At 72.7% G+C, this 56,170-nt stretch carries 52 protein-coding genes (1 of these 52 cut by a window edge); 32 read left to right on the top strand and 20 right to left on the bottom strand.

The features are described from left to right. Window positions 1-148 precede the first annotated feature (148 nt). Window positions 149-1,615 carry an alpha/beta hydrolase family protein gene (locus D1350_RS15580; protein WP_125776964.1) on the bottom strand — a complete coding sequence of 489 codons (1,467 nt, stop codon included), beginning with the start codon at window positions 1,613-1,615 and terminating at the stop codon, window positions 149-151. 220 nt (window positions 1,616-1,835) lie between these two features. On the opposite strand from D1350_RS15580, the gene D1350_RS15585 reads away from it, so the two are divergent. Further along, window positions 1,836-2,312, top strand: a complete 477-nt coding sequence (locus tag D1350_RS15585; protein ID WP_125776965.1) for an NYN domain-containing protein — start codon at window positions 1,836-1,838, stop codon at window positions 2,310-2,312. 224 nt (window positions 2,313-2,536) lie between these two features. Then, entirely contained in the window at window positions 2,537-3,262 is a 726-nt protein-coding gene (locus D1350_RS15590; protein WP_125776966.1) for a phosphatase PAP2 family protein, read from the top strand. On the opposite strand, the gene D1350_RS15595 is transcribed toward D1350_RS15590, so the two are convergent. Genes D1350_RS15595 through D1350_RS15605 form a run of 3 tightly spaced genes read right to left on the bottom strand, consistent with a single transcriptional unit; the run spans window position 3,221 to window position 6,026 of the window. Beyond that, on the bottom strand, window positions 3,221-3,856 hold the full coding sequence (locus D1350_RS15595; RefSeq protein WP_125776967.1) for a LysE family translocator: 636 nt from the start codon (window positions 3,854-3,856) through the stop codon (window positions 3,221-3,223). The genes D1350_RS15590 and D1350_RS15595 overlap by 42 nt on opposite strands. 41 nt (window positions 3,857-3,897) lie before the next feature. After that, window positions 3,898-5,445, bottom strand: coding sequence for a glycerol-3-phosphate dehydrogenase/oxidase (locus D1350_RS15600; protein WP_125776968.1), 1,548 nt, complete (start codon window positions 5,443-5,445; stop codon window positions 3,898-3,900). Beyond that, on the bottom strand, window positions 5,442-6,026 hold the full coding sequence (locus tag D1350_RS15605) for a TetR/AcrR family transcriptional regulator (protein WP_125776969.1): 585 nt from the start codon (window positions 6,024-6,026) through the stop codon (window positions 5,442-5,444). The genes D1350_RS15600 and D1350_RS15605 overlap by 4 nt, the downstream gene beginning before the upstream one ends. A gap of 48 nt (window positions 6,027-6,074) precedes the next feature. Between D1350_RS15605 and D1350_RS15610 the strand changes: the two genes are divergently transcribed. The 6 genes from D1350_RS15610 to D1350_RS15635 all read left to right on the top strand — a co-directional run bounded on the left by D1350_RS15610 (window position 6,075) and on the right by D1350_RS15635 (window position 14,175). Beyond that, entirely contained in the window at window positions 6,075-7,694 is a 1,620-nt protein-coding gene (locus tag D1350_RS15610) for an FAD-binding oxidoreductase (protein WP_240644141.1), read from the top strand. Window positions 7,695-7,795: 101 nt separating this feature from the next. Beyond that, window positions 7,796-9,103, top strand: coding sequence for a cytochrome P450 (locus D1350_RS15615; RefSeq protein WP_125776970.1), 1,308 nt, complete (start codon window positions 7,796-7,798; stop codon window positions 9,101-9,103). A gap of 66 nt (window positions 9,104-9,169) precedes the next feature. Further along, window positions 9,170-10,084 (top strand): RNA polymerase sigma factor SigJ, encoded by a 915-nt coding sequence (sigJ, locus tag D1350_RS15620; protein WP_164545185.1) that lies wholly within the window; start codon window positions 9,170-9,172, stop codon window positions 10,082-10,084. A 187-nt stretch (window positions 10,085-10,271) separates the two neighbouring features. Then, a complete protein-coding gene (locus D1350_RS15625; protein WP_125776971.1) occupies window positions 10,272-11,786 on the top strand; it encodes a Re/Si-specific NAD(P)(+) transhydrogenase subunit alpha in 1,515 nt (504 codons plus the stop codon). Then, entirely contained in the window at window positions 11,783-13,195 is a 1,413-nt protein-coding gene (pntB, locus tag D1350_RS15630) for a Re/Si-specific NAD(P)(+) transhydrogenase subunit beta (RefSeq protein ID WP_125776972.1), read from the top strand. The genes D1350_RS15625 and pntB overlap by 4 nt, the downstream gene beginning before the upstream one ends. Before the next feature lie 65 nt (window positions 13,196-13,260). Further along, window positions 13,261-14,175, top strand: coding sequence for a ketopantoate reductase family protein (locus D1350_RS15635; RefSeq protein ID WP_240644142.1), 915 nt, complete (start codon window positions 13,261-13,263; stop codon window positions 14,173-14,175). A 7-nt stretch (window positions 14,176-14,182) separates the two neighbouring features. Here the strand turns inward: D1350_RS15635 and D1350_RS23790 are convergent, their stop codons facing one another. The 3 genes from D1350_RS23790 to D1350_RS15645 form a co-directional block, all read right to left on the bottom strand. Beyond that, entirely contained in the window at window positions 14,183-14,344 is a 162-nt protein-coding gene (locus D1350_RS23790; RefSeq protein ID WP_164545186.1) for a hypothetical protein, read from the bottom strand. Between the two features lie 75 nt (window positions 14,345-14,419). Further along, entirely contained in the window at window positions 14,420-15,502 is a 1,083-nt protein-coding gene (locus D1350_RS15640) for a LacI family DNA-binding transcriptional regulator (RefSeq protein WP_125776973.1), read from the bottom strand. Window positions 15,503-15,569: 67 nt separating this feature from the next. Next, window positions 15,570-16,601, bottom strand: a complete 1,032-nt coding sequence (locus tag D1350_RS15645) for an LLM class flavin-dependent oxidoreductase (protein ID WP_125776974.1) — start codon at window positions 16,599-16,601, stop codon at window positions 15,570-15,572. A gap of 152 nt (window positions 16,602-16,753) precedes the next feature. Here D1350_RS15645 and D1350_RS15650 point away from each other — a divergent pair, with 152 nt between their 5' ends. Then, window positions 16,754-17,401, top strand: coding sequence for a DUF6891 domain-containing protein (locus D1350_RS15650; RefSeq protein WP_125776975.1), 648 nt, complete (start codon window positions 16,754-16,756; stop codon window positions 17,399-17,401). A gap of 15 nt (window positions 17,402-17,416) precedes the next feature. Here D1350_RS15650 and D1350_RS15655 read toward each other — a convergent pair whose 3' ends face one another. Next, the gene (locus D1350_RS15655) at window positions 17,417-17,752 is read right to left on the bottom strand and encodes a hypothetical protein (RefSeq protein ID WP_125776976.1); all 336 of its coding nucleotides are present in this window, start codon (window positions 17,750-17,752) and stop codon (window positions 17,417-17,419) included. Next, window positions 17,745-18,125 (bottom strand): hypothetical protein, encoded by a 381-nt coding sequence (locus tag D1350_RS15660; RefSeq protein WP_206074564.1) that lies wholly within the window; start codon window positions 18,123-18,125, stop codon window positions 17,745-17,747. Before D1350_RS15660 ends, D1350_RS15655 begins: the two co-directional genes overlap by 8 nt. A gap of 82 nt (window positions 18,126-18,207) precedes the next feature. On the opposite strand from D1350_RS15660, the gene D1350_RS15665 reads away from it, so the two are divergent. Further along, window positions 18,208-18,924, top strand: coding sequence for a cupin domain-containing protein (locus tag D1350_RS15665; protein ID WP_125776977.1), 717 nt, complete (start codon window positions 18,208-18,210; stop codon window positions 18,922-18,924). A 123-nt stretch (window positions 18,925-19,047) separates the two neighbouring features. Here D1350_RS15665 and mqo read toward each other — a convergent pair whose 3' ends face one another. From mqo to D1350_RS15685, 4 genes are all read right to left on the bottom strand, one after another. Beyond that, a complete protein-coding gene (gene mqo / locus D1350_RS15670; protein WP_276313760.1) occupies window positions 19,048-20,523 on the bottom strand; it encodes a malate dehydrogenase (quinone) in 1,476 nt (491 codons plus the stop codon). Between the two features lie 108 nt (window positions 20,524-20,631). After that, window positions 20,632-21,372, bottom strand: a complete 741-nt coding sequence (locus D1350_RS15675; protein ID WP_125776978.1) for a maleylpyruvate isomerase family mycothiol-dependent enzyme — start codon at window positions 21,370-21,372, stop codon at window positions 20,632-20,634. Further along, complete coding sequence (locus D1350_RS15680) at window positions 21,369-22,049, bottom strand: pyridoxine/pyridoxamine 5'-phosphate oxidase (protein WP_125776979.1); 681 nt, start codon at window positions 22,047-22,049, stop codon at window positions 21,369-21,371. Before D1350_RS15680 ends, D1350_RS15675 begins: the two co-directional genes overlap by 4 nt. Window positions 22,050-22,074: 25 nt before the next feature. Further along, a complete protein-coding gene (locus D1350_RS15685) occupies window positions 22,075-22,641 on the bottom strand; it encodes a TetR/AcrR family transcriptional regulator (RefSeq protein ID WP_125776980.1) in 567 nt (188 codons plus the stop codon). 88 nt (window positions 22,642-22,729) lie between these two features. On the opposite strand from D1350_RS15685, the gene D1350_RS15690 reads away from it, so the two are divergent. Further along, on the top strand, window positions 22,730-23,965 hold the full coding sequence (locus D1350_RS15690; protein WP_164545187.1) for a GNAT family N-acetyltransferase: 1,236 nt from the start codon (window positions 22,730-22,732) through the stop codon (window positions 23,963-23,965). Between the two features lie 14 nt (window positions 23,966-23,979). Here D1350_RS15690 and D1350_RS15695 read toward each other — a convergent pair whose 3' ends face one another. Then, a complete protein-coding gene (locus D1350_RS15695) occupies window positions 23,980-24,600 on the bottom strand; it encodes an arsinothricin resistance N-acetyltransferase ArsN1 family B (protein WP_125776982.1) in 621 nt (206 codons plus the stop codon). A 93-nt stretch (window positions 24,601-24,693) separates the two neighbouring features. Between D1350_RS15695 and D1350_RS15700 the strand changes: the two genes are divergently transcribed. Then, window positions 24,694-26,031: an MFS transporter gene (locus D1350_RS15700; protein WP_125776983.1), complete on the top strand. Its 1,338-nt coding sequence runs from the start codon at window positions 24,694-24,696 to the stop codon at window positions 26,029-26,031. Here the strand turns inward: D1350_RS15700 and D1350_RS15705 are convergent. Then, window positions 25,994-28,654, bottom strand: a complete 2,661-nt coding sequence (locus D1350_RS15705) for a tetratricopeptide repeat protein (protein ID WP_125776984.1) — start codon at window positions 28,652-28,654, stop codon at window positions 25,994-25,996. The two genes, D1350_RS15700 and D1350_RS15705, sit on opposite strands and share 38 nt — an antisense overlap. Window positions 28,655-28,725: 71 nt before the next feature. Here D1350_RS15705 and D1350_RS15710 point away from each other — a divergent pair, with 71 nt between their 5' ends. From D1350_RS15710 to D1350_RS15755, 10 genes are all read left to right on the top strand, one after another. After that, complete coding sequence (locus D1350_RS15710; RefSeq protein ID WP_338068180.1) at window positions 28,726-29,241, top strand: VOC family protein; 516 nt, start codon at window positions 28,726-28,728, stop codon at window positions 29,239-29,241. After that, window positions 29,238-29,762, top strand: coding sequence for a GNAT family N-acetyltransferase (locus D1350_RS15715; protein ID WP_125776985.1), 525 nt, complete (start codon window positions 29,238-29,240; stop codon window positions 29,760-29,762). Before D1350_RS15710 ends, D1350_RS15715 begins: the two co-directional genes overlap by 4 nt. 72 nt (window positions 29,763-29,834) lie before the next feature. Beyond that, window positions 29,835-30,173, top strand: coding sequence for a nucleoside triphosphate pyrophosphohydrolase family protein (locus tag D1350_RS15720; RefSeq protein WP_125776986.1), 339 nt, complete (start codon window positions 29,835-29,837; stop codon window positions 30,171-30,173). A gap of 61 nt (window positions 30,174-30,234) precedes the next feature. Continuing rightward, a complete protein-coding gene (locus tag D1350_RS15725; RefSeq protein ID WP_125776987.1) occupies window positions 30,235-30,597 on the top strand; it encodes a cupin domain-containing protein in 363 nt (120 codons plus the stop codon). Window positions 30,598-30,922: 325 nt separating this feature from the next. Beyond that, window positions 30,923-32,596 (top strand): extracellular solute-binding protein, encoded by a 1,674-nt coding sequence (locus D1350_RS15730; protein ID WP_240644144.1) that lies wholly within the window; start codon window positions 30,923-30,925, stop codon window positions 32,594-32,596. A 98-nt stretch (window positions 32,597-32,694) separates the two neighbouring features. After that, the gene (locus D1350_RS15735) at window positions 32,695-33,747 is read left to right on the top strand and encodes an ABC transporter permease (protein ID WP_125776989.1); all 1,053 of its coding nucleotides are present in this window, start codon (window positions 32,695-32,697) and stop codon (window positions 33,745-33,747) included. 9 nt (window positions 33,748-33,756) lie between these two features. Beyond that, a complete protein-coding gene (locus tag D1350_RS15740; protein WP_125776990.1) occupies window positions 33,757-34,719 on the top strand; it encodes a carbohydrate ABC transporter permease in 963 nt (320 codons plus the stop codon). Window positions 34,720-34,871: 152 nt separating this feature from the next. After that, window positions 34,872-35,417, top strand: coding sequence for a DUF624 domain-containing protein (locus D1350_RS15745; protein ID WP_276313764.1), 546 nt, complete (start codon window positions 34,872-34,874; stop codon window positions 35,415-35,417). Beyond that, window positions 35,417-36,421: a LacI family DNA-binding transcriptional regulator gene (locus tag D1350_RS15750; RefSeq protein WP_125776992.1), complete on the top strand. Its 1,005-nt coding sequence runs from the start codon at window positions 35,417-35,419 to the stop codon at window positions 36,419-36,421. The genes D1350_RS15745 and D1350_RS15750 overlap by 1 nt, the downstream gene beginning before the upstream one ends. Before the next feature lie 55 nt (window positions 36,422-36,476). Beyond that, window positions 36,477-37,394, top strand: a complete 918-nt coding sequence (locus D1350_RS15755) for a siderophore-interacting protein (RefSeq protein ID WP_125776993.1) — start codon at window positions 36,477-36,479, stop codon at window positions 37,392-37,394. Between the two features lie 25 nt (window positions 37,395-37,419). On the opposite strand, the gene D1350_RS15760 is transcribed toward D1350_RS15755, so the two are convergent. The 3 genes from D1350_RS15760 to D1350_RS15770 form a co-directional block, all read right to left on the bottom strand. Beyond that, window positions 37,420-38,571, bottom strand: coding sequence for an aminopeptidase P family protein (locus tag D1350_RS15760; RefSeq protein ID WP_125776994.1), 1,152 nt, complete (start codon window positions 38,569-38,571; stop codon window positions 37,420-37,422). Window positions 38,572-38,638: 67 nt separating this feature from the next. Next, window positions 38,639-39,064, bottom strand: coding sequence for a VOC family protein (locus D1350_RS15765; RefSeq protein WP_240644146.1), 426 nt, complete (start codon window positions 39,062-39,064; stop codon window positions 38,639-38,641). Between the two features lie 60 nt (window positions 39,065-39,124). Then, on the bottom strand, window positions 39,125-41,683 hold the full coding sequence (locus D1350_RS15770) for an ATP-dependent DNA ligase (protein WP_125776996.1): 2,559 nt from the start codon (window positions 41,681-41,683) through the stop codon (window positions 39,125-39,127). A 150-nt stretch (window positions 41,684-41,833) separates the two neighbouring features. Between D1350_RS15770 and D1350_RS15775 the strand changes: the two genes are divergently transcribed. Further along, window positions 41,834-42,130 carry a glutaredoxin family protein gene (locus D1350_RS15775; protein ID WP_125777222.1) on the top strand — a complete coding sequence of 99 codons (297 nt, stop codon included), beginning with the start codon at window positions 41,834-41,836 and terminating at the stop codon, window positions 42,128-42,130. Between the two features lie 22 nt (window positions 42,131-42,152). Here the strand turns inward: D1350_RS15775 and D1350_RS15780 are convergent, their stop codons facing one another. Continuing rightward, window positions 42,153-42,377 (bottom strand): SCO4848 family membrane protein, encoded by a 225-nt coding sequence (locus D1350_RS15780; protein ID WP_125776997.1) that lies wholly within the window; start codon window positions 42,375-42,377, stop codon window positions 42,153-42,155. A gap of 92 nt (window positions 42,378-42,469) precedes the next feature. Between D1350_RS15780 and ku the strand changes: the two genes are divergently transcribed. The 7 genes from ku (at window position 42,470) to D1350_RS15815 (ending at window position 52,669) form a co-directional block, all read left to right on the top strand. Continuing rightward, window positions 42,470-43,285, top strand: coding sequence for a non-homologous end joining protein Ku (ku, locus tag D1350_RS15785; RefSeq protein WP_125776998.1), 816 nt, complete (start codon window positions 42,470-42,472; stop codon window positions 43,283-43,285). A 63-nt stretch (window positions 43,286-43,348) separates the two neighbouring features. Then, window positions 43,349-45,091 carry a metallophosphoesterase family protein gene (locus tag D1350_RS15790; protein WP_125776999.1) on the top strand — a complete coding sequence of 581 codons (1,743 nt, stop codon included), beginning with the start codon at window positions 43,349-43,351 and terminating at the stop codon, window positions 45,089-45,091. 19 nt (window positions 45,092-45,110) lie between these two features. Further along, the gene (locus D1350_RS15795; RefSeq protein ID WP_125777000.1) at window positions 45,111-45,830 is read left to right on the top strand and encodes a metal-dependent transcriptional regulator; all 720 of its coding nucleotides are present in this window, start codon (window positions 45,111-45,113) and stop codon (window positions 45,828-45,830) included. 79 nt (window positions 45,831-45,909) lie between these two features. Beyond that, entirely contained in the window at window positions 45,910-47,133 is a 1,224-nt protein-coding gene (locus D1350_RS15800) for an MFS transporter (RefSeq protein ID WP_125777001.1), read from the top strand. Between the two features lie 118 nt (window positions 47,134-47,251). Beyond that, complete coding sequence (locus tag D1350_RS15805; RefSeq protein ID WP_240644147.1) at window positions 47,252-47,914, top strand: vitamin K epoxide reductase family protein; 663 nt, start codon at window positions 47,252-47,254, stop codon at window positions 47,912-47,914. Between the two features lie 88 nt (window positions 47,915-48,002). Continuing rightward, a complete protein-coding gene (gene leuS, locus D1350_RS15810) occupies window positions 48,003-50,960 on the top strand; it encodes a leucine--tRNA ligase (RefSeq protein WP_125777002.1) in 2,958 nt (985 codons plus the stop codon). 77 nt (window positions 50,961-51,037) lie between these two features. After that, window positions 51,038-52,669, top strand: a complete 1,632-nt coding sequence (locus D1350_RS15815) for a PP2C family protein-serine/threonine phosphatase (RefSeq protein WP_125777003.1) — start codon at window positions 51,038-51,040, stop codon at window positions 52,667-52,669. A gap of 9 nt (window positions 52,670-52,678) precedes the next feature. On the opposite strand, the gene D1350_RS15820 is transcribed toward D1350_RS15815, so the two are convergent. Next, the gene (locus D1350_RS15820) at window positions 52,679-53,749 is read right to left on the bottom strand and encodes a LacI family DNA-binding transcriptional regulator (RefSeq protein WP_206074565.1); all 1,071 of its coding nucleotides are present in this window, start codon (window positions 53,747-53,749) and stop codon (window positions 52,679-52,681) included. Window positions 53,750-54,051: 302 nt separating this feature from the next. Between D1350_RS15820 and D1350_RS15825 the strand changes: the two genes are divergently transcribed. Next, window positions 54,052-55,371 carry an ABC transporter substrate-binding protein gene (locus D1350_RS15825; protein WP_125777005.1) on the top strand — a complete coding sequence of 440 codons (1,320 nt, stop codon included), beginning with the start codon at window positions 54,052-54,054 and terminating at the stop codon, window positions 55,369-55,371. Between the two features lie 84 nt (window positions 55,372-55,455). Beyond that, window positions 55,456-56,170, top strand: the 5' portion of a protein-coding gene (locus D1350_RS15830; protein ID WP_125777006.1) for a carbohydrate ABC transporter permease. 224 nt of this gene lie beyond the right edge of the window; 715 of the gene's 939 nt are visible here — the first part of the coding sequence; its start codon is at window positions 55,456-55,458; its stop codon lies beyond the right edge, outside the window.

Here is a 56,170-nt window from a genome sequence, read left to right on the forward strand (position 1 = left end):
AGTTGACCATGAGCAACCGTGCACGATGTCCCGAGACAGACCGTGCACGATGTCCTGAGACACAACCGCGCACGATGTCCTGAGACTTCACAACTACCGATCACGCACCGAACTACCGATCACGTGGACGTGTCCACCGCGGCGCCCGTCACCAGGACGGCCGGGCGTGGCGCGGCGGCACGAGGTGGACGAAGGCCGGGTCGTGCTCCGACACCCCGGTCACCGGGTCGAACACCCAGAAGTAACCCGGTCCGTGCGCCCAGGCCCGCGCGTTCAGGTGCTGCGGGCTGAGCGACGGCCACCGGCCGGTCTCGACCCGCGTCTCCAGCGCCTCCAGGGCGACCAGCTCCTCGGCGACGTTCACCGTCAGGTGGGCGCCCCGCCCGACGTACAGGCTGCGGTACCGCGAGGGGTCGCCCACCTGTGCCACCCGGTCGCGGAACGACCGCTCGGACGACGGCGGAGCCCCGCCGTCACCGGTCGTGTGGATCGTGAGGACGGGTGACGGGGTGGTGCCCTCCGGCCGGTGCTGCGCGAGCGCGGCACGGGCGGCCGGGTCGGCGGGGATCACCGGCGCCGCGTCGAGCGCGGCGAGGTCCGCGTCCAGGTCGAGGCCCGCCGCGGCATAGGCGGCGCGCACCTCCGGCGCGGTACCGGACTGCGCCAGCCGCTCGGACCAGTCGCCGTCGAACGTGCTCGACGGGTTGCCGCCCAGCATCGCCTCCCAGCCCCGGCGGGCCGACGGTCCCAGCCCGGCCGTGTACGCCCACATCAGCCACTGCGCCTGGCCCCGGGCCCGCGTCTCGGCGTCGGCCGGCTCCGGGCTCAGCACGTCGTACCAGCCGGTGACGTCGTGGAGCGACGCGATGAGCTCGATCCGCGCCCGTCCCTCCTCGGTCTCGGCCGCGGCCGCGAGCGCGGCCATGAGGGCGTCGCGGCTCGCCGCGGGGTCGGTGGCGTGCACCAGCTCGACCGGGTTCCCGTTCGCGTCGGTCCCGTCGGTGAGCAGCACCTTGGTCGCGAGGTTGAGGTCGAGGATCGCGTCGAACGAGCCGACGACGTCGATCACCCCGCCGACCGCCAGGACGCCGTCGACCCGCTCGGGCTCCCGCTCGGCGAGCTCGAGGGCGGTGACCACGCCCATCGACGACCCGTAGGTGAAGGTGCGCTCCGGCTCGCCCACGTTCTGCTCGAACCAGGCGAGCACGTTCAGCTGGTCCTGCACGGCCGTCGGCACCGTGAGGTCGAGGCCGCCGTTCTGGAAGAGCGACGCCGCGAGCGCGTAGCCGCGGTCGACGAGGGCGTCGGCCGTCGCCTCCTGGTTCGCCAGCAGGAACGGCACGAACTCGGGCGGGATGAACTCGCCCGGGTAGTGCCCGTGGCTGTACAGCAGCAGGGTGCCGTTCCAGTCGTCGGGGACCTGGACGCGGTAGCGCGCACCGTCGATGGTGCCGGTGTGCTCGGTGACGGCGGTCTCGGCCGCCGCCGGCACAGCGGCCTGCACAGCCACCGGCACAGCCACCGGCCCGGGCGCGGCCGCCACCGGGGCAGCCGTCGCTCCCGCCAGAGCCAGTGCCAGGACGGCCAGCGGCGCCGCGGTTCTCAGGTGTCGCATCGCGCTCTCCTCGGGTCGTGCGGCACGCATCGGCGCGCACCTCGTACCCAGGTCGACGACGCCCCCGGCGCGAAGTCATCGCATTCCAGGTAAAAACGTCGTGGCGTGCAGGTTTCTTCGCGCGTGGCGGAACTTTCCGACGGCGTCCCGCGTCTACGTTGTACCTCCATCGCGAAGGCGCGAGAGACGGGAGCGAGCCGTGAGAGAACGTCGTCGCAGCATGCCACGCGAGTTCCGCGACCGTGCCCTGCACCTGGTGGACATCGAGAACCTCACGGGGACCGGCCTCCCCGACTCCGTCGCTGTGCAGGTCGCGCGCCGGAACCTGCAGAGGGCCGTGCCGGTGGCCGACGGCGACCTGGTCGTCGTCGGCTCCAGCCACGCGGCGGCGCTCGCGATCGCCGACGGCTGGGGCGCCGCCCGGTACGTCTGGCGCAGCGGCCGCGACGGCGCGGACCTGGCCCTGCTGGGTGTGCTCGAGGAGGACGTCGCCGAACGGTTCGACCACGTGGTGATCGCGTCCGGCGACGGGATCTTCGCGGACGCCGCGGCAGGCCTGGGACGCCGGGGCTGCGACGTGACGGTCGTGGCACGCGAGGGCGGCATCTCCTGGCGGCTCTGGACGGCGGTGCACGACGTCCGGCTGCTGCGTCCCCACGACGCCGTCACCGCCAGCGAGCTCGGCACGGCCGCCTGACCCGTCCCGGCCGGGCCCGCACCGGCTCGCCCGGGCCCGCACCGTCCCGCCCGGGGCCCGCACAGGGCCCGCAGCACGCAAGCACCAGGCCCGCGCGAGGCCCCGCGTGACAACCGGGCTCCCCAAGACCGTTACGCTCCCGTCGTCGTCCCTTCAGACACCTGTCCGGAGACGTCCATGTCCGCGCCGTAGCATCGGGCCGATCTCTCGGAAGGCAAGCACGTATGGCAGGCGATGTGATCGCCACGTCGCACAGCGCGACGCGGCCGTGGCGGGTGAGCGCCGTCCGCGACCCCGCGACGCTGACGGGCGCCGTCTCCGCACTGCTCCTCGGGATCGCGACCTGGCAGGTGCTGGCCGGCGGCCCGTTCGTGGCCTGGGACTGGCGGTCCCACCTGTGGGCCGACGCCCACCTGCCCGGCGGCTGGGTCAAGCAGGTCCTCGACGGCGTCGCGAGCGTGGGGGGCGAGCGGCTCTTCACGCTCCCCGTCGTGATCCCGCTCGCGGCCTGGCTCTCGTACCGCTCGCGCAGCCGCGGCCCGCTCGTGGCGGTGCTCGTCGGTGTCGCCACCATCGCCGTGGTGGGCTACTCCCTCAAGTTCGGGCTGGGCCGGACCATGCCGTGGACCGGTGAGGACGAGCTGTACGGCGGTGGACGCGCCTTCCCGTCGGGCCACGCCGCGAACGCCGCCTACACCTGGGCGATGGTGTCGTACCTGGTCTTCGGCCGGGGCGGCCTGCGTCCGTCCCGGGCCGGGCTCCGGCTCGCGCTGGCAGCCTCGGCGGTGGTCGCCCTGGCCGTCGGCGCGGTCATGGTGGTCCTCGACTACCACTGGCTGAGCGACGTGCCCGGGGGCTGGCTCGTGGGCCTGCTCGCGCTCGCGGTGTCGCTCGTCCTCCTGGACCGCTCAGGCCGTCCGGTGCCCGGTGAAGGCCGCCCAGCCCGCTAGCCCGAAGTAGGTGAGGGCAGGAGCCCGCCGCAGGACCGGGTGGGAGACCCGTCCCGCCAGCGCACGCCGCACGCTCCCCGCCGTCAGGCAGAAGACGGCGTCGACCGCGAGCCCCACCACCGTGAAGAACAGCCCGAAGACCAGCAGCTGAAGCCACTCCGGCCCGGCACCCGGCCGCACGAACTGGGGCAGCAGGGCGACGAAGAACAGGATCACCTTCGGGTTCGAGATCCCCACGAGGAAGCCGCGCCGGCCGTCGCTGCCCGGCGGCACCGCGGTGGCGACCTGCCCGGACGACGTGGGACGGGCTGCCTCGCGCCAGGCCTGGATCCCCAGCCAGACGAGGTAGGCCACGCCCGCCCACTTCACCGTCTGGAAGACGACGGTGCTCGCCGCCACGAGGGCGCCCAGGCCGGACGCGGTGAGGAGGGCGAACAGGAGGGTGGCCGTCTCCACGCCGAGCGCGGACCGCCAGGCCGGGCGGGGACCCCGGGAGGCCGCGGTCGCCGTCAGGAACAGCATGTTGGGTCCGGGCAGCAGCGCGAACGCGAGGGAGACCCCCGCGAACGACAGCATGGTCGAGGTGTCGGGCACCTGACGATTATGCGCGCGCCCGGGCCTTCCCCGTCAGCCGCTCAGCTACCCAGCCGGGCGAGCGTCCCGCCCACGAGCTCCTCCACGACGTTGCGCACCCGCTCGCGGTCCGCGGGCACCAGCCCGATCCGCGTGCGGCGGTCCAGCACGTCGTCCGCGTCGAGCGCGCCCTCGTGCGTCACGGCCCACTCGATCTCGGCCCGGGTCAGGTCCAGCCCGTGCCCGACGGCGTCCCGTGCGCCCGGCTGCACCGCGTCGGCCAGGACCCGGGTCGCCTCCGTGCCGTGGCGGGCGACGAGCCACGTGCCGAGCGCGCCGGGGGCGAGCGCGGCGCCGTCGGGCACAGAGCCCGCGCCGACCAGGGGGAGCGACGCCGTGCGGCACGGGCCGGCCGCCAGGCCGGAGTGCGCGACGGCGGCGTCCACGGCGCCCTGGGCCATCGCCCGGTACGTGGTGAGCTTGCCGCCCAGGACGTTCACCACGCCCGAGGCCGAGACGCCGACGTGGTGCTTGCGGGAGAGGTCGGCGGTGGCGCCGTCGCCTGTGTCGACCAGGGGGCGGAGGCCGGCGAAGGCGCCCAGGACGTCGTCGGGCGCGAGGTCGCGCTCCAGGACCCGGGAGATCGTGGTGAGCAGGAACGCGACCTCGCCCGGCGTCGGCTCGGGCACGTCGGGGACCGGGCCGGGCGCCTCCTCGTCCGTGAGCCCCACCACCACGCGCCCCAGCTGCTGCGGGAGGGCGAAGACGAACCGGCTCGTCGAGCCGGGCAGCGCGGCCATCAGCGCCGCCGACGGGTCACCGAGCAGGCCGGCGGGCAGCACGAGGTGCGTGCCACGGCTCGGCCGGAGCCGGACCGACGGGTCCACGGTGCCCGCCCAGACGCCCGAGGCGTTGACGACCGCCCGCGCCCGGACGGCGAGCCGGGCGCCGGTGACACCGTCGACCAGGTCGGCGCCGTCACCGGTCACACGCTCGGCACGCACCCGGGTGAGGACGGACGCGCCGAGCCCGGCCGCGGTGCGGGCGAGGGCCACGACCAGCCGCGCGTCGTCCACGAGCTGCCCGTCATAGCCGAGCATCCCGCCCGCGAGACCAGTCCGCGCCGTCGCTGGAGCCAGCCGCAGCACGGCCTCCGAGGTGACGCGCCGAGGCCGGGGGAGCACCGAGGCGGGCGTGCCGGCCGTCCACCGCAGGTGGTCGCCCAGCGCGAACCCGACCCGGGTGGAGACCCGCTGCGCGCCGGACAGGGACGGCACGAACGGCGCGACCTGCGGGAGGGCGCGGACCAGGTGCGGCGCCGTGCGGGTCATCAGGAGGTGGCGCTCGCGGGCGCTCTCCCGGGCCACCGTGAGGTCGCCCGTAGCGAGGTAGCGCAGGCCGCCGTGCACCAGCTTGGAGCTCCACCTCGACGTGCCGAACGCCAGGTCGCGCGCCTCGACCAGGGCCACGTCGAGGCCGCGGGCAGCCGCGTCGAGCGCGACGCCCGCCCCGGTCACCCCGCCGCCGACGACGAGGAGGTCGAGCGTGCGGCCGGCGAGGCCGTCGAGCTCCCGGGCGCGGCGGGCGGCGTGGAGAGCCGTGCCGGTCATGGCCGGAGGTACCCGTCGAGGGCGTGGCGCAGCTCGGCCTGCCGGGTCGCGTCGTCAAGGACCTCCGCCACCGCGGCGTGCGAGAGCACCGTCGACTGGGAGAGCAGGAGCACCATCGCCGCGAGGTCTGACGGCCGGCCCTGCCGCACGGAACCGTGCGCCTGGGCGCGGGTCACGGCCGTGGTGAGCAGGTCGAGAAGGACGCGCTGGGCACGGCCGAGGCGCTGGAACGTCCAGCGCGTGAACGTCTCGGGCTCACGCTCGAGGAGGCGGGAGAACAGGGGGTCGCTCTCGAGGTGCGCGGTGAACGTGACGGTGGTGTCCACGATCTCGTCGCGCGTCGACGGCTCGGAGCCCACCTCGGCGATGAGCGCCGAGGCGCGGTGGGCGAGCACGTCCCGGACCACGTCCTGGGCGTCCGTCCAGCGGCGGTAGACCGTGGGGCGGCTCACGCCGGCCTCACGCGCGAGCTCCGCCACGGACAGCCCGCGCGGGCCGCGGGCCACCAGGATCTCGGTCGCCACCGCGAGGAGGTGCGTCTCCGTGGCTGCTGCCGCGCTGTGAACGTTACGCTTTGCCATAATGTGTAAGACTGTAACTCACATCACAGGCGACGGCGAGGGCGGACAGTGACCTACGGGGACGCGGCGGGTACCGGCGAGCGCGCCGACATGCGGTGGGACGGCTGGGGCGACCCTGCCCGCGCGAAGACCCTGCCCGCGTCGCTGCGGCTGCTCCTGACCAGCGTCGTGGGCCGCGTGCCCCGCCGGGTCGTCGCGCCCACCTGGGACGAGGTCGAGGTGATCACCCCGCCGCTCGACGCCGAGGACGTCGCGGCGCTCGCCGCGGTGGTCGGTGCCGGCAACGTCCGGACCGACCGCGACGCACGCCTCCTGCGGGCGGGCGGCAAGTCGACGCCCGACCTGCTCCGCCGCCGGGCGAAGCGGCAGGAGGCACCGGGCGCCGTCGTGCTGCCCGGGAGCGAGGACGAGGTCGCGGAGGTGCTCCGGACGGCCACGGAGCGCGGCCTCGCGGTGGTGCCGTTCGGCGGTGGCACGGCGGTCACGGGCGGGCTCGCGCCGCACGCCGGGGCGCACCGCGGAGTGCTGAGCCTCGACCTGCGCCGGCTGACCGGGCTCGTGTCGCTCGACGAGGTGTCGGGCGAGGCGACTCTCCGGGCGGGTACCACCGGCCCCGAGGCGGAGGCTGCTCTGGGCGCTCGCGGCTTCGAGCTGGGGCACTTCCCGCAGAGCTTCCGGTTCGCCACGGTCGGCGGCTTCGCCGCGATGCGCTCGTCGGGGCAGAACTCGGCCGGTCACGGCCGGTTCGAGACGATGGTGACGGGCCTGCGCGTGGTGACTCCGACGGGGACCCTGCACCTCGGGCGCGCGCCAGGCTCGTCGGCGGGGCCGGACCTGGTGCGGCTGTTCCTCGGCTCGGAGGGCACGTTCGGCGTGATCACGGAGGTGCGGGTCCGGGTGCACCGGCTGCCCGAGGAGACCTTCGCCGACGCGTGGACCTTCCCGGACTTCGCGGCGGGGGCCGACGCGCTGCGCCAGGTGGCGCAGGCGGGGACGGGGCCCACGGTGATCCGGCTGTCGGACGAGGCGGAGACTTCCGTGAGCCTCGCTCAGGTGGGGGCGATCGGCAAGGCGCTGACCAAGGGCTGCTCGGTCGTGGTGCTTCACGAGGGTCCGGCGGGGCTCGCCGCCGCACGGCGCGAGGCCACCAGCCGGGTGCTGGCCGGGGCCGGCGGGACGCCCGCGGCGCCGAGGCTCGCCGCCTCGTGGGAGCACGGCCGGTTCGACGCCCCCTACCTGCGGGACGCGCTGCTGGAGCACGGCATCTTCGTGGAGACGCTCGAGACGGCCACGACGTGGTCGGGGCTGCACGGCCTGCGCACGGCGGTGACCGAGGCGCTGCGGACGGGCCTTGGCCGGTCCGGGCACAAGATCTTGTGCCACGTCTCGCACGTGTACCCCACGGGGGCGGCGCTCTACTTCACGGTGGTGGGCGACCTCGGGACCGACCCGGCACGCGCGGCGGAGACGTGGGCCAGGACCAAGGCCGCGGTCAACGACGCGATCACCGCCGCTGGTGGCACCATCTCGCACCACCACGGCGTGGGCACGGACCACGCCGGCTGGATGGAGCACGAGGTGGGCGCGGTGGGTCTGCGCGTGCTGCGCGCCGTCAAGGCCGAGCTGGACCCCGCCAGGATCATGAATCCCGGCACCCTCGTGCCCTGAAGCGGCGCCTACGTACAAGAGCCACGCGAAACGCGCAATTCGGGGCGAAGATTTTCCGATAGCATCCCGCCGTCGAACATCGCCGACGGGGGAGCGCGGACATGACCGGGACGACCGTGGCCGGAATGACAGGAACGAGCGCGTCCGAGGGCGCCGGGACGAACCAGCAAGACGCCGGACCGCTCGTGCTGGACGGACTGACCGGCCTGACGCTGCTGACCGACATCACCACCGCGCCGGACACCCGGCCCGAGTACGACCGGCTCGAGCGTGAGTGGGGCGTCGTGGCGCCCGTGGACATGGAACCGGGCGTGCCCGCGTGGCTGGTGCTGGGCCACCGCGAGATCTGCGAGGTCATGCGGAACGAGCGGCTGTTCTCCCACAACCCGCGTTACTGGAACGGGCACTCCGTGCTGCCCGCCTCGGGCACGCTGCTCCAGGTGATCAACCCCCAGGGCCGTATGGCGGCCGACCTGCAGGACGGCGAGCAGCGCCGCCGGCTCCGGGAGCCCGTGGACGACGCGTTCGCCGGGGTGGACGAGTCGGCGATGGTGGACAGCGTCCGGCGGCAGTGCGAGTCCCTCGTCGACCGGTTCGCGGACCGCGGCAGCGCCGACCTCGTGTGGGAGTACGCGGCGATGATCCCGATGCTCGCCACGGCGGACCTGCTCGGTTTCGACGAGCAGACGAGCCGTCGCCTGGTCGAGCTGGCGCGGGCTGTCTGGACCGGCGGCGACAACGCTTCCTCCAGCGGCGAGGAGATGGGCGCGATCGTCTTCCGGCACATCGCGTCCCGGCGCGCCGACCCGCGGCCGGACCTGACGACGGCTCTGGTGCAGCACCCGGGGTTCGAGAACGACCTCGAGGTGATGAACACGATCTTCGCGGTGGTGGGTGCGGGCGACGGGTACACGATGTCGTGGATCACCCAGACCCTGCGGATCCTGCTCAGCGACAGCCGGGTCGCCAACCGGCTCGCGGGCGGCCGCATGGACCTCGACGACGCCCTGGACCACGTCCTCTGGTACGCGGCGCCCTCGGCGCACCTGTCCCCCCGCTACGCCACGCAGGACGTCCAGATCGACGGCAAGTACGTCCGCAAGGGCGACGCCCTCGTGATGGCGGTCCAGGCGGCCAACACCGACCGGCAGGTGCACACGGAGGACCCGTGGGACGAGGTGGGCAACCGGGCCCACCTCTCGTTCGGTACGGGTCCGCACTCCTGCCCGGCGCCCCGCCTGGCCCGGATCATCGCCCGCGTGGCCATCTCGACGCTGCTCCGGCGGCTCGAGGTGCGCCTGGCGGCGGAGCCCGACCAGATCCCCTGGGCACCGTCGCTGTGGGCCCGGTTCCCGCTCAGCCTGCCCGTGACGTTCCCGCCGCCCACGGAGGTGGCGCAGGACTGGTGACCGCGGCCGTTGTGACGAGTGCCACGTGCGTGGACGTCGGGTACTGGGCAGGCGCAGCATGAGGACATGGACGCCGCGAAGTACGCCGAGGCCGTGACGGCCACGCCGCCCACCGTGACCGACGAGCTCGCGCGGCCGTTCGCCGACCACCGCCGCCTCCTCTTCACCGTCGCGTACGAGATGCTCGGCGCCGCGGCCGACGCCGAGGACGTGGTCCAGGAGGCGTGGCTGCGCTGGTCGTCGGGCGACCGCTCGCACGTCCAGGACCCGCGCGCCTACCTGGTGCGCGTGACGACCAACCTCGCCCTCGACCGGCTGCGCGCGCTGAAGCGGTCGCGCGAGACGTACGTGGGGCCGTGGCTGCCGGACCCGCTCCTCACGTCGTCGGACGCCGCCCTGCCGGTCGAGCGCGCGGAGGACGTGTCGATGGCGCTCCTCGTCGTGCTGGAGGCGCTGTCGCCGCTGGAGCGCGCGGTGTTCGTGCTGCACGACGTCTTCGACCTTCCCTACGCGGAGGTGGCCGCGGCCCTCGACCGCACGGAGGCGGCGGTGCGGCAGGTGGCGCACCGGGCGCGGGAGCACGTGCGCGCCCGGCGGCCCCGGTACGCGCCGCCGGAGCGCACGGAGGAGGTGACCGAGCGGTTCCTCGGCGCGTGCTTCACGGGCGACGTGGCGTCGCTGGTCGAGGCGCTCGCACCCGGGATCGAGCTCGTGACCGACGGCGGGGGCAGGGCCCGCGCCGCCCGCCGCGTGATCCGCGGCCAGGACAAGGTGGCGCGCGCCCTGATCGCGTTCGCCGGGCAGGAGGACGTGACCGGCCTCGAGGCCGTGCCCGCGGAGATCAACGGCGAGACCGGAACGCTCTGGCTGGCCGACGGGGAGCCGGTCATGGCCGCGCTCGCCGAGCTCGACGGCGACCGCGTGGCCCGGGTGCTGGTGTTCCGCAACCCCGACCGACTGGCGGGCTTGCGCCGGGCCTGACCGGCCCGGCGGCCGGGTCGGCGGCCGACGCGGCGGCCGGGTCGGCAACCGCGTTGCTGACGCGCGCGAGTGACCTGCGCAACACGGACACGCAACGACGCGCCGGGCGCTCGGCACGCGTGCAGCGATACCTTGCCTGTGGCAGCGTCGCCCGGACCGGCGCGCGCCATGACGAGCGGGAGGTCGCATGCGTATCGGGGTCCCACGGGAGCAGGGGCGGCTCGTCGCCGCCACACCGTCGAGCGTGAGCAGGCTGGTCGCCCTCGGGTACGACGTGGTCGTCGAGGCGGGGGCAGGTGCGGGGGCCAGCCTCGCGGACGCCGGCTACGCCGCGGCGGGGGCCGCCGTCGGCTCGGCCGACGACGTCTGGGCCGCCGACGTGGTGACGGCCGTCGGGCCGGTGGACCGCGAGCCGCCCGCAGGATCCTTCCTCGTCGCCCAGCTCGGGCCCGCGACGAACCCCGGGCGCGTCCAGGCGCTCGCCGCGGGCGGCGTGACCGCCCTGGCGCTCGACGCCGTGCCGCGCATCTCCCGCGCCCAGGCGCTCGACGTGCTCAGCGCCCTCTCCAACGTGGCGGGCTACCGCGGCGTCGTGGAGGCGGCGGCCGAGTACGGCGGCATGTTCGGCGGTCAGATCACCGCGGCCGGCACCACCAAGCCCGCCACAGTCTTCGTGATCGGCGCCGGCGTGGCCGGCCTGGCGGCGATCGGCGCCGCCGTCAGCCTCGGTGCCCGCGTCCGGGCCTTCGACGTGCGACCCGAGGTCGCCGAGCAGATCGAGTCCATGGGCGCGACGTTCGTCCGGGCCGACGCCGCCACCCAGCAGGTCAGCGCCGACGGCTACGCCTCGGCCCTCACCAGCGACCAGGAGGCCGCGGCCGCCCGCGTCTACGCCGCCGAGACGGCCGCCGCCGACGTCGTGGTCACCACCGCGCTCGTGCGCGGCGTCGCCCCCCGGACGCTCACCGCCGAGATGGTCGCCGGGATGCGGCCCGGCAGCGTGATCGTGGACCTCGCCGCGTCCGGCGGCGGCAACTGCGAGCTGACCGTGCCGGGGGAGCGCGTGGTCACCCCGGGCGGCGTCGTGGTCCTCGGGTACACGGACCTGCCGGCCCGCATGCCGCGGCACACCTCCGAGCTGGTCGGCACCGCCGTCGCGAACCTGCTCGCCCTGGTGACGCCCGGCAAGGACGGGCACCTCGTGCTCGACCTCGCCGACCCCGTGGTGCGCGGCATGACCGTCGCCCACGCGGGCGAGGTGCTCTGGCCGCCCCCACCGGTCGCGGTCACGGCGTCCGCCGCCGCCCCGCCGCCCCCGCCCGTGGAGGACAAGGACGCCGCCCGACGCCGGACGCTCGCCTCCCGCGTCGCCCTCGCCCTGGGCGTCGTCGCGGCCGGGCTGCTCGTGTCCGTGTCCCCGCCGTCGCTCGCCGGGCACTTCACGGTGCTGGCGCTCGCGGTGGTCGTGGGCTTCTACGTCATCTCGCACGTGAGCCACTCCCTGCACACGCCGCTGATGGCCCAGACCAACGCCGTGTCGGGGATCATCCTCGTGGGCGCGCTGCTCCAGATCGGCTCGTCGAGCTGGGTGGTGACGCTGCTCGCGGTGGTGGCCGCCGCGGTGGCGAGCATCAACATCTTCGGAGGGTTCCTCGTGACGCACCGGATGCTGGGCATGTTCCGCCGCGGGGGTGGGGCATGAACGTCACGTCGGTGGTCCAGGCCGTCTACCTCCTCGCGGCCGTCCTGTTCATCCTCTCGCTGGCCGGGCTCTCGAAGCAGGAGACGGCCCGCCGGGGCGTGCTCCTCGGGATGGGCGGCATGGTGCTCGCGCTCGCGGCCACCGTCGGGCTCGCGCTGGAGCGGTCCGAGCGACCGGTCGCGGTGACCGCGGCCCTCATCGTGCTGGTGCTCGTGGTCGGCGCGGCGGTGGGCACGTGGCGCGCCCGGACCGTCGAGATGACGCAGATGCCGGAGCTCATCGCGCTCCTGCACTCGTTCGTGGGCCTCGCCGCGGTGCTCGTGGGATACGGGTCCTTCCTCACCGATGCCGCGGCGGGCGCCACGGACACCGTCCACCTGGTCGAGGTGTTCGTGGGCGTGCTGGTGGGCGCCGTGACGTTCACCGGGTCGGTGGTCGCGTTCCTCAAGCTGTCGGCCCGCATCCGGTCGGCGCCGCTGACGCTGCCGGGCCGCAACTGGCTCAACCTCGGCATGGTGCTGGTCAGCGTGCTGCTGGGCTGGTGGTTCGCCCGGGCGGCGACCGGCGGCCTGCTGCCGCTCCTGCTCATGACCGTCGTCGCGCTCGCGCTGGGCTGGCACCTGGTGGCGGCGATCGGCGGGGGCGACATGCCGGTCGTCGTCTCGATGCTCAACTCGTACTCCGGGTGGGCCGCCGCGGCGGCCGGCTTCATGCTCGGCAACGACCTGCTGATCATCACGGGCGCCCTGGTGGGCTCGTCCGGCGCGATCCTGTCGTACCTCATGTGCAAGGCCATGAACCGGTCGTTCGTGAGCGTGATCCTGGGCGGGTTCGGCACGGGTGACGCGACCGCGGGAGGCGACCCGTCCGCCGTCGGGCCGCAGGGGGAGCACCGGGAGACCACCGCGCCCGCCGTGGCGGCGCTGCTCACCGCCGCACGCAGCGTGGTGATCGTGCCCGGCTACGGCATGGCCGTGGCCAAGGCGCAGTATCCCGTCGCGGACCTGGCCGCGCGGCTCGGCGACCGCGGCGTCCGGGTCCGGTTCGGCATCCACCCCGTCGCCGGCCGGCTGCCCGGCCACATGAACGTGCTGCTCGCGGAGGCCCGCGTGCCGTACGACGTCGTCGAGGGCATGGACGAGATCAACGGCGACCTGCCGGCCACCGACGTGGTGCTCGTCATCGGCGCCAACGACACCGTCAACCCGGCCGCGCAGGACGACCCCTCGTCGCCCATCGCGGGCATGCCTGTCCTGGAGGTGTGGAAGGCGGCCGACGTGGTGGTGTTCAAGCGCTCCATGGCCACCGGCTACGCGGGCGTGCAGAACCCGCTGTTCTTCCGGGAGAACACGCAGATGCTCTTCGGCGACGCGAAGGACCAGGTGGAGGCGATCCTCCGGGAGCTCTGAGGAGCGTCAGAGCACGTTCTGACCATGGGCTCCCCTTCCGCGACGTGCGGTCGTAGGGTGAACCGGTGACCAGCGCGAGCACCCCTCCTGACCTGCCCGTCGTCGCCGTCGTGGGGGTGGGCGCCATCGGCGGCCTCGTGGCCGCGATGCTCCAGCAGGCGGGGCACGACGTCGTCGTGGTCGCCCGGGAGCGCACCGCCCGCCAGGTCGCGGAGCACGGGCTGGACATCGAGACGGACGAGTACGGCACCTGGCACGCGGACCTGCCGGCCGTGACCGAGGTGCCACGGGGCGCCCGGGTCGTGGTGGCGGTCAAGGCCGAGGGGGTCGCGGACGCGGCCGCCCGGCTCGTTCGGTCCGCGCCGGCAGAGGTGGTGACCTTGCTCAACGGGCTCGAGCACCTTGACGCGCTCCGCGCGGCGCTGCCGGGCCTCGACGTGGCGGGCGCGACGATCGCGGGCGAGACGCTCCGGACCGGCGCGGGCGGCTTCGGCCCGCCGCGGGTGCGGCACCGCGGTCACCTCCTGAGGATCGTCGTGCCCGACGACGCGGCCCACCTCTCCCTGGTGGACGCCCTCCGGGACACGCCCATCGAGGTGGCGGCCGGCGGCGCGCAAGCCGAGGTCCTGTGGAAGAAGCTGCGGTTCCTGGGGCCGATGGCCCTGCTCACGACCCTCACGGAGTCCTCTCTGGGGGTAGCTCTGGACCGTGATCCGGGGCTGGTCGGGGCGCTCGTGGCCGAGGTGGCGGCCGTCGCCACCGCCGAGGGCGTGCCGACGGGCGGCGACGAGCTGCTCGGGATCCTGCGCGGGTTCCCGGCGACCATGCGGTCGTCGCTCCAGGCCGACGTCGAGGCGGGGAACCCCGGCGAGCTCGACGCGATCGGGGGAGCGATGCTGCGGCGGGCGCAGGCGCACGGGATCGCGGCGCCGGTGCTGGCGGGGGTGGTGGAGCGGATCGGGGCGCGGGTCGGGGGTTGAGAGGCCCCTAAGCGCCGTACCACTCTGCGAGCTCGGTGTTCGAGAGCGTGTCGACGTCGTCGCTGATCCAGATCCGGCCTGTGAGCGCGCCGGGCTTCCGCGCTGCCCGTGTGTATGCCACGAGGCGGAAGAGGCGTCTATGCGCCTCGTGAATGCGTGCCGTGGTCATGGATCCATCATCCTCGACCGGTCTCATCTGGGCGATTCCTTTGGGTGGGACGTGCGGTCGCGACCGAGCGCCGTCCTACCGGGTCGCCGCGAGGTCGACCGCGCGCGCCGTGCTGGTCCGCACCATGAGCTTGACGGCGAGCGTCGTGCGCATCACGCTCGTGCCGTCGGCCATGAGGCGGAGCAGCAGGTCGGCGGCCGTGCGCCCGGACTCCTCGAACGGTTGCCGCACGGTGGTGAGATCGAGGGCGGCGGCGAGCGGGCCGTCGTCGAACCCCACGAGCGAGACGTCCCCGGGGACGCGGATCCCGGCCGCGCGGAGCCCGCTGCTGACGAGGGCAGCGAGCTCGTCGTGCGTGGCGAAGATGGCGGTGACGCCGTCGCGGACGGCTGCGAGCAGGGCGGTGCCGCCGTCGGTGGCCGCGGACGCGTCGAGCGCGACCACCTCGGCGCGCTCAGGCGCCCCGAGCCCTTCGGCGAGGCCCTTGCGGCGGAGCGCGCTCGCCGAGGCGGTGTCCGGGGACCGCGGCTCGTCCCGGAGGAACGCGACCCGGCGGTGTCCCAGCTCGGCGAGGTGCCGGCCCACGAGCAGCCCGCCCTGCTCGTCGTCCATGAGGACCGACGGCGTCCGGTCCTCCTGCGCGTCGAGCAGCACCACGGGCGGACCCCACTCCGCGAGCCGGGAGCCGCCGTCGGTCGACAGGGACACCCCCATGACGAGGATCCCGTCGACTCCCGCGCGGACCGGCAGGGCGTCGAGGAGGGGTGTCCCGGCGGCGGTGGCTGCCTCGAGGTCGTAGATCATCACGTCGATCCCGGAGTCGCGAAGCCGGTCGAGCACTCCGGACATGCGCCGCGAGTAGCTCGAATAGCTCGTGAACGGCGCGGCCACGGCGATCCCCACGGGGCGCCCGCCGGTGCGGGCACGCCAGGCGCCGTCCGGGCGGTAGCCCAGCGCCCGGGCCGCCGCGACGATCCGCTTGCGGGTGGCGTCCGCGACCCGGTGCGGCTGGTTGATGGCGAGCGAGACGGTCGAGATGGACACCCCGGCGGTCCGTGCCACGGTGTAGACGGTCGCCCGGGGGCGGCGCACGACGGCGACGGACCGGTCAGCGGCACGCTCATCCGGATGAGCGGATTGTCGCGGATCGGTGGCCATGTGAGGCAGGCTACTCCCGGCATTCCTTCGAAGTAGTTCGAGGCGGCGGGGCGATGGCGACGCGCCGTCAGGCCTCCGCGAGGAGGTCCTTGACCAGGGGTGCCACCCGGGTGCCGTAGAGCTCGATCGACCGCATCAGCTGCGAGTGGGGCAGGGTCCCGTTCGCGTACTTCAGGTCGAAGCGGGACAGCCCCAAGGTCTTCACCGTCGTGGCGATCTTGCGGGCCACCGTCTCGGGCGACCCCACGTACAGGGCGCCCTCACGGGACGCCGTCGCCTCGAACTGCGACCGGTTGGTGGGGCCCCAGCCGCGCTCGCGGCCGATCCGGTTCATCAGCTGCTCGTAGTGGGGCCAGAGCTGCTCCTTGGCCTCCTCGTCCGTGTCCGCGACGTGGCCGGGGGAGTGGACGGCGACCGGGAGGTCGGGCTTGCCGAGCTTCTCGAGAGCCCGGTGATAAAGGTCCACGATCGGGCCGAACTGTGCCGACGCCCCGCCGATGATCGCGACGACCAGCGGCAGGCCGTGGCTCGCCGCGCGGACCACCGACTGCGGGCTGCCGCCCACGCCCACCCAGGTGCGCAGCGTGCCCTCGACGCGGGGGTAGACCGAGAAGTTGTCGATCGACGGGCGCAGACGGCCCTCCCAGGTGACCGGCTCCTGCGGGAGCAGCGCGGCGAACAGGGCGAGCTTCTCCTCGAAGAGCGCCTCGTAGTCCTGGAGGTCGTACCCGAACAGCGGGAACGACTCGGTGAACGACCCCCTGCCGAGGACCACCTCGGCGCGGCCCTCGCTCAGTCCGTCGAGCGTGGCGAAGCGCTGGTACACGCGCACGGGGTCGTCGCTGCTCAGCACGGTGACGGCCGAGCTGAGGCGGATGTGCTCGGTCCTCGCGGCGATCGCCGCGAGCACGACCTCCGGCGCGGACACGGCGAAGTCCTCGCGGTGGTGCTCGCCGACGCCGATCACGTCCAGGCCCACCTGGTCGGCGAGCACGCCCTGCTCCACGAGGTCGCGCAGCACCTGGGCATGAGCCTTGGGCCTCCCGGCGTCGTCGAACGTCACGTCGCCGAAGGTGTCGATACCGAGCTCTACCGTCATGGTTCCCGTCCTAGGTGGTGGTCTGAGGTGGTGGTCTCAGGTGGTGATTCAGGGGGTGGTCTCAGGTGGTGGCGACGGTCCAACCATGCCCCACCTGGCGGCATTCCGGAGTGCCTCCCGGGAGTGTGGGTGAGCGGTTCTAGGGTGCCGGTATGAGCGATGTGCAGCAGACGGTCGAGGACGTGGTGGCACTCGCGCGCGACCACGCCCGGGCGCAGATCCGGACAGGCTTCTGGTCCTACGACGAGGTACTGGAGAGCACCGTGAGGCTCGCGATGGACGAGGTCGACGACGCGGACCTCAGCCTCGCCGAGGGCACCGTGGAGCGCGTGGTCCAGCAGGAGTGGGCGGCCCGGCTCACCGAGCAGGCGGACTGGGAGGACGAGGGCGACTTCGCGCGGCTGGCCGCCGCGTTCGAGGAGCTCGAGCGCAAGGGGGTGGTGGCGCGCATGAACTTCACGTGCTGCCAGACGTGCGGGCATGCCGAGATCCTCGAGGAGGTGCCCGCGGCGGTGGTGGACGCTGGTGGCGGTGCGGCCGCGCCGGGCGGCGCGGCGGGTCCGTGGGCCTACACGTTCTTCCACCAGCAGGACGCGGACGACCTGGGTGACGCTGGGTCGAGGCTGCACCTGGCGTTCGGTGCGTTCGGTGACGTGGCGGTCGTCGAGAAGGAGGTGGCCGCGGGCCGGGAGGTCGTGGACACCCTGGCGCGGCACGGCTTCGACGTGGACTGGGACGGCACGAACCGGCAACGCCCCGCGGTGGCGATCCGCGAGTGGCGCAAGCGGCTGCCGGTGTGAGTGGGCTGTTCTCGGTCAGTCGGCCTTGAGGAACTCGGGGCGGATAACCTCGCGCAGCGCAGCGGTCACAGCGGTGAGGTCGATGGGTCCGGAGGCGGGGCGGGCAGTCTGGTCGAGGTGCTCGAGGATTGCCAGGCGCGCCATCGTCGACACGGGCAGGTCCCGGTCGCCGGCTGCCTTGACGAGCCGTTGGTACTGGGCGTCAGTGAGCCGGACCGATAGCACCCGCGGTGCGGGGCCGTCGGAACGGCGCACGCCGACGGCAGTTTCGGGCAGGGGGTCGTGGCGTCGTGCCTCTGACTCCTCGGCTACCTCGGCCAGAAGCGCCTCGATGTGCGTGCTCTCAGTCATCAGGTCCTCCATCTCCCTGCTCCCCGTCGACCTTGTGGTCGACGGATGTAGTCGCGCGTTGGTAGTGGCGTCGGTCGGTGTCGCTCGACTTCCATGCGTTCGCGCCCCACAGCTTCCCGGCCTCGCGGACGGTGATGACCGTTATCAGGAACCCAGCGCTGGCGGACCAACCGATGGTTCGGTCGGAGAGCCCTTTCGTCGACGCGGGGTCGGGAGAGAACACGACTGCGTCTACGTCGGCGAACGCCTCGTTGGCCCATTTCGGCTCGATGTTCGTCTCGCCAGCGGATTCCTTTCTCGTCGATCGAGTGCGGATGTAGTCCGCCCGGTGCTGCCAGTTCGGTACCTCGGCTCGCGAGCGCTGGTCGGTCACGTAGTCGAATCTACTACGCAACGCCTCGTCCTGGGCCTGGAAGCGCTTACCGGGGCCAGCGGTCGTAGGGCAGGATGAGAGCGTGACGACGTCGACCACTGTCCTGCCCGGAGCCGTCGGGCTCAGCGACCTGCGCGTGTACCCCTGGCCCACCGAGGACGGGCTCGCGGGCGGTTCCCCGCACCTGCACCTGGTCTCGACCGAGTGCTACGTGGTGCTCGGCGGTTCGGGTCGCCTCGAGACGCTCACCACGGACGGTGTGCGGGTGCATCCGCTGGAGCCGGGCCGCGTCGTCTGGTTCCCGCCGGGCACCATCCACCGCGCGATCAACGACGGCGACCTGCACGTGCTGGTCGTCATGTCGAACAGCGGGCTCCCGGAGGCGGGCGACGCCGTCATGACCTTCCCGCCCGATGTGGTGGCGGACCCCGCCGCCTACGCGGCCGCAGCGAACGTGCGCGACGCGGCCGGGACGCCGTCGGAGGACCTGGCCCGGGCCCGACGAGACCTCGCCGTGAGCGGATATCTCCGGCTGCGCGCGGCCGTGGAGGCCGGGGACGGCGACGCCCTGCGCCAGTTCCACGAGGCTGCGGGCGCCCTCGTGTCGGAGCGGCTGCCGCGCTGGCGCGAGCTGCTGGCCGCGGGGCCGGGCGCGCAGGCGTCGCTCAGCGCGACGCACGTCGAAGCCCTCGCGGCCGGGTCGGTGGCGCACCTGGCGGGGGCGACGGTCAGCACGCTCGACGGCGGCCCCAACGAGACCCTGGGCATGTGCGGCTACCTGCACCCCTACCTGCCCTGACCGAAGCCCTGCTTGATGCCGAGGTGGCGCGCTGAGATCGGTAGTCCGGTGCGTGATCGGCAGTTCGAACTGCCGATCACGCACCGAGCTACCGATCACGCACGAGATCGGCGGGGAGGGCGGCTACTGCGCCGCGACCTGCTCGCCTGAGGTGAGCGAGGCGGCGTCGTCGGCCATGCCGCCCAGGCTCGGCATCATCGAGCCGAGCGCGGGAGCCCAGTCGGCGTAGCGGCCCGGGAAGCAGCGCTCGAGGAGGGCCACCATCGCGGAGACAGCGGTCGACGCGCCGGGGGAGGCGCCGAGCAGACCGGCGATGGAGCCGTCCTGGGCGGCGATGACCTCGGTGCCGAACTCCAGCACGCCACCCTTGCCCTTGACCCACTTGATGACCTGGACGCGCTGGCCGGCGGTGATGGTCTCCCAGTCGCCGGGCTGCGCGGTGGGCATGAAGCGCTGCAGCTCGTGGAACTTGGTCTCCGGCTGCGCCACGACCTGGCCCACGAGGTACTGCGTGAGGTCGAGGTTCTTCACGCCGGCGCCGAGCATCGAGAAGAGGTTGTGCGCCCGGAGCGACGTGATGAGGCCCAGGTACTTGCCCTTCTTGAGGTACTTGGGGCTGAACCCGGCGTACGGGCCGAACATCAGGTAGCTCTTGCCGTCCACCACGCGGGTGTCGAGGTGCGGCACGGACATCGGCGGGGCGCCGACGTCGGCCTTGCCGTACACCTTGGCGTGGTGCTGGGCGACGACCTCCGGGACCTCTGTGCGCAGGAACTCGCCGCTGATCGGGAAGCCGCCGTAGCCACGGATCTCCTTGATGCCCGAGGCCTGCAGCAGCGGCAGCGCGCCGCCGCCCGCGCCGACGAACACGAAGCGAGCCGTGACGGTCTTGCTGCGGGTGGGGGCATTCCAGGACCGGTCGCGCAGCGTGAGCTTCCAGCGGCCGTCCTTGAGCTTCTTGAGGCCCTTGACCTCGTGCTCGACGTGCAGCTCCGCGCCCTGTTCGACGGCCAGGTCCACCAGCTTGCGGGTGAGCGCCCCGAAGTCGACGTCGGTGCCGCCGGCGGCGCGCGTCGCCGCGACGGGCTCGCTCGGGTCGCGGGCCTCGACCAGCAGGGGTGCCCACTGCTGGATCACGGCGGGGTCGGCGGTGAACTCGAGGTCGTTGAACAACGGGTGCTCGCGCAGCGTCTCGAAGCGGCGGCGGAGGTAGTCCACGTTCTCCTCGCCGCGCACGAACGTCATGTGCGGCGTGACGTTGATGAACTCCGTGCCCTCCATGAGCCCCGCGGTCAGCAGGTGGTTCCAGAACTCGCGCGAGACCTGGAACTGCTCGTTGATCTTCACCGCCTTGCTGATGTCGATCGAGCCGTCCACGCGCTCCGGCGTGTAGTTCAGCTCGCACAGCGCAGCGTGGCCGGTGCCCGCGTTGTTCCACGGGCTCGACGACTCGAGAGCGACGTCGTCCAGGCGCTCGTAGATCCTGATGGTCCAGGTCGGCTCCAGGAGACTGAGGAGCGCGCCCAGCGTGGCACTCATGATGCCGCCGCCGACGAGCGCGACGTCGACCTCGTCTCCGGTCCGTGAGTAGGAAGTCACGCGCCACAGACTACGACGCTTGTGAAATACTGAACGAAGTCCGTGACTCAGGTCACAGGGTCCGGGCGCGTGACGTCCCTCACGGTCAATTCGGCAGCAGCGGGCCGATCACGGCCATGGCAGCAGTTCCGGGAGGGGAACCTCCGTGCCGTTCCGGACGGCCCGCGGAGCCCGCTCGGGCTCCCGTCCGGCGAGCCATGCGACCACGTCGCGGAGGTCGCCCGCGACGACGGTCCCGGTCGGCTCGGCCACGTCGGCCTGCCCGGCCTGCCCGGTCGGCGCAGGCTCGGGCGCCACCGTCACGCCCTCCGGCAGCCGTGGGGCGAGCCAGGCCAGGAGGTGCCCGCACAGCTCGTCGTCCCACGAGTCGAACCCGATCCCGACCAGGGCGTCGACCGAGTGGATGCGCAGCTCCCGCCACCACGCGAACAGGCAGTCGTGCAGCACGCCGTTCCGGTAGGCGACCGGTGCGGCCCACAGCGGCGCACCCGCGACGGGCCAGCCGACGGCGTGCCGCTCGCGCACCGCCTCCAGCGCCGCGACGTGCTGCGCCACGCTCAGGGTCGAGTCCGCCTCGATCTCCGCGTCGCGGCCCGCCGGGCCGCCGTCGTAGTACTCGACGGTCTCGCCACGGGCGGCGTGCTCGGCCTGGCGGGCCTGCGCGCGGCCGTTCCCGGCCACGTGGCCGAGGACGTGCCCCCGGGTCCAGCCGGGCAGGGCCGACGGCTCGCGCTCGGCACCCTCGGGCAGCGCGCGCACGGCCTCGATCAGCGCGTCGAGCGCGGCCGCCGTGTCGGTGAGGATGTGCTGCGTGACCTCGGGGTGGATGGTGCTCGGGTCGGTGCTCATGGCCACAGGAGTCCCTTCGTCCAGTCGTTGCCGTCGGTGCGGTAGAGCAGCCGTGTCTGTCCCGTGGTGTCGCTCGACTGCCAGAACTCCACCTCTGTGGGAGCGAGCGAGTACGACGTCCACGTGGGTGAGACCGTGCCCGGCTCGGCGCGGACGGTGTCGAGCGCGTTCGCGAACGCGGCCGTGTAGTCCTCGCGGGAGCCGAGGGGCTCGCCCTGCCGGTTCACGAGCCCCGCGGCGCGCGAGTGGTCCGGCTGGGCGAGGAAGTCGGCGGCGCTCTTCTCCGGGTCGGCCGGTACGGCGGGTCCCGTCACGCGGACCTGGCGGCCGAGCTCGCGCCAGAGGAAGGTCAGGGCGGCGTGCGGGTTCTCCGCGAGGTCCCGGCCCTTGCCGCTCGTCGCGTGCCCCGCGAACCACCAGCCGTCCGCCGACACGTCCTTGAGCACCACCGTGCGGGCGTGCACGCGGCCCGCGGCGTCGGCCGTCGCGAGCGTCATCGCGTGGGGTGCCTGCACCCCGGCGTCCACCGCCTGGTCGAACCACCGGACGAACAGCTCGTGCGGGGTCGAGGGCGTGTCCTTGGGATCGAGCGCGGGGAGGCCGGGGCCGAAGGTGGGCAGGGCGCGCACGCGCTCGCGGAACGTGGTGCCGGACGGCGGTGCGGTATCCGGGTGCATCGGCTCTCCTCGGTAGTAGGGCGGGTCAGGCGCCGGCGGGTGCCGGGGCGTCGGTCTGCAGCAGGGCCACGAACCCACGGATCGCTGAGCGCATCGCCTCGGCGTCCTGGGTGGCACGAGACAGGACGTACCCGCCCTGGATGACGGCGACAGCGGCGTGCGCGCGGTCGGCTGCGGCCTCCGCCGGGAGGCCCGCCTCGCGGAAGGCCGCCGCGACCTCGTCGAGCAGCTCGACGAAGTAGGAGGCGACCCCGCCGCGCAGCTCGTCGTCCGTCATGACCGCCTCGTCGGCGGTGAGGCGGCCCACGCGGCAGCCCGCGAGCGCATCCCGTGGCCGATCGAGGTACGCGATGACGCGGTCCCACGCGGGGCCGTTCGCCCGAAGCTGCTCCCGGGCACGCCCCAGGGTCTCGGCAGCCGTGGCGGTGACCGCGGCGAACGCAAGATCGTGCTTGGTGGGGAAGTGGTGGTAGAGGCTGCCCTGCCCGACTCCGCTCGCTGCCAGCACCTCGCGCGGGCTCGTGGCGCCCACGCCCTGCTGGGCGAAGAGCTGTTGTGCGGCCTCGACGAGCCGCGACCGGGAGTCGACCATGCGGCCACCATACCTACCTCCAGGTATGGTGGCAAGAGATGACCGCCTGCTCACCGCCGGCGCCCCCCGCACGGGGTACGGTCGCCGGATGAGCCTCAGCGCAGACCTCCAGGTCCGTCGACTCCGGTACGCCGACCTCGCCGGGTCCCGCACCCTGGGCTCGGAGGCGTACGGCTCCTCGGGCGCCCCGGCCCCGCTCCCTCCCGAGGAGGAGTGGGCGGCCTCGCCGGGCCGGTCCTGGGGAGCGTTCGACGGCGACACGCTCGTCGCGCGGCTGACCGTCTTCAGCATGACCTCCTGGTTCCACGGCGACCGCGTCCCCACCGCCGGGGTCGCCGGGGTCGCCGTCGTGGCCGAGCGTCGCGGCGAAGGCCTGCTGCGCCCGCTGATGGACGCCGCGCTGGCGGAGGCGCGCGGCCGCGGCGAGGCGGTCTCGACGCTGTTCCCCACGGCGCCGGGGATCTACCGCGGCTGGGGATACGAGATCGTGGGATCGTTCGACGCTGTCGAGCTGCCCTCGTCGGCGCTCCAGCGGGTCGCGCCCGCGCCCGGCGTCGACGTGCGCCGGGCCACGCAGGCGGACCTCCCGGCCCTCGCCGGGGTGCACGCCCGCTGGTCGTCCGCGCAGAACGGCCCGCTCGCCCGCGCGGAGGCACCCTTCAGCACCGACCGGGAGTGGCTCGAGGACTACACGGGGGTGACGGTCGCGCTCGAGGACGGCGAGATCACCGGGTTCACCACCTGGGACCGCGGCCAGGGCTACGACCCCCGCACCGCCGTCATCCAGGTCGACGACCTCGTCTCCGTCACGGGCGGCGCCGCCCGTGCGCTCTGGCGGTTCCTCGGGGCGTCGTCGTCGGTCGTGGGGAGGGTGCGCGTCGCGACGTCGGGCCTGGACCCCGCGTGGCACGTCCTGCCCGACCTCACCACGACGGTCGTGCGCACCCGTCCCTACATGCTGAGCGTGCTCGACGTGGTGGGCGCCTTGAGCGGCCTGCGGCTCACGCCGCTCACGGCGCGCCTGCCGTTCGCGGTCCGCGGCGCGGGCCTCGACGGCGCCTTCGTCCTCGAGGTGTCCGACGGTGTCACCGCCGCCGCTCCCGGCCCGTCACCGGCCGCCGCGGCCGGCGAGGCGGCCCGTGAGGCCGCCGGCGCTGCCGACCGGCCGGTGTTCTCGGCGCGCGGCCTGGCGCAGCTGTACGCCGGCGCGCAGTCGGCGGCGAACCTGCGCCTGGCCGGCGAGCTGACCGGTCCGGCGGACGACGACGCCACGTGGACCGCCCTGTTCGGCGGCCGTCAGGTCCACGTGCGCGACTACTTCTGACGCGCGCGCTCCGCTCAGGAGGGCTCCGCCGGGGTGACGGGCCCGCCCGGGCCGGCCGCGCCGCCGTCGGGCACCGTGTCCTCCTCGACCAGGTCCAGCTGGAAGCGGGTGACGTCGCGCCAGCCGCCCAGCTTCCAGCCGATCCGCTCGAAGGTGCCGACCTGACGGAAGCCGAGCGACTCGTGCAGCCGGACGCTCGCGTCGTTCGGCAGGGCCACGCCGGTGACGATGCGGCGGTAGCCACGGCGCCGCAGCCGGGTGAAGAGGGCCTCGTACAACCGGCGCCCCGCACCCTGGCCCCGGGCGTCCGGCGCGAGGTACACGCTGGTCTCCACCGACCAGCGGTACGCCGCCCGGGCCGCGTAGGGAGTGGCGTAGGCGTAGCCCACGACCCGGCCGTCGAGCTCGGCCACGAGCCAGGCGTGGCGCTGCTGATACGTCTCGATGCGGTGCGCCATCTCGTCGGCGTCCGGCGGTTCCGACTCGAAGCTCACCCACGTGTCCCGGACGAACGGGGCGTAGATCGCGGCGCACGCGGGCGCGTCCTCGACGGTGGCGTCCCGGATCGTCAGCGAGATCGCGGCTCCGGGCCGAGGTCCGTCCGAGTCCTCGCGGAGAACGTGTGTCAGGTCCATGTGCGGCATCCTGCCTGAACCCGGTGACGGGGCATAGCGTGATCGGGTGACCATCTCCGCTCCACCCGAACCGGCGACCCCCTCCAGCGGCGGGTGCTCGTCGTCGCGATCCTCGCGTCGTTCGTGTCGTTCCTCGACGGGACCGTCGTCAACGTGGCGCTGCCCGCCATCGCCGACGAGCTGGGCGGACCCGGTGCGGGCGGCCTCGCGCTCCAGCAGTGGGTCGTGGACGCCTACCTCGTCACGCTCGGGGCCCTCATCCTCGTGGCCGGGTCGTTCTCGGACGTCCATGGGCGGCGCCGGGTTCTCCTCGTCGGGCTGGCGGGCTTCGCCGCGGCGTCGGTGCTGTGCGCCCTCGCCCCCACGGGACCGGTGCTGGTCGTGGCGCGGGCGCTGCAGGGCGTGGCCGGGGCGCTGCTGGTGCCGAGCTCGCTCGCCCTCATCATCTCGGCGTACAGCGGGCCGGCGCAGGGCCGCGCCATCGGCCGGTGGACCGCCTGGACCGGTACGGCGATGATCGTGGGCCCGCTGGTCGGCGGCCTGTTCGTCGACACGCTCTCCTGGCGCTGGGTGTTCTGGATCAACCTGCCCGTCGTGGCCCTGACGCTGTGGCTGGTGCGCGGCGTCCCGGAGTCGTCGGGCGACGCCCGGCGACGCATCGACGTGCGGGGTGCCGTGCTCGTCGCCCTCGGGCTCGCAGCCACCGTGTACGCGCTGATCGAGGGCGGCCGGCTCGGCTGGGGCGCCACCGCCGTGTGGGGGCCGCTCGCCGCGGGCGTCGTCCTGCTGGGCGTGTTCTTCGCCTGGGAGCGTCGCGCGCAGGACCCCGTGCTGCCGCTGCGCCTGTGCTCCTCCCGCAACTTCGCGTGGGGGAACCTCGCCACGGCCGCCGTCTACGGGGCGCTGGGCCTGGGCGGGTTCGTGGTGACGCTGTTCCTCCAGCAGGTCGCCGGGTACACCGCGATGTGGGCGGGGCTCGCCCAGCTCCCCACGACGTTCGCGATGCTGGCCCTCTCCACCCGCTTCGGCACGCTCGCCGGGCGGTACGGGCCGCGGGCCTTCATGACCGTGGGGCCGGTCCTCGCCGGGGCGGGCTACCTGCTCCTGCTCACCACCGATGCCACGGCCTGGTACCCCACCCAGGTGCTGCCGGGCCTCCTGCTGTTCGGCCTGGGTCTCGCGGTGACGGTCGCGCCGCTCACCTCGGCGATCCTGGGCGCCGTGCCCGCCGACGACGCGGGCATCGCCTCCGCGGTCAACAACGCCGTCGCGCGCGTGGCGGGGCTGGTCGTGGTCGCGTTCGCCGGCGTCATCCTCGGCGGCGTGCTCGACGTCGGTTCGTTCCACCGCGCTCTCGTCGTCACCGGCGGGCTGCTGGTGCTCGGCGGGCTGATCAGCTGGGCGGGGATCCGGAACCCGCGGCCTGCCTGATCTCCTCGAGGAGCGCCACGGACCGCGACAGGTCCTCCTGGAAGCGGTCGCCGTCGGCGGCCGCGAGCTGCCGGCGGATCGACACCGCCTCGGTGACCTGGTCCAGCGCCTCGGCGTGCTGCCCGAGGCTGCTGAGCACCGACGCCAGGGTGGAGAGCGACCGGGCCAGGTCGGGGCGGTGCCGGTCGGGGTGGCGCGCGGCCAGGTCCCGGTACAGCGCGACGGCCTCGTCCACCGGGCCGACGGCGTCCTCCGTCCGCCCCAGGTCCGTGAAGGTGGCGCCGAGGTTCGCCAGCGCGTGCGCGAGGTCGGGGAGGAACCGCTTCCGGTCCTCCTCGACGAGCGGGCGAAGCGTGGCCACGGCCTCCCGCGTGGGGGTGACCGCCGCCTCCAGCTGACCCAGGTCGGAGTACCGCACCCCTAGGTTCGACAGCGACCGGGCGAGCTGCTGGGTGTACCGGTCGGGCGTCGTCGCGGCGAGCGTGCGCCGAAGCGTCACCGCCTCGCGCTCCAGCTCGAGGGCCTCCTCGAACCGCTCGAGGTGCGAGTACGTGACCCCGAGGTTCGACAGGGACGTCGCGAGCATCTCCTCGTACCGCACGGGGGAGTCGGCGGCGAGCCCGCGCCGGATCGCCAGAGCCTCCCGTCCGAGCTCGGCGGCGTCCCACAGCCGGCCCTGCTCCGACCGCACGGCCGCCAGGCCGGACAACGACCAGGCGAGCTCCCACCGGAACTGGGGGTCGCTGTCGGCCAGGCGGCGCCGGATCGTCAGGGCCTCCTCGGCCGTCCGGACCGCCTCGTCCAGGTTGCCGAGGGCGGTGCAGACGTGACTGACGTTGGAGAGCGCCCGGGCCAGCGCGTTCTCGTGCAGGTCGGGCCGCTGGTGCGCCAGGCGACGGAGGATCCGCACCGCCTCGCGCGTCGCCGTCAGCGCGTCCTCGGGCCGTCCGCTCTCCACCAGCATCATCTGGTTGGCGAGCACGCCGCCGAGCTCGGCCTCGAACCCCACCGGGTCGCGGCGGGCGAGACGCCGCAGCACCGTGATGGCCTCGCGCTGGTACTTCTCCGCCTCCTCGACGAGGCCCAGGTACACGTAGGAGACCGACGTGGCGCGCAGCGCGTTGGCGAGCACGGGCTCCGTCCACACCGCGACGTCGCGCGGCGCGGCCCGGCAGAGGGTGAGGGCCTCGAGCTCGGCGGTGAGCGCGTCGTCGGGCGACCCTGTGGTGCGCTGGACCACCCCGAGGTGCGCCAGGGCGGACGCGAGGCCGACGCGGTGACGCTCCGGCGCCTCGGCGAACAGCTCCCGCTGCAGGTGCACCGCCTCCAGGCTCGGCCTGAGCGCCTCGCGCGGGTGCGCGGCGTGCATCGCGCGCCCCAGGCTCTCGAGGGCCTCGGCCCGCAGTGCCACGTCCGACGACGGCAGCAGGTCCACCTGCCGGCGGGCCAGGTCGGCGACGATCGGCGCCATCCCCGGACCGGGCTGCCACGGGAGCAGCGTCCGGATCGAGGCGAGGAGCCGGGCGTTGTCCGGTACGCCGGCGGCCACGCGGCGCAGGAGCTGGGTGGGCAGGTTCGCTGCCTCGGGGACCCCGGGGCTGTCGATGTCCAGCCGGCACGCGAAGCCGGCCACCTGGAACGCGGTGCCGGGCGTCAGCCTGCGGGTGCACGCGTCCCTCAGGGAGGGTGACGCGCCCAGCCGCCGCGCCACGTGCAGCTCCGCGAGCCGGCCCGGGACGGCGGCGGCGTTGCCCGCAGGGTGCGGGCCGAGCCGCTCGCCCATCAGCCAGGCGGACGCCACGGCGTCGTCCAGGCCGGTCAGGTCCGTGGCGGGCGGGGCCGCCGCGGCCCACCGCTCCCGCTCCAGGTCGAGCAGGTTCGCGACGCCGCTCACCGGGTCCACGCGGGCCGGCGGCGTGCCGTCCCGTGCCCGCAGCACCGCCACCAGCGCGGCGGCGTGGAGGTCCAGCGGCGGCACCGGCCCGGTCGTGGCGGCCACGGCGGGGGCGCCCACCTCCACCCCGAGGTGCCGGGCGAACGCCCCGACGGCGGAGGTCGCGGCCTCGGCAGGGGACAGCGTCGTCGCCGCGGGCAGGTGCGTGTGCGAGGTCAGGACCGGGTGCTCGGACCAGAGGTCGCTCAGCCAGAGGAGCCTCTGCCACCAGGTGCGGCCGGTGCGGGCCAGCAGCAGGACGCGCAACCGGCCGCGTGCCGCGACCCCCGTCGCGTCCAGGAGGGCCGCGATGCCGGGGCGGACCGCCGCCTCGTCGATGACGACGAGCACCGGCCCGCTGTGGAACCTCGACGGGCGGCAGGCGTCCGCGACCGATTCCGGGGAGTCGTCGGGTCCTACCCACAGGCACCGCCACCGGGCCCGGAGGAGCCGTGCCGTCAGCTCGACCGCGAGCCGTGTCTTGCCCACCCCGCCCAGCCCGGTGAGGAGCCGGACCTGCGCGGGAGTGCGGTCGCGGGACCAGGCCAGGAGGTCGGCGAGCTCGGCGTCCCGCCCACCGAACGGCACCACCCGGGCGACCGGGTCGAGGAGGCCGAGGGGTCCCGGAGCGACCGCGGCGGTGGCGCGGGTGTCGTCGTCCGGCTGTGCGCTCGGTTCTCCTCGGCTCACGGGGACCTAGTGTCCCGCCTCGGCCGCCGCAGGGCCATAGCCTGCGGCGATCCATCGCAACGAATGTTTCGATGCTTCGAAAATCGCTGGGCGCCTCCCAGGACTGCGTGGGACCGTCGGGCATGGTTGCCTTCATCTCCCATCTGACCGTCGACTGCCGTGACGCCTATGCGCTGTCCGAGTGGTGGAAGCCGGTGCTCGGGTACGCCGACGTGCCCGGGGACCCCAACGAGCCGGGGCACGACGAGTGCATGATCGTGGACCCCTCCGGTGGCGGCCCCGACGTCCTCTTCATCGAGGTGCCGGAGCCCAAGAGCACCAAGAACCGCCTCCACCTCGACCTCCGGCCGCGCGAACTGCCGCAGGACTCCGAGCTCGCCGGGCTCCTCGCGCACGGCGCCACCGTCGTCGCCGACCGCCGCGGGCTCTACGGCCCGGGGAGCGGGTGGGTGGTCCTCGCGGACCCGGAGGGCAACGAGTTCTGCATCCTGAAGTCGCCCGCGGAGCGGGCCGCCTACGCGGCGGCGGCCGCCGGCGAGGACGCGGGGCTCGCCGCTGGTGCGACGTCGTCGGGCAGCGACGCATGAGCCTGGAGGTCCGGGCCGAGGCGCCCGCCGACTTCCCCGCGGTGCGCCACCTGCTGGTCGCCGCCTTCGGCGACACCCAGGTGGCCGACGGCGTGGGGCGCATCCGCGAGTCCTGGGTCTACCGCCCTGCGACGTCGCTGGTCGCGGTGGCCGACGGCGTCGTGGCCGGCTTCGTGATGATCACCGGGTGCTCCGTGGTCGGAGAGGGCGGCGAGCGGACCGCCGCCATGCTGACGCCGCTCGGCGTGCTGCCGTCGCGGCAGCGAGCGGGCATCGGCGCGGCCCTGGTGCGCGCAGCGCTCGCGGGCGCCGACGCGGCCGGCGAGCCGTTCGTTGTGCTGGAGGGCGACCCCGCCTACTACCGGCGGTTCGGCTTCGTCCCCGCGCGCGACCACGGGCTGCTGATCCACCTTCCGGACTGGGCGCCGCCCGAGGCGGCCCAGGTGCGGCTGCTCACGGCGTACGACCCGGGCGACCCGTCGCTGCGCGGGACGATCGCGTACCCGCCGGTGTACGGGTGAGGCCGGGTCGGCTGTCGGAACCGGGCCGCTGCCGGAACCGGCCCGCAGCCGCGACGAGGCAGGATGAGGCCCATGACCGACCTCAGCGCACCCACCGAACGAGCAGTCGCCGTCGCCGACGCGTATGACCGGCTCAACCTCGTCCACCGCGGCCGCACCTGGACCACCGAGGAGCTCATGCTCGGGTTCGTCGGCGACGTGGGCGACCTCTCGAAGCTCGTCATGGCAGACGTCGGCGCCCGAGACATCCCCGGTCACCGCGAGCTGCTCGGCCACGAGCTCGCCGACTGCCTGTGGGCCGTGCTCGTGATCGCCGCCCGGTCGGGTGTGGACCTCGGCACCGAGTTCGACCGCTGCATGGACCTGCTCGACGGGGGCATCGCGCGGAGCCTCGAGGCGGCCGGAGCGTAGCCCGGCACGCCCGGCTGCTCGCGCTTGCGGCACCCCACCTCGACCGCCTGTTGGAGGCACCATGACCGACGTCCGCAATCTCCTCACCGCGCTGGCCGCGTTCGACGAGCACTGGCAGCCGCACCGCCTCACCAGCATCAACGACTACGACGTCAAGGTCGTCAAGGTCCTGGGTGACTTCGTGTGGCACTCCCACCCGGACACCGACGAGCTGTTCCTCGTGCTCTCCGGTCAGCTCACGATCAGGATGGGTGACGGCGACGTGGAGCTCGGGCCGCACGACGTCTACGTCGTCCCACGCGGGGTGGAGCACTGTCCGCACGCGGACGTGGAGACGTCTGTGGTCCTCATCGAGCCGAGGGGCACCGTCAACACGGGCGATGCGGGCGGCGCCATGACGGCGCCGCTCCGCGAGCTCGGCTGAGTGACGGCGCGGCGAGCGGGGAAGTGTTCTGGACCGACGGCGACCGTGCGTGGGTCCGGCGCGGTCCACTGAGGGCCGGCGCTGGTCAAACCGGGTGAGGTTCGCGTACCTCGTTCTGCGGGCGGGGCCGTGATCATCTTGAGACGCGCGGGAAGTTGACGGGCTCACGACGGCGGCCCTAGTTTATCGCTAAATCCCCTCCGGGATGAGGATGCGATGCGCCGCTCGCGTCCGATGTGCACGGTTCCAGTCAGAGACGACCGGAGCTGTCCGCAAGGGAGGAACCTTGATGCGTACCGCACGAACGAAGTTCTCAGCTCTTGTCATGGCTGCCGTGGTGTCAGTAGGACTTGCTGGATGCAGCCCTGGGGACGAGGAGGTCCCTCCGGAGGATGTCGTCATCCCCGAGGGTGAGCTCGCAGACCAGTCGGGAACGCTGACCCCCAGCAACCCGACGGAGCTCTCGGTCTGGATCACGGCCGCCGCGCAGGCCCCTGCTCCCGACAACAAGATCACCAAGCTGATCGAGGAGCAGCTGGGTGTCACCCTGAAGTACGAGATCGTCACCCCGGACAACGTCGACCAGAAGATCGGCGTCATGCTCGCGGGCGGCGAGTTCCCCGACCTCGTCGGCACCAGCGACCTGGAGATGCGCCTCCTGGAGGGCGGCGCTCTCCTGCCCCTCGACGACATGCTGGCCACGGGGGACTACCCCAACCTGGCCACGCACGTGGAGGAGGACATCAAGAGGATGAGCTACTCGGGCACCGAGGTGGACCCGGGCCTGTACATCATCCCGAACTACAACCGCTTCTACGGCGAGATCACGGGCGGCACGTACTACGGCCCCGCCTTCTGGATCCAGAAGCGCGTGCTCGAGGACGCCGGCTACCCGGACCTGGAGAACATGACCCTCGAGCGCTACTTCGAGCTCATCGAGGAATTCAAGGCGAAGAACCCCGAGACCAACGGCGCCCCGACCGTCGGCTTCGAGCTGCTGGCGTCCAAGGGCCGCGAGTGGGGCATGACCAACCCGCCGGCGCTGCTGGCGGGCTCCCCGAACAACGGTGGCGTCATCGTCGACGAGAACGACACCGCGGAGATCTACGCCGACAAGGACATCGCGAAGGACTTCTACAAGGTCCTCAACGAGCAGTACGACAAGGGTCTCGTCGACCCCGAGTCCTTCACCCTGACGTTCGACCAGTACACCGCGAAGCTGGCCACCGGCACCGTTCTCGGCATGCACGACCAGGGCTGGAACTTCGGGACGGCCACCCAGTCGCTGCAGAGCGCGGGCATGGACGAGTACACCTACGTGCCCCTCATGCCCGCGTACGAGGGTGTGGAGCCGTGGTACGCCGACCGGGACGTGATGAACAGCAACCAGGGGTTCGGCGTCTCCACCTCCAGCGAGCAGCCGGAGGAGGCGCTGAAGTTCCTCGACATGATGCTCAGCGAGCCGTGGCAGAAGGTGCTCTCCTGGGGTATCGAGGGTGAGGACTACGAGGTCGGCGCAGACGGCGTCTACTCCCGCACGGACGAGCAGCGGGCCAACGCCCGCGACACCACCTGGCGTGCCTCCAACCGCCTCGAGGCGCTGCTCGAGATGCTGCCCAAGCACCAGGGCCAGTTCTCTGACGGCAACGCCTACGGACCCGACGACCAGCCCGCCGAGTTCCTCGCGACGCTGACCGACTACGACCAGGCCTTCATCGAGAAGTACGGCAAGGAGACCTGGCGCCAGTTCGTGAACGAGCCGCCGGAGAACCCCAAGTACTACCCGGCGTGGAACATCACGCTCTCCGACGACGCCAACGAGATCAACCAGCAGCTGACCGACGCGAACGTGCAGCAGCTGCCCAAGATCATCGCGGGTGAGCCGTCCGAGTTCGAGGCGAACTGGCAGACCTACGTCGACGCCATCGACAAGGTCGACGTCACGGTGTACGAGGACGCGATCAACGACGGCATCCAGGACCGTCTGGCCAACTGGTAACAGTCAGCGAGCACTCGTGGTGGGGGCGCGCACCGCGCGCCCCCACCACGACGCGAGATCGATTACCACCCACTGCTCCTGACGACGAGGTTGGACAGATGACGGACGCCACGGTCAGCACCCTTGTGGCCGGCTCCGGGCCTGAACCGGACCCGGAGCCCGCGAACGGTTCCCGCTCCGGGAAGCGCAAGGCGCGGACGAATGCAGCGAAGGATCCCCGGCGCGAGATCACCTGGGACAGGATCTGGGCGCAGCGAGTCCTGCTCGCGATGGCCGTCCCGCTGCTGCTGTACCAGATCCTGTTCAAGTACGTCCCTGTCTACGGCTGGGCAATCGGCTTCCAGGACTACAAGCCGGGCCGCGGAGGCATCTGGGAGCAGGAGTGGGTAGGCCTCGAGAACTTCGTGGACCTCTTCACCGGCGTCAACGGTGAACGGTTCGCCCGGGTCGTGGCCAACACGCTCGGGCAGTCGACACTGACGCTGATCGTCGGGACCTTCGGAGCCATCGTCCTGGCGCTGCTGCTGAACGAGGTCAAGAACCAGCCGTTCAAGCGGGTCATGCAGAACATCACCTACATGCCCCACTTCCTCAGCTGGGTGATCGTCGCGAGCCTGGCGTCAGTGGCTCTGTCGTTGCCGTCGTCCGGCGGGTTCATCAACCAGGCCCTGATGAGCCTGAACCTCGTCGACGAACCGATCCTGTTCCTGACCGAGCCGAACTACTTCTGGGGGATCGTCGCCGGGACGAACCTGTGGAAGGAGCTGGGCTGGAACACGATCCTCTACCTGGCCGCGATCACCGCCATCGACCCCACCCTGTACGAGGCCGCCGAGGTCGACGGAGCGGGCCGCTATCGCAAGATGTTCAGCATCACGCTCCCGGGGATCATGCCCACGATCGTCGTGCTGCTCATCATCAACAGCGGCTGGATCCTGTCCACCAACTTCGAGCTGCCGTACTTCCTCGGCAACGGCCTGGTCTCCGAGACGGCCGAGACCATCGACGTCTTCGTGCTGCGGTACGGCTACGAGCTCGGCAACTACAGCCTCGCCGTCGTCGCGGGCATCTTCAAGACCGTCGTCGCCATCATCCTGGTGGGCTCGGCAAACCTGGCGGCCAAGCGCCTCAACCAAGAAACCCTGGTCTAGGAGGCCTTCATGTCAAGCACCCTTGTCGCGAAGCCTCTGGCGCAGCCGACACTACGACGCCGATCACGCCGTCGGCGATGGACGGCCGAGGGGGTCATCTTCACGACGCTCAACACGACCTTCCTGCTGCTCCTCGCGGCGGCCATGATCTACCCGCTGCTCAACACGCTCGCCACCTCCCTGAACGACGGCATGGACGCCGTCCGCGGCGGGATCGGCATCTGGCCCCGGGTGTTCTCGCTGAAGAACTACGAGGTCGTGCTCAGCATGCACACGATCTACCAGGCGTTCTTCATGAGTGTCCTGAAGACGATCGTGGTGGTGGTGACGAACCTGCTGTTCACCTCGATGCTCGCCTACGCGCTCAGCCGCAACGAGTTCATCTTCCGCCGCCCGATCACCCTGATCTTCGTGCTGACGATGTACTTCGACGCCGGACTCATCCCCAACTACCTGCTCATCAGGGACCTGGGCATGCTGAACAGCTTCCAGGCGTACTGGGTGCCGGTGATGATCAGCGCATTCAACTTGATCATCCTGCGCACGTACATGAAGTCGATCCCCGAGGAGATCATCGAGTCCGCACGGATCGACGGCGCGGGCGAGTTCCGCACGTGGTGGCTGATCGTGATGCCGCTGTGCAAGCCCACGCTGGCCGTGGTGGGTCTGTTCGTGGCCGTGGGCAGCTGGAACTCCTGGCTGGACACCCTGCTGTACAACTCGGGTGAGCAGTGGCTGTCCACCCTGCAGTACGAGCTGCAGAAGCTGCTGGCCAGCTCGATGAACGCCGGCGCGAACTCCGGAGGCAACGCGGCCAGCGCGGCCTCCGTGGCACAGGGCGGGCAGGTCACCACACCCATCTCGTTGCGGTCGGCGATCACCGTCGTGGCGGCCGTCCCGATCCTGTTCGTCTACCCGTTCCTGCAGAAGCACTTCGTGTCCGGTCTCATGATCGGATCTGTGAAGGGCTGATGGCGTCGGCATCCCGCACACCACGGGATGCCGACTCCGCCCTCAGGACGCGCATCTGCGCACGCTGAAAGGTTCCGACCATTTTCCGGTTCAACCCCGCCTCACGACTGTGGCGCATCCTGGACTCGCTCGGCTCCGTCATCCTGATCAGCCTGTTCTGGCTCGTGAGCCTCGCCCTGGTCGTGACGGCAGGAGCGGGAACCGCGGTCGCCTACGAGGTCTGCCGCCGGTACGTCCTGGGCAAGGACGCGGGCCTCTGGGCCGTCGCTGCGAAGGCATGGCGGCAGAGCTGGAGGCAGGCGACCCTCGTCGGCCTGCTGGCTGTCCCGGTCGCGGTCATCGGCATCCTCACGGTCTCCTACCTGCCCACCCTCGGGCTGGCTGAGGTCTTGATACCGCTCGTCGTCGCCGGCCTGTTCCTGGTGCTCCTGCTCTTCTGGTGCCTCCCCCTGACAGCTCGCTTCACCAACCCCACCAGGCGCCAGGTGCGCAACGGGTTCATCTTGGGGCTGACGACGCCCAGCCTGACCTTCCTGCTCGGGATCGCACTGCTCCTCGGGGGCGCCGCCGTGTGGAACTTCATGCCTGCGGTGTTCGTGGCACCCGGCCTGATCCTCCTCTGGTGGTGCTACCTCCTCGAGCGGTTCTTCGTCGCCCGGGGGTTCGTGCAACCGGAGCCGGAGGCGGCGGAGGTCTGATGGTGACGATGTCCGAGGTCGCGCGCGCCGCGGGCGTCTCGAGCATGACCGTGTCGAACGTCCTCAACGAGCGACGGCGCGTCGGGGCGCCCACGCGCGCCCGCGTGCTGGCCGCGGTCGAGGAGCTGGGCTACGAGGTGAACCTCACCGCCCGGCACCTGCGGGCCGGTCGGACCGATACGATCGCGCTGATCGTGCCGAGCTTCCACGACTACTTCGGCGAGGTCGCCGACGAGATCGCGCCGCTCGTCGAGGCGGAGGGCCGCCACCTCGTCCTGGAACGGACCGGCGCGAGCCCGGATTGCGAGATGGAGACGCTCACCGTCGCGCGGATGCAGATGTACGACGGCGTCCTGCTGTCGGTCGCGGGCCTGGACCGCAAGCGGCTCGAGAGGGTGCGCACCACCAAGCCGATCGTGCTCCTCGGCGAGCGCGACGTGCCCGACCGCTTCGACCACGCGCGCCTTGCCAACGAGGAGGGCGCGCGGCTCGCGACGGCGCACATGATCGAGGGCGGCGCGCACCGCATCGTCGCGCTGGGCTGCACGCTCGAGTCCGAACACACGATGACCTCGGACCGCCGCATCGGCTGGGAGCAGGCGCACCTCGCCGCCGGCCTGCCGGTCGACGAGCGCTACGTGGTGCCGATCGAGCCGTACTCTTCGCAGTCCGCGCGCGAGGCGCTGCTCGCCGTGATCGCGTCGGGCCTGCCGTTCGACGGCGTCTTCGCGGCGACCGACGTCATCGCCCTGGGTGCGGTGGCGGCACTCGCGGACAGCGGCCTGCGGGTGCCCGACGACGTCCAGCTTGTCGGTTTCGACAACCTCGACGTGTCGCGGTTCGTGCCGCCGGGCATCACGTCGGTGGACCCGAACCACCCGGAGCTCGCACGGACCGTAGTCGGGCTGCTGCACCGCAGGATCGCCGACGGCGACGCGCCCGCTGAGCACCGCGGGGTGCCGGTCCGACTCGTGGTCCGCGGCTCCACGCGGGCCCGCAGATAGCCGTGCGCACGGCGGCGCTGGTCAAACCGGGTTAGGTTCGCCTAACCTACCTTCCATGGGCTACAAGGGACGCAAGGCCGTCGACCCGCACGTCATGGTCGCCGAGGTCGTCAGCACCAAGCAGGTCACGCCGGGCATGGTGCGCGTGACCCTGGGGGGAGAGGGCATCGCCGCGCTCACCCTCCAGGGGTACGACCAGTGGTTCCGCCTCTTTCTCGGGCGTCCCGGGCAGGACATGCTGCGCCTCCCGACCCGCACCTCCAACCTCGGCTGGTACGCCCAGTACCTCGCGACCCCCAAGCCCAATCGTCCCTGGGTCCGGTCGTACACGATCCGCGCCGCGCGCCCCGACCTCGACGAGATCGACGTGGACTTCGTGGTCCACACCGCCGAGGACGGCGCCGTCGGCCCCGGCTGCGGCTTCGCCACGGGCTGCTCCGTGGGTGACCAGGTCGGCATCCTCGACCAGGGCGTCGGGTACAACCCGCGTCACGAGCACGACTGGACGCTGCTGGTCGCCGACGAGTCGGGCCTGCCCGCCGTGGCCGGCATCTGCGAGTCGCTCCCCGAAAGCACCCGCGGCCTCGCGATCATCGAGGTCGCCACCGATGCGGACCGCCAGGAGTTCCGCACCCCGGCGGGCGTCGAGGTGCGGTGGGTCCTGCGCGACTCGGTGCACGACGACGGCCGGGCGGCTATCCCGTCGGCCTCCACCGGGGTGCGCGCCGAGGCGGGGACGACCCTCGTCGCGGAGGTGGCCGAGGACGCCGTCGGGCACCATGCCGTTCCCGGGGCGGCAGCCCTCGAGGCGCTGCGGGCGGCCGAGCTGCTGGACGGCACCGTCTACGCGTACGCGATCGGTGAGTCGTCGCTGGCGACGGGCGCACGGCGGCACCTGGTCAACGAGCGCGGCGTGCCGAAGGCGCACGTGGACTTCGTGGGCTACTGGCGCCAGGGCCACGCGGCGCAGTAGCGGCAGCGCCCGGGCTGGCCCGGCTTCAGCCCACCAGCTGGGCCTCGTGCGGGGTGCGGTTGAGGCGCACCGCTGCGTCCGGCACGGGCTCGACGCCTGGCACGGGAGCGCCCAGCGCGCCGGGGAACGCCACCACGATGTCCTCGATCCGCACGCCGAACCGGCCGGGCAGGTAGATGCCGGGCTCCACGGAGAAGCACATGCCGGGCTCGATCGGCTGCTCCTCGCCCTCCACCAGGTACGGCGGCTCGTGCGTGGTGAGCCCGATCCCGTGGCCGGTGCGGTGGATGAAGAACTCGCCGTAGCCCGACTCGTCGACCACGGCCCGGGCCGCCCGGTCCACGTCCTGGCAGCGAGCTCCCGGCACCACGGCACGGACGCCGGCCTCCTGGGCGGCGCGGACGATGTCGTGCACCTCCTGCTCCTGCGCCGACAGCGGCCCGACGTGCACGGTCCGCGTCGTGTCGGAGCCGTAGCCGTCGCGCAGGCCGCCGAAGTCGAGCACCACCATGTCGCCGTCGGCGATGACGCGGTCGCCGGCGTCGTGGTGCGGGTCGGCACCGTTCTCGCCCGCGCACACGAGCGTGAAGTCCACCTGCTCGTGGCCGTGGTCGCGCAGCAGGCGGTCGAGGTCAGCGGCGACCTCACGCTCCCGCCGGCCCGCGAACGGCAGCCCGCACACCTCGCCGAACGCCGCGTCCGCCGCCGCCCCGGCCGCGGCGAGCCGCCCCACCTCCCCGGGGGTCTTGACGGCCCGGAGCATGGGGAGCGCCCGCGTGAACGCCTCGTACGACGTGCCGGGAAGGGTGCGCTGCAGCCCCAGCACGTGCATCGCCCAGGCGGCGTCGGTGACGGCGTACCGGCCGCCGGGCCGCAGGAGCCGGCCGGCGGCCGCGTACTCGTCCTCGCCGTCCGTCCACTCCACCGCGTCGAGCACGCCGCCCGTCCCGAGGGAGAGGTCGTGCGCCTCGATGCGCGGCACCACCGCCACCGGGTCGCCGTCCGCCGGGACCACGAGCATGGTGAGGCGCTCGGTGACCGTCGCGGGCGTGTAGCCGAGGAAGTAGAGCAGGTCCGGGCCGGGCGTGACGAGCACGCCGTCCAGCCCGGCCCGCGCGGCCTGGGCGGCGGCCCGGGCTCGTCGGTCGGCGTGCTCGGCGGGGGAGAAAGGGGTCATACGGCCAGCGTGCCACGGGTTGCCCTGCCGAACACCCGGCGCACGCGCGCCAGGGGGTGCGCCCCGGTCAGGACCCCGCCGCAGTCCCCTCGGCCGCGAACGCCTCGGCCATCGCCGCCTCGTCCGCGTACATCAGCTCCCAGTGGTGCCCGTCCGGGTCGGCGAACGCCCGCGAGTACATCCAGCCCATGTCCTGCGGCTCCATGGTCTCGGCCCCGCCGGTCGCGAACGCCTTCTCGGCGAGCTCGTCTGCCTTCTCCCGGCTGTCGACCTCGATCGAGGTGATGACCTCCACGCCGTCGGTCGCGATCGGACGCTTCGTGAACGTCGTGAAGAAGTCTCGGCGCAGCAGCATCACGGTGATGCCTTCCTCGATCACCACGGCGGCCGCGTTCTCGTCCGTGAACTGCGGGTTGATCGAGAACCCGAGGCCCTCGTAGAACGCCTTCGACGCGTCCAGGTCGGCGACGGGAAGGTTGACGTAGATCGGCATCATTCTCTCCTTCGGTGTGGTGTACCCCGTCCGACGGGCGGGGCGCGCGAAACTCATCGATCAGGTCTCGACGGCCACCTCGTCCGCCGACTTGTCGGGCCGCCAGCCCCGCCACACGGGGTGCCGCAGCCGCCCGGCGCCGCCGTCGGTCCACTCGGTGTAGGCCACCTCGCCCACCAGCTTGGGCGTCACCCAGCGGGCGTCGGCCGCGTCCACGCGCGGGACGTCGTCGACCGGTGGCGTCTTGCGCTCGAGCGCCGTCAGCCGCGAGACGACCTCCCGCCGGTCCTTGTCCGTGAACCCCGTCCCCACGCGCCCCACGAACCGCAGCACGGTGGCGTCCTCGTCCGGGGTCTCGGGTGCCGTGGGGACGGCGAGGAGCAGGCCGCCGGCCCGTCGATCGTCGGTGCGCCCGCCCGCGGACCGCAGCGGCCGCCACCCCACCACGATGACCTCCTGGGTCTGCTCGTGCTTGATCTTCAGCCACTCCCGGGACCTCCTTCCGGGCGCGTACGTGGACCGCCGGCGCTTCGCCACCACCCCCTCGAGCCGGAGCTCGCGCGACGTGGCGAGCGCGGCGTCGAGGTCGCCGTCGAAGGCGGGCGGGAGGTGCACGGGCGGGCGGACGTCGACGAGGCGCTCGAGCTCGGCGCGGCGGGCGTCGTACGGCTCGCCGACGAACGACCGGCCCCCCGCCTCGAGCACGTCGAACAGCATGAGGTCCACGGCGACCCGGCGACGGGCCCGCTCCACGTCGCCCGCGCGGCGCAGGTTCGCGCGCTGCTGCAGCCGCCCGAAGACCGGCCGCCCGTCCTTGTCGAGCGCCACGATCTCGCCGTCGAGCACCGCGTCGCCGTCGACCATCCCGGCCAGCGCCGACAGCTCGGGGAACGTCACCGTCAGGTCCTGCCCGGACCGGCTGATCAGCCGCACCTCGCCCCCCTCGACCACGGCCAGCGCCCGGAACCCGTCCCACTTCATCTCGAACGCCCAGTCGTCGCCCCCGCGCGGCAGGTCGCCCCCGGAGGGCGCGGTGGCCAGCATGGGCCGCAGGTCGCGCGCCTTCGCGGCCAGGGTGCCCGACGGCGAAGCCGCCTGGGGTCTGGGCGGCGGGCGCTTGTCCTGGCCGGGGGAGCCGCCCTCGTCCGGGCTCGCCTCCGGTGCTGCCGGCGACGCACGGTCCGCCGGGTCGGCGGCCCCGCGCGGCTGGTCCTTGGTGCGGTGGATCAGCCAGGAGTTCTCGTCGTCGCCCCCGCGGCCGCCGGTGCGGATCAGCGCCAGCCGCCGCGAGCCGCGCTCGGGGCTGTGCAGGGTGGCGATCACCTCGTCGTCGCGCCACTTCTCCAGGTCGTAGGTGCCGGCGTCCCAGATCGTCACCTCGCCGGCGCCGTACTCGCCCTGCGGGATCGAGCCCTCGAACGACCCGTACTCGATCGGGTGGTCCTCGGTCTGCACCGCGAGGTGGTTCTTGCCCGGGTCGGTGGGCTCGCCCTTGGGGAGCGCCCAGCTCACGAGGACGCCGTCGTGCTCCAGGCGGAAGTCCCAGTGGAGACGCCGGGCGTGGTGCTCCTGGATCACGAAGGTGGGCGCCCGGCCGTGCGCCGCGGGAGCCGAGGTGGTGCCGGAACGGGGCCTCCCGGCGTCGGGCACAGGTTCGGGCGTGCGCGAGGCGTCGCGCTTGGACCGGTAGACGGCGAGCCGGTCGAAGGTGGCCATCCGCTCGGGGGTGGGCTCGAGCTGGGCGAGGTGCCCGGCCGTGAGGCCGGCGAGCAGGTCGCCGTCCCGCTCGACGCGCTCCAGGACCTCGGGGTACTCGAGGTGCCGCAGGCCGGGGTCCTCCAGCTCCTCCCAGGCGCGGGGCGCCGCGACCGTGGGGTGCTCGCGCCCGCGCAGCGAGTAGGGCGCGATCGTGGTCTTGGCGCTGTTGTTCTGCGACCAGTCCACGAGGACCTTCCCCTCGCGCAGCGACTTCTTCATGTCGCTGACAACCAGGTCCGGGTGCTCGGCCTCCAGGTACCGGGCGAGCTCCTTGGCGACGGCGGAGACGGCGTCCGAGTCCTGCTTGCCGTCCAGCGCCGCGTACAGGTGGATGCCCTTGGACCCGCTGGTGACCGGGAGCGGGTCGAGGCCCATGCCGACGAGGACGTCGCGCGCCCACAGCGCCACCTGGGCGCACTCCTGCAGGCCCGCGCCGGGGCCGGGGTCGAGGTCCAGGACGAGGCGGTCCGGGTTGTGCGCCACCCCCGTGCGCCCGAACTGCCACTGCGGCACGTGGATCTCGAGGGTGGCGGTCTGCCCGAGCCACGTGAGCGTGGCCAGGTCGTTGACGAGCGCATACTCGTTGGTGCCTGACCGGTGCTGGATGCTCCTGCGCTTGACCCAGTCGGGGGTCGAGGCGTCGAGGTTCTTCTGGAAGAACATCTGTCCCTCGACGCCGTCGGGCCAGCGCTTGCGGGTGGCCGGCCGGTTCGCGGCATGGGGGACGAGCACGGGCGCGATCTGGGCGAGGTACTGGAGCACCTCGCCCTTCGTGGTGCCCGACGCCGGGTAGAGCACCTTGTCGAGGTTGCTCAGCCGCAGGCGCCTGCCGTCCACCTCGACGGTCTCGGACGCAGCCATGTGGCCATAGTGGCCCGCGTCGGCAGACCTCGCCTGGGGGCAGTGGGCAAGGTCACGACGTCAATTCATGAAATCGTTGCCGAGTCTTTACCTTTGTGCGATGGGTGCTCGGCTAGTGTCCAGCGGGTGAATTCGGACGACATCGCGATCATGGACGCCTTCGCACCGCGTGACCTGGCCGGCCCCGCGCTGGCGGACCGGCCCGAGCGGCTCATGATGTACGGCGCGAAGTGGTGCCGCGACTGCCGCCGGTCCAAGGCCGTGCTCGACGTCCGCCGGGTCGACTACGAGTACGTCGACCTGGAGATCGAGCCCCACCGGGCCGACGAGGCGCAGGCGATCAGCGGCCGCACCAACATCCCGGTGCTGGTCTTCCCGGACGGCGCGCACCTCGTCGAGCCCACGAACGCGGAGCTCTGCTCCAAGCTGGACGCTGCCGGGCTCTGAGCCCCGTCCCCTTCGCTGTGGGTCAGCCGGGCAGCAGCGCGAGGACTCCCAGGACGCCGATCGCCACGGCGAACGCCACCGACACCCCGATCAGCCCCGCGTGCACCCGCAGGAACCGGGTGGCGCGGCCGTGCTCGTCGCGGGAGCGGGGGTCGGCGGCGATGCGCTGCCAGAACCGGGGCCAGATGAGCAGGTTCCACGCGGCGGCGAGGAGCAGGAGGACGGACCAGCCGACGGGGAGGTTCACGACGACCAGTATGTCGTGCGGGCGCCGGGCGGCCGAAAATCGCCGGGCGGCCGAGAATGGCGCGTCCTCCGCGCCGGGCGCACCATAGAGGTATGAGGGCCATCTGGAAGGGCGCCGTCACGTTCGGTCTCGTCAACGTCCCGGTGAAGCTGTACAGCGCCACCGAGGACCATGACGTGCCGCTGCACCAGGTGCACGACAAGGACGGCGGGCGCATCCGCTACCGGCGCGTGTGCGAGCTCGACGGCGAGGAGGTCGCCTACGAGCACATCGACCGCGCGTACGACGACGGGGAGCACACCGTGGTGCTCACCAAGGAGGACCTGTCCCAGCTTCCGGCCGAGCGGGACCGCGAGATCGAGGTGGTCGAGTTCGTGCCGACGGACCAGATCGACCCGATCATGCTCGACCGCACCTACTACCTCGAGCCTGACTCCAAGAGCACCAAGGCGTACGTGCTGCTGCGCCGCACCCTGGAGGAGACCGAGCGCACGGCGGTGGTGAAGTTCGCCCTGCGGCAGCGCACCCGGCTCGCCGCGCTCCGCGTCCGCGACGACGTGCTCGTGCTCCAGACGATGCTCTGGGCGGACGAGGTCCGTGAGGCGGCCTTCCCGTCGCTCGACGAGCCGGCGAAGGTCAGCGACAAGGAGCTCGCCATGTCGCAGCAGCTGGTCACCAGCTTCGAGGCGGACTTCGCGCCGGAGCAGTTCGAGGACGAGTACCAGGTCCAGCTCAAGCAGCTCATCGAGGCCAAGATCGAGAAGGGCGAGGCGATCAGTACCGCCGAGACGTTCGGCGAGCAGGTGGAGGAAGAGGGCGGCGGCGCCCAGGTGGTCGACCTCATGGAGGCCCTGCGCCGCAGCGTGGAGAGTGCGAAGAAGTCGAAGAAGTCGCGGCGCACCGGCTGACGACCGGGCCCGCGACGGAGCCCGGCTTGTGTCTCGGCGTCCGCTCGGCAAAGGTGTCACCTGATGAGCCGAGCACACCGCACCCCGCCCCGCTGGGTCCGCTGGACGCTCGCGATCGTCGCCGTCGTCCTCGTCTGCGCTGTCCACGGGCTGGCCACGGCGCGAGCGGAGCTCAGCCTGGGCCCGCACGAGGCGGTCTACGAGGTGACCGCCGACGACGCGGTCATCGCCGACCTCGGACCCCTCGGGACCTTGCAGATCGACTCGCCGCTGCCGCTCAACCTCGGCGTCCGCGTCACGGTCAAGGAGATCCCCGCCGACCTCACGGCCGTCGACCAGGCGGCGACCCTGGACGCGCTCGCCGGTGACCTCGACTCCTACCTGCAGTTCTTCTCGTCGCCCGAGCAGACGGTCGGCAGCATCGCGCGGGCTCTCATCTGGGACGCGGTCCGGAACACGGTGCTGGGGCTGGTGCTGGTGGGGGCGGCGTCGGGCATCCTGTGGTTGCTCCTCGGCGCGGCGCGGCGCGCCGAGCTGGCCGGGACGCTCGCCCCGCGCACGTGGGAGATCACGGCGGGGGTGGTGGTGGCCGCCCTGGTGTGGGGCTCGTCGACCGCGAGCGGCCCGGCGCGGCCCGACGAGGCGGGACGGGAGGCCTCGCCCGTGTTCGCCGGCACGGCGCTGGAGGGCGCGCGCATCACCGGTCGTCTCGCCGGCGTCATCGACACCTACGGCGGGCAGCTCGTGGGCGTCTACCAGCAGAACGAGCAGTTCTACCTGGACGCGCACGCGAACCTCGTCACGGCCTGGGACACGTGGGACGAGGGCCAGGAGGCGGCGGCGTCAGCCGGGGGGCCGACGTCGTCCCCGTCGCCTCCCGTGACCCCCACACCGACGGGCGGGGCCTCGCCCACGGCCGGGGCCTCGCCCCAGCCCAGCCCCAGCCCCTCGCCGGAGGAGGATCTGGTGGCGTTCCTCGTGGTGAGCGACCTGCACTGCAACACGGGGATGACGCCCCTCATCCGCGAGGCGGCCCGGCGATCCGGGGCGGACGCGGTGCTCAACGCGGGCGACACCACGATGAACGGCACCTCCGTCGAGTCGGTGTGCATCGACTCGTTCGCGTCCGCCCTGCCGGACGGCGTGCCCATGGTGGTCGCCGACGGCAACCACGACTCGCAGATCACCTCGCGCCAGGAGCGCAGCCACGGCGAGATCGTCCTCGACGGGGACGTCGTGGACGTGGCGGGCGTCCGGATCCTCGGCGACCGCGACCCGCTCGAGACGCGCGTCGGGGCGGGCACCATCGCGGCGCGCGCCGACACGCCGAGGTCGGCGGCGGAGCGGCTTGCCGAGACGGCCTGCGAGGTCGCCGGGGACGCCGGCATGGACGGCTCCTACACGGGCGACGACCGGGTGGACCTGCTCCTGATCCACACGCCTCTCGTCGGCGAGCCGTCGCTGGAGTCCGGGTGCGTGCCCTTCCAGGTGTCGGGGCACACGCACCGCCGCAGGGGACCGGAACCCGTGGGCTACGGGCTCCGCTACATCAGCGCGAGCACGGCCGGGGCTGCGTCCGGGCAGCCCACCGTGGGTCCGCTGCGTGGCACCGCCGAGATGACCGTCCTGCGGTTCGACCCGGGCAGCCGCCGGTTCGTCGACTGGCAGGTCGTGACGATCGCGCCCGACGCGTCCGCCACGATCTCGGACCGCCAGCCTGTGCCGGACCCGGTGCCGCTGCCGGGCGAGGTCCCGGACCCGTCCCCGACCATCAGCCCGTCCCCGACGGCGAGCCCGTCCCCGTAAGGCACGTAGGCTCGTGCTCGTGGAAGAACCTCCCAACCCGGCCGAGCTGACCGCCGTTGCGCAGGACTACCTCAAGGCGGTGTGGTCCGCCCAGGAGTGGTCGGACGAGAAGGTCACCACCAAGCACCTCGCCGACCGGATGGGCGTCGGCGCCTCGACGGTCTCCGAGACGGTGCGGCGCCTGAGCACGCAGGGCCTGCTCGAGCACGAGCCGTACGGCGGCATCGAGCTGACCGAGACCGGCCGGGGCCTCGCCCTGGCGATGGTGCGCCGCCACCGGCTCCTCGAGACGTACCTCGTGTGCGAGCTCGGCTACGGCTGGGACGAGGTGCACGACGAGGCCGAGGTGCTGGAGCACGCCGTGTCCGACCTGCTCGTGGACCGCATCGACGCCCGGCTCGGGCACCCGTCGCGCGACCCGCACGGCGACCCCATCCCGGGCGCCGACGGGACGGTCGTCCGGCCGCACGCCGTGCCCCTGTCGAGCATGGCCGCCGGTGCCGCCGGCCCCGTGGTGCGCATCAGCGACGCCGACCCCGAAGCCCTGCGCTACCTGGGCCAGATCGGCTTCGACCTGGACGTCGAGGTGGAGGTCGTCGCCCGGCGCGAGTACGCCGGCACGGTCGCCGTCCGGTGGACGCGGCCCGGGTCGCAGGCCGACGGCGGCGCACCCGACGAGCACTCCGCCGACCTCGGTCTCCTCGCCGCCTCACGGGTCTGGGTAGGGGTCCCGGGGTAAGGTCTGCCGTAAACCACCTCTCGTCGCCGGTGTTGTCGACGTCGTCCTCTCAGATCGATTCGACACCCCGGGAGACGTCATGGCCACTCTCACTGACGGCCCGGTCGCCGGGCCCACCCTGCGCGCCGCCGCTCCGGCGCTCGTGGCGCTCGCGGTCGGCGGCTTCACCATCGGCACCACCGAGTTCGCCGCCATGGGCCTTCTGCCCCAGGTGGGCGCCGACCTCGGGGCGACCGACCCCGAGGTGGGGCACACCATCACCGCGTATGCGCTCGGCGTGGTCGTGGGAGCGCCGCTCCTCACCGTCGCGGCCGCCCGGATGTCGCGCAAGCGCCTCCTCGTCGTCCTGATGGCCGCCTACACCGTCGCCAACGTGCTCTCGGCGGCGGCACCCAGCATCGAGTGGCTCGTGGTCGGCCGGTTCTTCGCCGGGCTGCCGCACGGCGCGTTCTTCGGTGTGGGCGCGGCCGTGGGAGCCGCCGTGGTCGGTCCGGCCCTGCGGGGGCAGGCGGTCGCCACGATGATGACGGGGCTCACCATCGCCAACGTCGTGGGCGTCCCGCTCGCCACCTTCGTGGGCCAGCAGGCGGGCTGGCGCATGTCGTACGTGGTGATCGGCCTGCTCGGCGTCGTGACGGTGGTGGGCCTCTGGCGGCTCGTTCCCGACGCCGCCGGCGGGCCGGGGGGCTCGGTCCGTTCGGAGCTGGGCAGCCTGCGAAACCTCCCGCTCTGGGCGGCCTTCGTCGCGGGCTCGGTCGGGTTCGGCGGGCTGTTCGCCGTCTACTCGTACGTGGCACCCACCATGACCAAGGTGACCGGGCTGGCGGAGGGCCACGTGCCGTGGGTGCTCGCGCTGTTCGGCATCGGCATGACGGTGGGTACCCAGATCGGCGGCCGCCTCGCCGACCTGGGTGTCCTGCGGGCTGTGGTCATCGGCTTCGTGAGCACCACGGCGTCCTTGGTCCTCTTCGGCCTGACCGGTCACCTGGTGGTCCCTGCGCTGGTCTCCCTGTTCCTCCTGGGCGTGACCTCGCAGATGCTCGGGCTGGCGTTCCAGACGCGGCTCATGGACCTGTCGCCGGGCGCGCCGTCGCTGGGCGCGGCGCTGTGCCACGCCGGGCTCAACGTCGCCAACGGCGCCGGGGCGTTCCTCGGGGGCGCGGTGATCGCCGGCGGGTGGGGCTACCTCGCGCCCGCCTGGGCGGGAGCGGTCGTCACGGTGCTCGGGCTCGTGCTGCTCCTGGCCTTCGCGCGGCAGCGCGTGGTGCACGCCGGCCACGACCGGGGCGTGACGGATCGGTGACCCGTCTGTCAGCCTGGCCCCAGGATCCGGCGGTACGGTAGCCGCACCTGGGCGCCGGCTGGGCCGTCGCCCTGCGCCAACTGTCCCTGCCGACACCGGCCGAACCCTGGAGCGCCACGTGACCGACAGCACCACCACCGACGGGCCCGAGGCCGAGGCGACGGACCTCGCCGAGGCGAGCGCCGTCGTCGGGCCGCGGCCTCTGGGCGAGCGGACGTTCGGGGTCCTGCTGCTCCTGCTGGGCTTCGTCGGGTTCGGCGGCTCGATGTGGCTGGCCATCGAGAAGTACCTGGCGCTGGTGCAGCCGGAGCGCGAGGCGTCGTGCACGATCAACCTGTTCGTCCAGTGCGGGGCGGCCATGAGCTCGTGGCAGGGCGCGCTGCTCGGCTTCCCCAACCCCTACCTGGGCCTGCTGGCGTTCCCGGTGGTCATGACCACGGGCGTGGTGCTGCTGGTCGGCGCGCGCCTGCCGCGCTGGTACTGGCTGTCGCTCCTCGCCGGCACCGTGCTCGGGCAGGCGCTCATCGTCTTCCTCATGTACACGAGCTTCTATGTGCTGGTGGCGCTCTGCCCGGCCTGCATGGTCGTGTGGACGATCATGTGGCCGCTGCTGTGGTTCCAGGTGGTGCGCGGGGTCCAGTCCGGGTACCTCCCCGCGGGCGAGACCGTGCGCCAGCTCGTGGTGGGCAACCGGGTGATCATCCTGGTCATCGGCTACGTGGTGGCCGTGGCCTGGCTGATGGTCACCGTGGGCGACCACCTCGTCGCGTCGTTCGCCTGACGCCGCCCGCGCCGGGTCCGCCGCCCCCGTCGAAGGGGACCGCAGACCGGGGAGCGGGCCGGCGGGGCGGATCGGTAGACTCCCGTGGGTGACCACGCCCGACGCCGCAGAACGCTCCACCACTGCACAGTCCACCTCGGACGAGCCCCGTTTCCGTTACACCCCGGCCCTCGCTCAGGAGATCGAGCTGCGCTGGCAGGACCGCTGGGAGGAGCTCGGCACGTTCCACGCCGCGAACCCCACGGGACCGCTCACGGGACCGGGAGGGGAGGGCCCGTCGGGCGACCCGTTCTTCATCATGGACATGTTCCCGTACCCCTCGGGCGCGGGTCTCCACGTGGGTCACCCGCTGGGCTACATCGCCACTGACGTCACGGGCCGGTTCCGCCGCATGTGCGGCGACAACGTGCTGCACGCCCTCGGCTACGACTCGTTCGGCCTGCCCGCCGAGCAGTACGCCGTGCAGACGGGGCAGCACCCGCGCGACACCACCGAGGCGAACATCGCCAACATGCGGCGCCAGCTGCGCCGGCTCGGCCTGGCGCACGACCCGCGCCGCACGTTCGCCACGATCGACTCCGACTACGTGCGCTGGACGCAGTGGATCTTCCTGCAGATCTTCGACTCCTGGTACGACGCGGAGGCGCCGCGGCCGGGCGGCGGCACCGGCCGGGCCCGGCGCATCGCCGAGCTGGAGGCCGAGCTGGCCGCCGGCAACCGTCCCGTCCCGGGGCACGACGGCGACAACACGGGCGGCGCGGTCTGGGCCGCCCTGTCCCGCGAGGAGCAGCGTGACGTCGTCGACGCGCAGCGCCTCGCCTACGTCGACTCCTCGCCCGTGAACTGGGCCCCCGGCCTCGGTACGGTGCTGGCGAACGAGGAGGTCACGGCCGACGGCCGTTCCGAGCGCGGCAACTTCCCGGTGTTCCAGCGCAACCTGCGCCAGTGGAAGATGCGCATCACGGCGTACGCGGACCGTCTCACCGACGACCTGGAGCACATCGACTGGCCCGAGAAGGTCAAGGCGATGCAGCGCAACTGGATCGGCCGCTCGGCGGGCGCCAAGGTCCGCTTCGACGTGGTCGGCACGGCCGAGTACGACCCGGCCGGCGCGGGGGCGCAGGTGGAGGTCTTCACCACCCGCCCGGACACGCTGTTCGGCGCCACGTTCATGGTGGTCTCGCCCGAGCACCCGCTGCTCGACGAGGTGCCGTCGGCCTGGCCCGACGGCACGCGGAGCTCCTGGACCGGCGGGTACGCCACGCCCGTCGAGGCGGTGGCCGCGTACCGCCGCGAGGCGGCCGGCAAGACGGCCGTGGAGCGCCAGGCCGACGCCGGCAAGAAGACCGGCGTCTTCACGGGCCACCTGGCGCTGAACCCGGTGTCCGGCCTGCAGATCCCCGTCTTCACCGCCGACTACGTCCTCATGGGCTACGGCACCGGCGCGATCATGGCGGTCCCCGGGGGCGACGAGCGCGACGCCGCGTTCGCCGAGGCTTATGACCTGCCGGTGATCCACACGGTCGAGCCCGAGGGCGGGCTCCCGGAGGACTTCACGGGCGCCTACACGGGCGACGGCAAGGTCACGGGCTCGACCGGCCCGGACCTCTCGCTCGACGGCCTGACCGTGCCCGAGGCCAAGGTGGCGATCACCCGGTGGCTCGAGGAGAAGGGCATCGGCGAGGGCGCCACCACCTACCGCCTGCGCGACTGGCTGTTCAGCCGCCAGCGCTACTGGGGAGAGCCGTTCCCGATCGTCTGGGACTCCGAGGACCGCCCGATCGCGATCCCGGACGAGCTGCTGCCCGTCGACCTGCCGGACGTCCCGGACTACGCGCCGCGCACCTTCGCCCCGGACGACGTGACCTCCGAGCCGGAGGCGCCGCTGGGCCGCAACGAGGACTGGGTGAAGGTCACCCTCGACCTCGGCGACGGCCCGCGCGAGTACCGCCGCGACACCAACACGATGCCCAACTGGGCCGGGTCGTGCTGGTACTACCTGCGCTACCTCGACCCCACGGACACCGAGCACCTGGTGGACCCCGCGCTCGAGAAGTACTGGCTCGGCGCGCGCCACAACGCGACGAGCGGCCCCGCGGGAGGCGTCGACCTGTACGTGGGCGGCGTCGAGCACGCGGTGCTGCACCTGCTGTACGCGCGCTTCTGGCACAAGGTGCTCTACGACCTGGGCGCGGTGTCGAGCATCGAGCCGTTCGGCAAGCTGTTCAACCAGGGCTACATCCAGGCGTACGCCTTCACCGACGAGCGCGGCCAGTACGTGCCCGCGGCCGAGGTCGAGGGGGACGAGCTGACCGGCTGGACCTTCCAGGGCAAGCCGGTCGAGCGCGAGTACGGGAAGATGGGCAAGTCCCTGAAGAACGTCGTCACGCCGGACGAGATGTACGAGTCGTACGGCGCCGACACGTTCCGGGTCTACGAGATGTCGATGGGCCCGCTGGACCTGTCGCGTCCGTGGGAGACGCGGGCCGTCGTCGGCTCCCAGCGGTTCCTGCAGCGCCTGTGGCGCAACGTCGTCTCCGAGGAGACGGGCGAGCTCACGGTCAGCGAGGACCCGGCGGAGACCGGGACCCTGCGCGTGCTGCACCGTGCCATCGCCGACGTGCGTGCCGAGATGTCGAACATGCGGCCCAACACCGCGATCGCGAAGCTCATCACCCTGAACAACCACCTCACGGGTCTGGACCGCGTGCCGCGCGAGGCCGTCGAGCCGCTCGTGCTCATGACCGCCCCGATCGCCCCGCACATCGCGGAGGAGCTCTGGGCACGGCTGGGCCACGAGCACTCGCTCGCCCGCGAGCCGTTCCCCGTCGCCGACCCGGCGTACCTCGTGCAGGAGACCGTGACCTGCGTGGTCCAGGTGCAGGGCAAGGTGCGGGCCCGCCTCGAGGTGGCGCCCGACATCGCCGAGGACGACCTCCGCGAGGCGGCCCTCGCCGAGCCCAACGTGGTCAAGGCGATGGACGGGCGTGGCGTCCGCACCGTGATCGTGAGGGCCCCCAAGCTTGTGAACATCGTTCCCGCCTGAGGCTGCCGCCTGAGACGGTGCTGGACATCCCCCGTGCGCAGCGTGTGAACGGGGGATGTTCCTTGTAGCGTCCGATCATGGGTGCTGACTGGTTCCTCCGCGCGACCGACGGGAGCGAGTCCGGGGCGTCGGCGCGCGCGGTCGACTGGTCCGCCACGCCGCTCGGCCCACCCTCGACGTGGCCCTCGACCCTGCGCGTCGCGGTCGAGCTGTGCTTCAGCACGAGGTTCCCCGTGTTCGTCGGGTGGGGGCCGGAGCTGACCATGATCTACAACGACGGCTACCGGGCCATGCTCGGGACGGAGAAGCACCCGGGCGCCATGGGTGCCCCGGCCTCCGTGGTCTGGGCCGAGATCTGGGCCGAGATCTCCCCGCTCTTCGACGAGGTGCTCAGCACGGGGCACCCGACGTGGATCGAGGACATGGTGCTCTACATGCGCCGGTCCGGGTACCGCGAGGAGACCGCGTTCACCTTCTCCTACAGCGCCCTCAAGGACGAGGACGGCACCGTGCGGGGCGTGCTCGACATCGCGACGGAGACCACGGGGCAGGTGGTGGACCGCCGTCGGCTCACGACGCTCGGCGACCTCTCGGCCGCACTCCAGGAGGTGACCGACGACCTGGGCGTGATCGGCCTGCGGACGATCGAGGTCCTCGGGGCGAGCCGCGACGTGCTGCGCGCCGACCTCTACGTCGACACCCAGGCCGGGTTGAGCCTCCTCGCGACGAGCCACCGCGGCCGCCCGGACGTCTTCGCCCCGCCGGAGGACCTGGTGGCCGCGCTCGCGGGGGGCGAGCCGCTCGTCGTGGCGGACGACGTCGTGCTCGCGCCGCTCGTGGCCGCCTCCGGGCGCAAGCACGGCGTGCTGGTGCTGGCGGCGAGCCCGCTGCGGCCCTTCGACGACGCCTACCGGTCGTACCTGCTCCTGCTCGCGTCGGTGGTCGCCCGCGCGATCGAGGTGACCGTGGAGCACCTCCGCGAGGTGGACCAGCTGCGGACCGTCTCCGACACGCTGCAGCTCGCGATGACGCCGGAGGCCCCGCCTGCGGGGTGGTACACCGCCTACCGGCCGGCCGACGGCAACCTCGCGGTGGGTGGCGACTGGTACGACGTGGTCCGGCTCGACGAGGGACGGCGGGGGATCATCGTGGGCGACTGCAGCGGCCACGGGCTCGAGGCGGCCGCCCGCATGGGGCCGCTGCGGAGCGCCGCCCGCGCCCTCCTGCTCGAGGAGCACGGGCCCGCGGCCACCCTGGCGGCGCTCGACCGCTTCGTGGGGTCGCTGCCAGGAGCCGAGTTCGCCACCGTCTTCTGCGGGGTGCTGGACGAGCGGACGGGCAGCATGGTCTATGCGGTCGCCGGGCACCCGCCCGGCCTGGTCGTCGGCCGCCGCGGCACCGTGTGGCTCGACGGTGCGCGGGGGGCGCCGCTCGCCGTCGGGAAGACGCCACGGCGAGAGACCCTGACCCGCCTGCGGCCCGGCGACACCCTGGTTCTCTACACGGACGGGATGATCGAGCGGCGCGGCGAGTCGCTGCGGGTGAGCCTGGACCGCCTCGAGCAGACGGCGCGTGAGCTGTTCAGCGGGCCGACGTCGGACACGCCCGCCGAAGACCTCGTCGAGGCGCTGGTCCCCGGCCGGGCCCGCGACGACGTGGCGGTGGTCGTGTACCGGCACCGGGCGGGCGGATACGGGGATCAGACGTGAGGGCCGGGATCAGCGGAGCGGGCGGGTCGAGCTGCGCTCGTGGAGGAGCGGGACGAGCTGGACCCGCTCCGCGCCGGTGGGCTGCTCGCCCGCGGCCCGCTGCGCGATCCGCTCGGCGAGCAGCTGGAACGCCCGACGCCCGACGGCGGCCTTCTGGGGCGCCACGGCGGTGAGCGCGGGCTGGGCGAGCTCGGCGCTGATGTCGTCGTAGCAGACGAGCGAGAGGTCCTCGGGCACGCGGAGGCCGAGGCCGTCGAACCGGCCGAGCAACCGCAGGGCGAGCTGGTCGTTGTGCACGACGAGACCGGTCACGCCGTCGTCGACCAGCCGCTTGAGCTCGCCGTCGAGTGCGGCGGGATCGGCGAGATCCTCGTAGAGCTCCGCGAGCGAGGTCGCGGCGGAGCCGGCGATCCCGCGGCGGTACCCGTCGCGCACGTGCGCCGTGTTGGGGCCGGAGATCGCGACGAACGCGAGCTTCTGGTGGCCCAGGTCGGCGAGGTGCCGTACGGCGCTCGCGGAGCCGACGCTGTGGGCGGAGCCCACGCCGTCGAGCATGGAGGCCCGGCCGCCCGGGGCCACGGGCCGCTCGACGAGGACGACGGGGACGGGGATGGAGGCGAGCCATGCCTGCACGGGGTCGCTGAGCTCGCCCGTCTCGAAGTCGGGCGTGGGCGCGATGAGGAGGCCGTCGACGCCGCGCTCGATCAGGCCGGCGACCAGGCGGCGCTCGATCGGCAGGTCGTAGGCGGAGACCCCGAGGGTGAGCCGCGCGCCCGCGGACGCGCTCGCGGCGGCCGCCCGGGCGCCGTGGATGACCGCGCCGAAGTAGTACTCGGCGTGCGGCACCACGATGCCGACCGTGAACGGCAGGCCTCGGCCCGCCCGGTCCTCGTCGCTGAGCGCGGACACCTCGCCGTGGGTGCGCCGCAGCCTGCCCTGGGCGGCGAGGTCTTCCACGTCGCGCCGGAGCGTGACCGGCGAGACGCTGAGCAGATGGGACAGGTCGGAGAGTCGACGCGGCGACGCCTCGGCGAGCAGCTGGAGGATCTCGCGGCGACGTTCCTGCACGCTCCGGGCCATCGTGGTCCCTCTCTGCGGTAGTGATCGATGCGGTAGTGATCGATCGGGCCTTCGATCGATCAATCTAGCGTCGATTCGATCACAGGGGAACCCTGAGCGGGCGTTTTCAGCCGGTGTCGTGTGGGCTCGCCGCACTGTCGGGGGCGCGGGCGGTCGCGAACCCGCGACCGGAGGCTCCAAAAGTGATCGTTTCTTTCGAATCCAAGGTTTTCTGAACCTTTTTTCGAAAACTGTCTTGACCCGCTCGGATCGATAGCGCAAGGTGAGGTCAATCACCACCCCCATCACGGAGGAGCAGTCCGATGAAGTACTGGCGCAAGACGTCGCGAACCGCGCTCGCCGCCCTGACGGTCACGGCTCTCGCAGCCACTGCCGCCTGTGCGTCGAACGCGCCGGCAGACACTCAGACCGCAGAGTCCGAGAAGCCCACCGGTCCCGTGGAGATCACGTTCTCCTCGTGGCTGCGCAACTCGGCACAGGTCGTCGAGGCCTTCAACGCGTCCCAGGACGAGGTGAAGGTGACCTTCCAGGAGGTCGCGAGCGGTGCCGACAACTACCCGCAGCTCACCAACCAGGTCACGGCCGGCACGGCGCCCGACGTCGTGACGGTGGAGTACCCCCGTGTCGCCGACATGGCGACCCAGGGCGTGCTCCAGGACATCACCGACATCGCCGGCGACCTCGTCGACTCGAGCTTTCCCGATTCCGTGAAGTCGCTCGTCCAGTTCGGCGGCACCACCTGGTCCGTGCCGCTCGACCTCGGCGTGTACCAGTTCTTCTACCGCGAGGACCTGTTCCAGCAGCACGGCATCGAGGTGCCGACCACCTGGGAGGAGTACGTCGCGGCAGCCGAGAAGGTGGCCGCCGCCGACCCGAACGTCCGCATCGGCGCCTCGACCCTCGGTGACCCGGCCGCCTACGCCGCCCTGGCGTGGCAGCACGGCGCGACCTGGGCCGCCGTCGACGGCGACTCGTGGAAGATCGACATCGACAGCCCGGAGACCGAGGCCAGCGCCGAGTTCCAGCAGGACCTCGTCGACCGCGGCCTGGTCTGGACCGACGAGGCCGAGGCGCTGCAGCAGAAGCAGGCCGCCGGCCAGCTGCTCTCGGTGATCAGCGGCTCCTGGTACGGCGCGGGCCTCACGCAGACCTACCCGGACCAGGCGGGCAAGTGGAAGGTCGCCCCGCTCCCCGGCCCGGACGGCCCGACGGCCGCCATGTACGGCGGCTCCACCTTCGGCATCAGCGCCAACAGCGAGAAGCAGGAGGCGGCGCTCACGTTCATCGAGTGGATGACCACCAACCCCGAGGGCATCAAGGCCCGGATCGACGGCGGCGCGTCCACCGTCTTCCCGGCCAACGCCGAGGCCCGCTCGGCGGCGTCGGAGGCCTTCGACACCGCGTTCTTCGGTGGCCAGGACATCTACGCCGTGGCAGAGGAGGGCGTGGACACGATCCCCGCCGGCTGGCTCTGGGGCCCCGCGACGTCCACCACCCTCACTGCGCTCGCCGACGGCAGCGCGAAGGTGAAGGCCGGCCAGTCGAAGCTGACCGACATCTTCGGCCCGGCTCAGGAGGCCACCGTCTCCGACATGAAGAACCGCGGCATCTCGGTCAAGTGACCTGAGCCGCTCCGACCCCGCGACGACGCGATGACCGGGGGCACCGGCGACCGCCGGTGCCCCCGGCCCCCGAAAGGAGGAACGATGAGCGCCCTGACCGCGACCCCGACAGCGCGAGCGACAGCGACAGCGAAGCCTCGCCGTGCCCGCTTCCCCCGCATGGTGCTGCTGTTCCTGGCCCCGTTCTTCGTGCTCTACGGGATCTTCACGATCCTGCCGCTGCTGTACTCGCTCGGGCTGAGCCTCTACTCCGAGCAGACGACCGGCGGCCTGGGCTTCGGCGGCACCGAGCAGGTGTTCGTCGGCCTGGACAACTTCACGCAGGCCCTGGGCGACAGCCAGTTCCTCACGGGCTTCGTCAACGTCCTGCTCTACTGCCTCGTGTACATCCCGGTGATGATCAGCGTCGCGCTCGTCCTGGCACTGCTGCTGGACTCCGCCGCCGCGAAGGCGCGGCCGTTCTTCCGGCTGGCGCTGTTCGTGCCGCACATCGTGCCGGCCCTGATCGCCGCGATCATCTGGCTGTACCTCTACACCCCCGGCGTGAGCCCGCTGATCGAGGCGTTCGAGACCGCCGGGGGCACGTGGGACCTCACGTCCCGGCTCTCCGCGCTGTTCGCGCTCGGCAACCTCGCGACCTGGCTGCACCTCGGCTACAACGTCATCCTCTTCTACGCGGCCCTGCAGGCGATCCCCGGGGAGGTCCTCGAGGCCGCGTCGATCGACGGCGCCGGACCGATCCGCACCGCCGTGCAGATCAAGGCGCGCATGATCCTGGGCGCGGTCACCGTCGCCGTGC

The sequence above is a fragment of the Antribacter gilvus genome, assembly GCF_003946865.1.
Taxonomy (GTDB): Bacteria; Actinomycetota; Actinomycetes; order Actinomycetales; family Cellulomonadaceae; genus Antribacter; species Antribacter gilvus.

Excerpts from the sequence above, each read along its gene's own strand:
- D1350_RS15645 (WP_125776974.1), bottom strand. The coding sequence starts at position 16,601 with ATGACGGTAGAGCTCGGTATCGACACCTTCGGCGACGTGACGTTCGAC.
- D1350_RS15790 (WP_125776999.1), top strand. The coding sequence starts at position 43,349 with ATGAGCCGAGCACACCGCACCCCGCCCCGCTGGGTCCGCTGGACGCTC.
- D1350_RS15760 (WP_125776994.1), bottom strand. The coding sequence starts at position 38,571 with ATGACCCCTTTCTCCCCCGCCGAGCACGCCGACCGACGAGCCCGGGCC.
- D1350_RS15800 (WP_125777001.1), top strand. The coding sequence starts at position 45,910 with ATGGCCACTCTCACTGACGGCCCGGTCGCCGGGCCCACCCTGCGCGCC.
- D1350_RS15735 (WP_125776989.1), top strand. The coding sequence starts at position 32,695 with ATGACGGACGCCACGGTCAGCACCCTTGTGGCCGGCTCCGGGCCTGAA.
- D1350_RS15775 (WP_125777222.1), top strand. The coding sequence starts at position 41,834 with ATGGACGCCTTCGCACCGCGTGACCTGGCCGGCCCCGCGCTGGCGGAC.
- D1350_RS15695 (WP_125776982.1), bottom strand. The coding sequence starts at position 24,600 with ATGGACCTGACACACGTTCTCCGCGAGGACTCGGACGGACCTCGGCCC.
- ku (WP_125776998.1), top strand. The coding sequence starts at position 42,470 with ATGAGGGCCATCTGGAAGGGCGCCGTCACGTTCGGTCTCGTCAACGTC.
- D1350_RS15820 (WP_206074565.1), bottom strand. The coding sequence starts at position 53,749 with ATGGCCCGGAGCGTGCAGGAACGTCGCCGCGAGATCCTCCAGCTGCTC.
- sigJ (WP_164545185.1), top strand. The coding sequence starts at position 9,170 with ATGGACGCCGCGAAGTACGCCGAGGCCGTGACGGCCACGCCGCCCACC.
- D1350_RS15685 (WP_125776980.1), bottom strand. The coding sequence starts at position 22,641 with ATGGTCGACTCCCGGTCGCGGCTCGTCGAGGCCGCACAACAGCTCTTC.
- D1350_RS15765 (WP_240644146.1), bottom strand. The coding sequence starts at position 39,064 with ATGCCGATCTACGTCAACCTTCCCGTCGCCGACCTGGACGCGTCGAAG.
- D1350_RS15585 (WP_125776965.1), top strand. The coding sequence starts at position 1,836 with ATGCCACGCGAGTTCCGCGACCGTGCCCTGCACCTGGTGGACATCGAG.
- D1350_RS15725 (WP_125776987.1), top strand. The coding sequence starts at position 30,235 with ATGACCGACGTCCGCAATCTCCTCACCGCGCTGGCCGCGTTCGACGAG.
- D1350_RS15710 (WP_338068180.1), top strand. The coding sequence starts at position 28,726 with ATGCTTCGAAAATCGCTGGGCGCCTCCCAGGACTGCGTGGGACCGTCG.
- D1350_RS15615 (WP_125776970.1), top strand. The coding sequence starts at position 7,796 with ATGACCGGGACGACCGTGGCCGGAATGACAGGAACGAGCGCGTCCGAG.
- D1350_RS15750 (WP_125776992.1), top strand. The coding sequence starts at position 35,417 with ATGGTGACGATGTCCGAGGTCGCGCGCGCCGCGGGCGTCTCGAGCATG.
- D1350_RS23790 (WP_164545186.1), bottom strand. The coding sequence starts at position 14,344 with ATGACCACGGCACGCATTCACGAGGCGCATAGACGCCTCTTCCGCCTC.
- D1350_RS15680 (WP_125776979.1), bottom strand. The coding sequence starts at position 22,049 with ATGCACCCGGATACCGCACCGCCGTCCGGCACCACGTTCCGCGAGCGC.
- D1350_RS15655 (WP_125776976.1), bottom strand. The coding sequence starts at position 17,752 with ATGACTGAGAGCACGCACATCGAGGCGCTTCTGGCCGAGGTAGCCGAG.
- D1350_RS15675 (WP_125776978.1), bottom strand. The coding sequence starts at position 21,372 with ATGAGCACCGACCCGAGCACCATCCACCCCGAGGTCACGCAGCACATC.
- D1350_RS15770 (WP_125776996.1), bottom strand. The coding sequence starts at position 41,683 with ATGGCTGCGTCCGAGACCGTCGAGGTGGACGGCAGGCGCCTGCGGCTG.
- D1350_RS15640 (WP_125776973.1), bottom strand. The coding sequence starts at position 15,502 with ATGGCCACCGATCCGCGACAATCCGCTCATCCGGATGAGCGTGCCGCT.
- D1350_RS15590 (WP_125776966.1), top strand. The coding sequence starts at position 2,537 with ATGGCAGGCGATGTGATCGCCACGTCGCACAGCGCGACGCGGCCGTGG.
- D1350_RS15690 (WP_164545187.1), top strand. The coding sequence starts at position 22,730 with ATGAGCCTCAGCGCAGACCTCCAGGTCCGTCGACTCCGGTACGCCGAC.
- D1350_RS15740 (WP_125776990.1), top strand. The coding sequence starts at position 33,757 with ATGTCAAGCACCCTTGTCGCGAAGCCTCTGGCGCAGCCGACACTACGA.
- pntB (WP_125776972.1), top strand. The coding sequence starts at position 11,783 with ATGAACGTCACGTCGGTGGTCCAGGCCGTCTACCTCCTCGCGGCCGTC.
- D1350_RS15715 (WP_125776985.1), top strand. The coding sequence starts at position 29,238 with ATGAGCCTGGAGGTCCGGGCCGAGGCGCCCGCCGACTTCCCCGCGGTG.
- D1350_RS15825 (WP_125777005.1), top strand. The coding sequence starts at position 54,052 with ATGAAGTACTGGCGCAAGACGTCGCGAACCGCGCTCGCCGCCCTGACG.
- D1350_RS15600 (WP_125776968.1), bottom strand. The coding sequence starts at position 5,445 with ATGACCGGCACGGCTCTCCACGCCGCCCGCCGCGCCCGGGAGCTCGAC.
- D1350_RS15815 (WP_125777003.1), top strand. The coding sequence starts at position 51,038 with ATGGGTGCTGACTGGTTCCTCCGCGCGACCGACGGGAGCGAGTCCGGG.
- D1350_RS15605 (WP_125776969.1), bottom strand. The coding sequence starts at position 6,026 with ATGGCAAAGCGTAACGTTCACAGCGCGGCAGCAGCCACGGAGACGCAC.
- D1350_RS15580 (WP_125776964.1), bottom strand. The coding sequence starts at position 1,615 with ATGCGACACCTGAGAACCGCGGCGCCGCTGGCCGTCCTGGCACTGGCT.
- D1350_RS15730 (WP_240644144.1), top strand. The coding sequence starts at position 30,923 with ATGGCTGCCGTGGTGTCAGTAGGACTTGCTGGATGCAGCCCTGGGGAC.
- D1350_RS15650 (WP_125776975.1), top strand. The coding sequence starts at position 16,754 with ATGAGCGATGTGCAGCAGACGGTCGAGGACGTGGTGGCACTCGCGCGC.
- D1350_RS15625 (WP_125776971.1), top strand. The coding sequence starts at position 10,272 with ATGCGTATCGGGGTCCCACGGGAGCAGGGGCGGCTCGTCGCCGCCACA.
- D1350_RS15755 (WP_125776993.1), top strand. The coding sequence starts at position 36,477 with ATGGGCTACAAGGGACGCAAGGCCGTCGACCCGCACGTCATGGTCGCC.
- D1350_RS15720 (WP_125776986.1), top strand. The coding sequence starts at position 29,835 with ATGACCGACCTCAGCGCACCCACCGAACGAGCAGTCGCCGTCGCCGAC.